Annotated in this window: 45 protein-coding genes and 4 tRNA genes (2 of these 49 cut by a window edge); 30 read left to right on the plus strand and 19 right to left on the minus strand. The window is 56.3% G+C overall.

Features of this window, described 5'->3' with window-relative positions; translation table 11 throughout:
- From JF535_RS10310 to JF535_RS10325, 4 genes are all read right to left on the minus strand, one after another.
- A protein-coding gene (locus JF535_RS10310; protein WP_066965071.1) for a YciK family oxidoreductase crosses the window boundary here: on the minus strand, positions 1 to 485 show its 5' portion. 271 nt of this gene lie to the left of the window's left edge; 485 of the gene's 756 nt are visible here — the first part of the coding sequence; the start codon lies at positions 483 to 485; the stop codon falls past the left edge of the window.
- 70 nt (positions 486 to 555) lie between these two features.
- Positions 556 to 1,224: an HAD family hydrolase gene (locus JF535_RS10315; RefSeq protein WP_066965068.1), complete on the minus strand. Its 669-nt coding sequence runs from the start codon at positions 1,222 to 1,224 to the stop codon at positions 556 to 558.
- A gap of 18 nt (positions 1,225 to 1,242) precedes the next feature.
- Complete coding sequence (ubiG, locus tag JF535_RS10320; protein ID WP_066968001.1) at positions 1,243 to 1,947, minus strand: bifunctional 2-polyprenyl-6-hydroxyphenol methylase/3-demethylubiquinol 3-O-methyltransferase UbiG; 705 nt, start codon at positions 1,945 to 1,947, stop codon at positions 1,243 to 1,245.
- A 193-nt stretch (positions 1,948 to 2,140) separates the two neighbouring features.
- On the minus strand, positions 2,141 to 3,508 hold the full coding sequence (locus tag JF535_RS10325; protein WP_207001833.1) for a TRZ/ATZ family hydrolase: 1,368 nt from the start codon (positions 3,506 to 3,508) through the stop codon (positions 2,141 to 2,143).
- A 245-nt stretch (positions 3,509 to 3,753) separates the two neighbouring features.
- On the opposite strand from JF535_RS10325, the gene gyrA reads away from it, so the two are divergent.
- The 14 genes from gyrA to JF535_RS10395 all read left to right on the plus strand — a co-directional run bounded on the left by gyrA (position 3,754) and on the right by JF535_RS10395 (position 20,946).
- Positions 3,754 to 6,336, plus strand: coding sequence for a DNA gyrase subunit A (gyrA, locus tag JF535_RS10330; protein ID WP_066965063.1), 2,583 nt, complete (start codon positions 3,754 to 3,756; stop codon positions 6,334 to 6,336).
- Between the two features lie 218 nt (positions 6,337 to 6,554).
- A complete protein-coding gene (gene serC, locus JF535_RS10335) occupies positions 6,555 to 7,634 on the plus strand; it encodes a 3-phosphoserine/phosphohydroxythreonine transaminase (RefSeq protein ID WP_207001835.1) in 1,080 nt (359 codons plus the stop codon).
- Positions 7,635 to 7,678: 44 nt separating this feature from the next.
- Positions 7,679 to 8,782 carry a prephenate dehydratase gene (pheA, locus tag JF535_RS10340; RefSeq protein WP_207001837.1) on the plus strand — a complete coding sequence of 368 codons (1,104 nt, stop codon included), beginning with the start codon at positions 7,679 to 7,681 and terminating at the stop codon, positions 8,780 to 8,782.
- A complete protein-coding gene (locus JF535_RS10345; RefSeq protein WP_207001838.1) occupies positions 8,783 to 11,056 on the plus strand; it encodes a bifunctional prephenate dehydrogenase/3-phosphoshikimate 1-carboxyvinyltransferase in 2,274 nt (757 codons plus the stop codon).
- Positions 11,057 to 11,129: 73 nt separating this feature from the next.
- Positions 11,130 to 11,804, plus strand: a complete 675-nt coding sequence (gene cmk, locus JF535_RS10350) for a (d)CMP kinase (protein ID WP_207001840.1) — start codon at positions 11,130 to 11,132, stop codon at positions 11,802 to 11,804.
- Between the two features lie 181 nt (positions 11,805 to 11,985).
- Positions 11,986 to 13,665, plus strand: coding sequence for a 30S ribosomal protein S1 (gene rpsA, locus JF535_RS10355; protein WP_066965049.1), 1,680 nt, complete (start codon positions 11,986 to 11,988; stop codon positions 13,663 to 13,665).
- 140 nt (positions 13,666 to 13,805) lie between these two features.
- Complete coding sequence (gene ihfB, locus JF535_RS10360) at positions 13,806 to 14,114, plus strand: integration host factor subunit beta (protein WP_207001841.1); 309 nt, start codon at positions 13,806 to 13,808, stop codon at positions 14,112 to 14,114.
- A gap of 102 nt (positions 14,115 to 14,216) precedes the next feature.
- On the plus strand, positions 14,217 to 14,525 hold the full coding sequence (locus tag JF535_RS10365; RefSeq protein WP_227718230.1) for a lipopolysaccharide assembly protein LapA domain-containing protein: 309 nt from the start codon (positions 14,217 to 14,219) through the stop codon (positions 14,523 to 14,525).
- A 1-nt stretch (position 14,526) separates the two neighbouring features.
- Entirely contained in the window at positions 14,527 to 15,717 is a 1,191-nt protein-coding gene (gene lapB, locus JF535_RS10370) for a lipopolysaccharide assembly protein LapB (protein ID WP_207001842.1), read from the plus strand.
- 53 nt (positions 15,718 to 15,770) lie between these two features.
- Positions 15,771 to 16,487: an orotidine-5'-phosphate decarboxylase gene (pyrF, locus tag JF535_RS10375; protein ID WP_207001843.1), complete on the plus strand. Its 717-nt coding sequence runs from the start codon at positions 15,771 to 15,773 to the stop codon at positions 16,485 to 16,487.
- A gap of 161 nt (positions 16,488 to 16,648) precedes the next feature.
- Positions 16,649 to 16,945, plus strand: coding sequence for a ComEA family DNA-binding protein (locus JF535_RS10380; protein ID WP_207001844.1), 297 nt, complete (start codon positions 16,649 to 16,651; stop codon positions 16,943 to 16,945).
- 90 nt (positions 16,946 to 17,035) lie between these two features.
- Positions 17,036 to 17,977, plus strand: coding sequence for an NAD-dependent epimerase/dehydratase family protein (locus JF535_RS10385; protein ID WP_207001845.1), 942 nt, complete (start codon positions 17,036 to 17,038; stop codon positions 17,975 to 17,977).
- On the plus strand, positions 17,978 to 18,871 hold the full coding sequence (locus tag JF535_RS10390; RefSeq protein WP_207001846.1) for an MraY family glycosyltransferase: 894 nt from the start codon (positions 17,978 to 17,980) through the stop codon (positions 18,869 to 18,871).
- A gap of 80 nt (positions 18,872 to 18,951) precedes the next feature.
- Positions 18,952 to 20,946, plus strand: coding sequence for a polysaccharide biosynthesis protein (locus tag JF535_RS10395; RefSeq protein WP_207001848.1), 1,995 nt, complete (start codon positions 18,952 to 18,954; stop codon positions 20,944 to 20,946).
- A gap of 136 nt (positions 20,947 to 21,082) precedes the next feature.
- Here JF535_RS10395 and JF535_RS10400 read toward each other — a convergent pair.
- Both JF535_RS10400 and JF535_RS10405 read right to left on the minus strand, forming a co-directional pair.
- A tRNA-Asn gene (locus JF535_RS10400) sits at positions 21,083 to 21,158 on the minus strand.
- Positions 21,159 to 21,257: 99 nt separating this feature from the next.
- A tRNA-Asn gene (locus JF535_RS10405) sits at positions 21,258 to 21,333 on the minus strand.
- A 234-nt stretch (positions 21,334 to 21,567) separates the two neighbouring features.
- Here JF535_RS10405 and uvrB point away from each other — a divergent pair.
- Both uvrB and trhP read left to right on the plus strand, forming a co-directional pair.
- The gene (uvrB, locus tag JF535_RS10410; RefSeq protein ID WP_066965028.1) at positions 21,568 to 23,574 is read left to right on the plus strand and encodes an excinuclease ABC subunit UvrB; all 2,007 of its coding nucleotides are present in this window, start codon (positions 21,568 to 21,570) and stop codon (positions 23,572 to 23,574) included.
- 56 nt (positions 23,575 to 23,630) lie between these two features.
- Positions 23,631 to 24,917, plus strand: coding sequence for a prephenate-dependent tRNA uridine(34) hydroxylase TrhP (gene trhP / locus JF535_RS10415; RefSeq protein WP_207001850.1), 1,287 nt, complete (start codon positions 23,631 to 23,633; stop codon positions 24,915 to 24,917).
- Between the two features lie 35 nt (positions 24,918 to 24,952).
- Here trhP and JF535_RS10420 read toward each other — a convergent pair whose 3' ends face one another.
- From JF535_RS10420 to JF535_RS10435, 4 genes are all read right to left on the minus strand, one after another.
- Positions 24,953 to 25,663, minus strand: coding sequence for a proteasome-type protease (locus JF535_RS10420; RefSeq protein ID WP_066965020.1), 711 nt, complete (start codon positions 25,661 to 25,663; stop codon positions 24,953 to 24,955).
- A 67-nt stretch (positions 25,664 to 25,730) separates the two neighbouring features.
- On the minus strand, positions 25,731 to 26,582 hold the full coding sequence (locus JF535_RS10425) for a transglutaminase family protein (protein ID WP_207001852.1): 852 nt from the start codon (positions 26,580 to 26,582) through the stop codon (positions 25,731 to 25,733).
- Complete coding sequence (locus JF535_RS10430; protein WP_066965014.1) at positions 26,579 to 27,514, minus strand: alpha-E domain-containing protein; 936 nt, start codon at positions 27,512 to 27,514, stop codon at positions 26,579 to 26,581. The genes JF535_RS10425 and JF535_RS10430 overlap by 4 nt, the downstream gene beginning before the upstream one ends.
- The gene (locus JF535_RS10435) at positions 27,508 to 28,941 is read right to left on the minus strand and encodes a circularly permuted type 2 ATP-grasp protein (protein ID WP_242523789.1); all 1,434 of its coding nucleotides are present in this window, start codon (positions 28,939 to 28,941) and stop codon (positions 27,508 to 27,510) included. The genes JF535_RS10430 and JF535_RS10435 overlap by 7 nt, the downstream gene beginning before the upstream one ends.
- Before the next feature lie 307 nt (positions 28,942 to 29,248).
- Here JF535_RS10435 and JF535_RS10440 point away from each other — a divergent pair.
- From JF535_RS10440 to JF535_RS10485, 10 genes are all read left to right on the plus strand, one after another.
- A tRNA-Val gene (locus JF535_RS10440) sits at positions 29,249 to 29,325 on the plus strand.
- 122 nt (positions 29,326 to 29,447) lie between these two features.
- Complete coding sequence (gene thrS / locus JF535_RS10445) at positions 29,448 to 31,382, plus strand: threonine--tRNA ligase (protein WP_207001854.1); 1,935 nt, start codon at positions 29,448 to 29,450, stop codon at positions 31,380 to 31,382.
- A 55-nt stretch (positions 31,383 to 31,437) separates the two neighbouring features.
- The gene (gene infC, locus JF535_RS10450; protein WP_207001857.1) at positions 31,438 to 31,965 is read left to right on the plus strand and encodes a translation initiation factor IF-3; all 528 of its coding nucleotides are present in this window, start codon (positions 31,438 to 31,440) and stop codon (positions 31,963 to 31,965) included.
- Between the two features lie 144 nt (positions 31,966 to 32,109).
- On the plus strand, positions 32,110 to 32,304 hold the full coding sequence (gene rpmI, locus JF535_RS10455; protein ID WP_010131383.1) for a 50S ribosomal protein L35: 195 nt from the start codon (positions 32,110 to 32,112) through the stop codon (positions 32,302 to 32,304).
- A 36-nt stretch (positions 32,305 to 32,340) separates the two neighbouring features.
- Entirely contained in the window at positions 32,341 to 32,700 is a 360-nt protein-coding gene (gene rplT / locus JF535_RS10460) for a 50S ribosomal protein L20 (RefSeq protein WP_010131381.1), read from the plus strand.
- Positions 32,701 to 32,915: 215 nt separating this feature from the next.
- Positions 32,916 to 33,929, plus strand: a complete 1,014-nt coding sequence (pheS, locus tag JF535_RS10465) for a phenylalanine--tRNA ligase subunit alpha (RefSeq protein ID WP_207001859.1) — start codon at positions 32,916 to 32,918, stop codon at positions 33,927 to 33,929.
- Positions 33,930 to 34,009: 80 nt separating this feature from the next.
- Positions 34,010 to 36,400: a phenylalanine--tRNA ligase subunit beta gene (pheT, locus tag JF535_RS10470; RefSeq protein WP_207001861.1), complete on the plus strand. Its 2,391-nt coding sequence runs from the start codon at positions 34,010 to 34,012 to the stop codon at positions 36,398 to 36,400.
- Between the two features lie 126 nt (positions 36,401 to 36,526).
- Positions 36,527 to 36,832 carry an integration host factor subunit alpha gene (ihfA, locus tag JF535_RS10475; protein WP_043315900.1) on the plus strand — a complete coding sequence of 102 codons (306 nt, stop codon included), beginning with the start codon at positions 36,527 to 36,529 and terminating at the stop codon, positions 36,830 to 36,832.
- Positions 36,813 to 37,178 (plus strand): MerR family transcriptional regulator, encoded by a 366-nt coding sequence (locus tag JF535_RS10480; RefSeq protein ID WP_066964991.1) that lies wholly within the window; start codon positions 36,813 to 36,815, stop codon positions 37,176 to 37,178. Before ihfA ends, JF535_RS10480 begins: the two co-directional genes overlap by 20 nt.
- A 137-nt stretch (positions 37,179 to 37,315) precedes the next feature.
- A tRNA-Pro gene (locus JF535_RS10485) sits at positions 37,316 to 37,392 on the plus strand.
- A 226-nt stretch (positions 37,393 to 37,618) separates the two neighbouring features.
- Here JF535_RS10485 and JF535_RS10490 read toward each other — a convergent pair.
- From JF535_RS10490 to JF535_RS10500, 3 genes are all read right to left on the minus strand, one after another.
- Positions 37,619 to 41,539: an NACHT domain-containing protein gene (locus tag JF535_RS10490; protein WP_207001863.1), complete on the minus strand. Its 3,921-nt coding sequence runs from the start codon at positions 41,537 to 41,539 to the stop codon at positions 37,619 to 37,621.
- 222 nt (positions 41,540 to 41,761) lie between these two features.
- Positions 41,762 to 42,952: a replication endonuclease gene (locus tag JF535_RS10495; protein ID WP_340674196.1), complete on the minus strand. Its 1,191-nt coding sequence runs from the start codon at positions 42,950 to 42,952 to the stop codon at positions 41,762 to 41,764.
- A gap of 318 nt (positions 42,953 to 43,270) precedes the next feature.
- The gene (locus tag JF535_RS10500) at positions 43,271 to 44,749 is read right to left on the minus strand and encodes a PKD domain-containing protein (protein ID WP_207001867.1); all 1,479 of its coding nucleotides are present in this window, start codon (positions 44,747 to 44,749) and stop codon (positions 43,271 to 43,273) included.
- A gap of 483 nt (positions 44,750 to 45,232) precedes the next feature.
- Here JF535_RS10500 and JF535_RS10505 point away from each other — a divergent pair, with 483 nt between their 5' ends.
- Positions 45,233 to 45,409: a hypothetical protein gene (locus JF535_RS10505; protein WP_207001869.1), complete on the plus strand. Its 177-nt coding sequence runs from the start codon at positions 45,233 to 45,235 to the stop codon at positions 45,407 to 45,409.
- A gap of 416 nt (positions 45,410 to 45,825) precedes the next feature.
- Entirely contained in the window at positions 45,826 to 46,077 is a 252-nt protein-coding gene (locus JF535_RS16985; protein ID WP_207001871.1) for a YHYH domain-containing protein, read from the plus strand.
- Between the two features lie 433 nt (positions 46,078 to 46,510).
- Here JF535_RS16985 and JF535_RS10515 read toward each other — a convergent pair whose 3' ends face one another.
- Positions 46,511 to 47,002 carry a hotdog fold domain-containing protein gene (locus JF535_RS10515; RefSeq protein ID WP_207001873.1) on the minus strand — a complete coding sequence of 164 codons (492 nt, stop codon included), beginning with the start codon at positions 47,000 to 47,002 and terminating at the stop codon, positions 46,511 to 46,513.
- A gap of 256 nt (positions 47,003 to 47,258) precedes the next feature.
- On the opposite strand from JF535_RS10515, the gene JF535_RS10520 reads away from it, so the two are divergent.
- Positions 47,259 to 48,161, plus strand: coding sequence for an alpha/beta hydrolase (locus JF535_RS10520; RefSeq protein WP_207001875.1), 903 nt, complete (start codon positions 47,259 to 47,261; stop codon positions 48,159 to 48,161).
- 15 nt (positions 48,162 to 48,176) lie between these two features.
- Positions 48,177 to 49,475, plus strand: coding sequence for a kynureninase (kynU, locus tag JF535_RS10525; protein WP_207001877.1), 1,299 nt, complete (start codon positions 48,177 to 48,179; stop codon positions 49,473 to 49,475).
- 319 nt (positions 49,476 to 49,794) lie between these two features.
- Here the strand turns inward: kynU and JF535_RS10530 are convergent, their stop codons facing one another.
- The 5 genes from JF535_RS10530 to JF535_RS10550 form a co-directional block, all read right to left on the minus strand.
- A complete protein-coding gene (locus JF535_RS10530; RefSeq protein WP_207001879.1) occupies positions 49,795 to 51,615 on the minus strand; it encodes a CocE/NonD family hydrolase in 1,821 nt (606 codons plus the stop codon).
- Positions 51,616 to 51,691: 76 nt separating this feature from the next.
- The gene (locus JF535_RS10535) at positions 51,692 to 54,862 is read right to left on the minus strand and encodes a glycoside hydrolase family 2 TIM barrel-domain containing protein (RefSeq protein WP_207001881.1); all 3,171 of its coding nucleotides are present in this window, start codon (positions 54,860 to 54,862) and stop codon (positions 51,692 to 51,694) included.
- 69 nt (positions 54,863 to 54,931) lie between these two features.
- Positions 54,932 to 56,488, minus strand: a complete 1,557-nt coding sequence (locus JF535_RS10540) for a sodium/sugar symporter (RefSeq protein WP_207001883.1) — start codon at positions 56,486 to 56,488, stop codon at positions 54,932 to 54,934.
- 15 nt (positions 56,489 to 56,503) lie between these two features.
- Positions 56,504 to 57,136: a 2-dehydro-3-deoxy-6-phosphogalactonate aldolase gene (locus JF535_RS10545; RefSeq protein ID WP_207001885.1), complete on the minus strand. Its 633-nt coding sequence runs from the start codon at positions 57,134 to 57,136 to the stop codon at positions 56,504 to 56,506.
- Positions 57,133 to 57,671, minus strand: the 3' portion of a protein-coding gene (locus JF535_RS10550; RefSeq protein WP_207001886.1) for a 2-dehydro-3-deoxygalactonokinase. 454 nt of this gene lie beyond the right edge of the window; only the last 539 of its 993 coding nucleotides appear in the window; its start codon lies beyond the right edge, outside the window — the gene reads right to left on this strand; the stop codon is at positions 57,133 to 57,135. Before JF535_RS10550 ends, JF535_RS10545 begins: the two co-directional genes overlap by 4 nt.

Here is a 57,671-nt window from a genome sequence, read left to right on the forward strand (position 1 = left end):
TTGAGGCCCACGCCGGAGCCGGTAAAAATCACCGATGCTGCCTTGGATTGCTCCAGCAGTGGCATCATCGCCTTGGTCAGGCCGAAGGCGGCGTTGACGTTGATCTGCATTACCTGCTGCCAGGTGGCGTAATGGTAATTTGCAATGGGAGTGCGCTGGCCCAGCACACCTGCATTGTGCAGCAGGCCGTCGAGGCGACCGAATTCCTGATCGACCCCTTGCGCCAGGTATTCCAGCTCTTCCCATTTCACGCTGGTCAGGTCTACCGGCAGGATTGCTGGCTTGGCACCGCCGGCGGATTCAATTTCGTCGTAGACCGCTTCCAGTTTGGGTACGGTGCGCCCCAGCAAGATGACCGTGGCACCGTGGGCTGCGTAGGTTTTGGCGGCGACCCGGCCAATACCGTCGCCGGCGCCGGTGACGAGAATGATTTTATCGTTGAGTAGGTCCGCCGGTGCGGCGTAGTCGGTGATGGTTTCAGACATCAGTAGTCGAGCTCGTTTCAGTGGTCGTGGTTGCGGGTGTGGTTGCGGGTGTGGATCAGCCGGGAGCTGCCTACGTATTTTTCAGGTATTGCTGCTGCAGCAGCGGCCAGATTTCGCTGGCGTCATGAATGAGGTGGTCGGCATTCCAGTTGGCCGGGTCGTCATCACTGTCGATGTAGCCATAGCTACAGGCGATGGTGGGCATGCCGGCCGCGCGCCCGGCCATGATATCGCGCTCATGATCACCCACGTATACGGCTTCGCCGGGGGCGCAACCGATGCGGCTGCAGGCGAGCAAAATGGGCTCGGGGTCGGGTTTGCGATGGGTGACATCATCGGGGCAGATGACGGCGCCGGGTGTCGGCAGGTGCGCAAACGCCTGCAACAGTGGAATGGTGTAGGCCGATGGCTTGTTGGTGACCACACCCCAGGCAATGCTGTGCTCCGCCAGTTGATTCAAAAGCGTCTCGATCCCGGGGAAGGGCACGGTGTGTTTGGCCAGGTGCATCAGGTACAGATCGAGCAGGCGCTGACGCAATTCGTCGAACCCGGCCTCGCCTTCGTCGACGCCAAAGCCGAGGCGGACCATGGCGCGAGCGCCATTGGAGACCACCTCGCGAATGGTGGCATCGGCCAGGGGGGTCAGTTTTTCTTGCTGGCGCAGCTGATTGAGCACCACCACGAAGTCCGGGGCGGTGTCGAACAGAGTGCCGTCGAGGTCGAAGAGTACAGCTTTCATCAATAGGAACTTCTGGCGTTATTCTGCAGGTCGAGTGGTGTGCATCAGGTAATTGACGTCGACGTCCCTCGGGTTGAGTTTGTACTGCTTGGTGAGGGGATTGTAGGTCATACCGGTGATGTCGCGGGTGCGCAGGTCGGCCTGGCGCACCCAGCCGCCAAGCTCCGACGGGCGAATGAATTTTCCGTATTCGTGGGTGCCCTTGGGCAGCAGGCGCAGCACGTATTCGGCCCCAACCACGGCAAACAGCCAGCCTTTGGGCGTGCGGTTGATGGTGGAGAAGAACACGTGGCCACCGGGTTTGACCAGTTTGGCGCAGGCGCGGATGACAGAGGCCGGGTCGGGTACGTGTTCGAGCATCTCCAGGCAGGTGATGATGTCGAAGCTGGCGGGTTGTTTTTCCGCCAGCTCCTCGACCGGAACGCGCAGGTAGTCGATCTGCACGCCGCTTTCCAGCGCATGCAGCTTGGCGACATTCAACGGCGCTTCACCCAGGTCGATGCCGGTCACGTGGGCACCGCGTTGCGCCATGGCTTCCGCCAGAATACCGCCGCCGCAGCCCACGTCCAGCAGGGTTTTGCCGGCTACGGGGGCGCGCTGGTCAATATAGTTGGCGCGTAGGGGGTTGATCTCGTGCAGGGGTTTGAATTCACCCTGCTGGTCCCACCAGCGGCTGGCCAGTTGTTCAAATTTGGCGATTTCCGCCGGATCTACGTTGGTCATTTGGGCCTTGTCATGGTTGTGGGGTCCGTTTTGCCCACCTGCACTGGCGCCGTCGCTCCCGGTAACCGTTTCCGGGACACGCCGTGAACCCATCCATGGGGGCTCGGCTGCGGCCGTCCTGGCCGCAGACGGTCCCGGAAACGGTTACCGGGAGCGCCAGCTTCAATTCTTGGTGTCTAACTTCGTTATCAGCCTAGCTCGTGCGACCGGCGATTCTATCACGCCAGCTCGCAGCTCGTTGCTTCAGTTCTTCTTCGTTAAGGGTCGCGAGTTTCCGGTCCTTCAAAAGCTGCTTGCCAGCGACCCACACATTGCGCACGTGGTGGCCATTGGTGGTGTAAATCAGCTGCGACAGCGGGTCGTGCAGTGGTTGCTGCTCGAGCGCGCTGAGGTCGATGGCGCAGAGGTCTGCTGCCTTGCCCACTTCGAGGCTGCCGGTAACGTCATCCAGCCCGAGAGCGCGGGCGCCGTTTATCGTGGCCATGGCCAGGGCCTGGTGAGCGGGCAGGGCGTCCGCCTGGCCAGCGACGGCCTTGGCCAGCAGGGCGGCGGTATTGGTCTCTGCCAGCATGTCCTGGCCATTGTTGCTGGCGGCACCATCGGTGCCGATGGACACGTTGACGCCCGCGTCCAGCAGTTTTGCCACCGGGCTGAAACCGGAAGCAAGCTTGAGGTTGGAGCGTGGACAGTGACTGACATGTGCGCCGGTGGTTTGCAGCAGGGCGATATCGCTGTCGTCCAGAGCGGTCATGTGGACACAGAGGAATTGTGGCGATAGCAGTCCGAGGTTGTGCAGCCGCTGTATGGGGCGCACGCCGGTTTCGGCGATTGCTTTGTCGACTTCGCCGGCCGTCTCGTGCAGGTGCATTTGCACCGACATCCCCAGTTCGTCGGCGTAGATGGCGATTTTCCGGAGGGTCTCGTCGCCCACGGTGTAGGGGGCGTGGGGCGCAAAAGCGAGGCCGATGCGGCTGTGGGAGCGGTAGTCGTCGCGTATTGCCAGGCCTTTTTCCAGGGCGTCGTCGCCGTTTCTGGACCAGTTGTTCGGGAAATCGATCACCGGGAAGGCGATCTGGGCACGCATACCGGTGTCGCGGGCGACTGCGGCGGTGGCCTCGGGGAAGAAGTACTGGTCAGAAAACGTGGTGGTGCCGCTGCGCAGCATTTCCGCCATCGCCAGGCGGGTACCATCGGCGACAAACTCGGGGCTGACCCATTGCTGCTCCATCGGCCAGATGTGCTTCTCCAGCCAGGTCATCAGGGGTTTGTCATCGGCATAACCGCGCAACAGGGTCATGGCGGCGTGGTTGTGGGTGTTAATCAGGCCGGGGATCAGCAGTTGATCACCCAGTTGGTGCTCTTCTCTCGCCGCGAAGCGCAGGCGGGCCTCGGTGCTGGGGAGGATGGCGGTGATGGTGCCATCGTTAATGGCCAGTGAGCAGTGTTCATACACGCGCTTTTCCGGCACCACCGGGATTATCCAGCGTGCGTGAATCAGGGTGTCTACGGATTGTTTTTTGTTCGATTTTTGAGCGGTGTCGCTGGAATTGGGGGTGTCCATTGTGTGTTTTTTGTTCCGAAGCAAAGCCGCAGACTTTAGCGGCGCATGGCGCCGTGAACAAGTCCGCACAAGTCGTCCTACGCGGCGCCAGTTGTGGTAGAATCGCCCGCTTGTTTGGGGCTGTGACCAGTGAGCCCTACCTGTTTCCCGGCCTTTGGCTACAGCGCTCGTTAGTGGGCGTGTCACCAGGGGTGAAGAGGGGCCAGCCCTTGCTGGCGGCGTTAACGATAAGGAATGCCTGAAATATGGGCGAAATAGCCAAAGAAATTTCTCCGATCAATATCGAAGAAGAGCTGAAGCAGTCCTATCTCGACTATGCGATGAGCGTGATTGTGGGCCGTGCGTTGCCGGATGTGCGCGACGGACTCAAGCCGGTACACCGTCGTGTGCTTTTCGCCATGAACGAACTCAAGAACGACTGGAACAAGCCCTACAAAAAGTCTGCCCGTGTGGTGGGTGATGTGATCGGTAAGTACCACCCGCACGGTGACAGTGCGGTATACGACACCATCGTGCGTATGGCCCAGCCGTTCTCCCTGCGCTATATGCTGGTGGACGGTCAGGGTAACTTCGGTTCCATCGACGGCGATAGCGCCGCCGCCATGCGTTACACCGAAATCCGTATGGACAAGCTCGCGCACGAGCTGCTGTCGGATTTGGATAAAGAAACGGTCAACTTCGTCGACAACTACGATGGCTCCGAGCAGATGCCGGAAGTGCTGCCATCGCGGGTACCGAACCTGCTGGTCAACGGCTCCTCTGGTATTGCCGTGGGCATGGCCACCAATATCCCGCCGCACAATATGACGGAAGTGGTGCGCGGCTGCCTGGCGCTGATCGATAACAGCGAGCTGTCGATTGACGAGCTGATGGAATACATCCCCGGCCCGGATTTCCCCACCGGGGCGATCATCAATGGTCGCGCTGGTATTCTCATGGCCTACCGTACCGGTCGCGGGCGGATCTATATCCGGGCCAAGGCAGAAGTGCTGCGCGATGACAAAACCAATCGCGAAACCATCGTTATCCATGAAATTCCTTACCAGCTGAACAAGGCGCGACTGATCGAGCGCATTGCCGAGCTGGTAAAAGAGAAGAAAATCGAAGGTATTTCCGAGCTGCGCGACGAGTCCGATAAAGACGGCTTGCGCGTGGTAATCGAGTTGAAGCGCGGTGAGCTGGGTGATGTGGTTCTGAACAACCTCTACGCCCAGACTCAGCTGGAGAGCGTGTTCGGCATCAACATGGTGGCGCTGGTGGATGGCCAGCCCAAGCTGTTGAACCTGAAGCAGCTGCTGGAATACTTCATTCGTCACCGTCAGGAAGTGGTGACCCGCCGCACCGTGTTCCTGCTGCGCAAAGCGCGCGAGCGTGGGCATATTCTGGAAGGCCTGGCGATTGCCATCTCCAACATCGACCCGGTGATCGAGCTGATCAAGGCGTCTGCGACCCCCGCCGAGGCCCGTGAAGCGCTGCTGGCCAAGGGCTGGCCCGTGGGTGAGGTGGAGCAGTTCCTGGAGCGTGCGGGTGCCGATGCTTGTCGTCCGGACGACCTGCCGAAAGAATTCGGGCTGCGCGACGGCGCCTACTACCTGTCTCCGGCCCAGGCCCAGGCGATCCTCGAGCTGCGCCTGCACCGTCTTACCGGCATGGAGCACGATAAGCTGCTGGCGGAATACAGTGAGCGCCTGGAGCAGATCGCTGAGTACCTGGAAATTCTCGGCAGCCCGGAACGCCTGATGCAGGTGATCCGCGAAGAGCTGGAAGTACTGGAAAAAGAGTACGGCGATGAGCGTCGCACCGATATCGTGGCTTCCCGTCAGGACCTTTCCGTCGAAGACCTGATCACCCCGGAAGACAAGGTAGTTACCATCTCCCACGGTGGTTACGCCAAGAGCCAGCCGCTGGCCGACTACCAGGCCCAGCGCCGTGGCGGCATGGGCAAATCGGCCACCCAGGTAAAAGACGAAGACTTCGTCGAGCACCTACTGATTGCCAACTCGCACGACACCATTCTTTGCTTCTCCAACAAGGGCAAGGTGTACTGGCTGAAGGTGTATGAAGTGCCGACTGCCGGTCGCGCTTCCCGTGGTCGCCCAATGGTGAATATGTTGCCGTTGGAAGAGGATGAGCGCATCAGCAGCCTGATGCCGGTGTCCGAGTACGATGAAGACCACTTTATTTTCTTCGCTACCGCCAACGGTACGGTGAAGAAAACCCCGCTCACAGCGTTCTCCCGTCCGCGCAGCGTTGGCTTGCGTGCGATCGAGCTGGAAGAAGGGGATCGCCTGGTGGCAACCGCGATTACCGACGGCAGCCGCGATGTGCTGCTGTTGACCAGCGCCGGCAAGGCGGCCCGCTTTGCGGAAGAGAATGTGCGCTCCATGGGGCGTGTGTCGCGCGGTGTGCGCGGTATTCGCATGGCCGATGATGTGTACGTGATCGCCATGGTTATCCCGGAAGAGGGTGGCTCGGTGATGATGGTCACCGAAAAGGGGTACGGCAAACGTACCGACACCGCAGATTTCCCCACCAAGGGCCGTGGTACCCAGGGCGTGATTGCCATTGCCGAAAGCGAGCGCAATGGTTCGCTGGTCGGGGCCTGTCAGGTGCATCCCGGGGAGGAAATCATGCTGATTTCTGATCAGGGAACCCTGGTGCGGACGCGGGTTGATGAGGTCTCTGTGCTCGGGCGCAACACCCAGGGGGTTCGCGTGATCCGCTTGAAGGAGAACGAGAAGCTGGTAGGGCTGGCGCGCATTCAGGAAACCGAGGATCCCGAGGGTGAAGACGGTGAAGCGACCGCAGATGGCGCTGTCGAGGAGTAACGTCTGAACGCTCTTTAGCTCAAAAAAGGCTGCGAATTATCGCGGCCTTTTTTGACTTTGCGGCGGTCTGGTGAGCGGTTGGCGAAAGATCTGTAATCGAGAGGAGGAGAAACGAGGTTCGTGTATCTCGCCTTTCTGGATTGTGCCAAAGATTTCATCCGGCTACCTAAAAACCGTGGTATTGAATCGAAAGTTGTTTTCTCTGTGGAAGTGAATCAATGAGAAAGTTTAATTTCTGTGCGGGACCGGCGGCGCTACCCGAACCGGTACTGCGCCAGGCGCAGGAAGAGTTGCTGGACTGGCAGGGTGTGGGTTGCTCGGTGATGGAGGTAAGCCACCGCTCGCCCGAGTTCACCACGGTGGCGGAAGAGGCGGAGCAGGACCTCAGGGACCTGCTGCGCATTCCCGACAATTACAGGGTGCTGTTCCTGCAGGGTGGTGCCACCGGTCAGTTCAGTGCCATTCCCTGGAACCTTTTGGGTGGCGAGCGCAAAAGCGCGGACTATATCCACACCGGTCAGTGGGCAGAAAAAGCCATCAAGGAAGCGCGCCGTTACGGCACGGTGAATATTGTTGCTTCCTCCGAAGACCGGAACTTCTCCTATGCCCCGGCGGCGGATGCCTGGCAAGAGAGCCCGGATGCGGCATATTTTCACTACACGCCGAATGAAACCATCGGCGGAGTGGAGTTTCCCTACATTCCGGAAGTGCGTAGCCCGCTGGTTGCGGATATGTCTTCGACCATCCTGTCGCAACCCATCCCGGTCGATAAATTTGGCTTTATTTATGCGGGGGCCCAGAAAAACATTGGTCCGTCCGGTATTGCGGTGGGCATCGTGCGTGACGACCTGCTGGATCAGGCGCTGCCGAATATTCCGCGCAGCCTGAGCTGGAAGGTGGCTGCCGACGGCCAGTCGATGGATAACACACCGCCCACTTTCGCCTGGTACCTGTCTGGCCTGGTGTTCAAATGGCTGAAGGCCCAGGGTGGGGTCGAAGCGATGGCGGCACTGAGCCTGCAAAAGTCCCGGCTGCTGTACGATTTTCTCGATCGCAGTGATTTCTATTCGAGCCCCGTGGCGGTGGACAGCCGCTCGCGCATGAATGTTCCGTTTGTGTTGGCGGATGACAGCTTGGACAAGCGGTTCCTGAAAGAATCGGAAGAAGCGGGGCTGCTGGCACTCAAAGGGCACCGTTCCGTGGGTGGGATGCGCGCTTCTCTCTACAACGCGGTTCCGCTCGAGGCCGTGGAAGCGCTGGTCGCCTTTATGGCGGATTTTGAGCGTCGCAATGGATAACCCCTCAGCGATTGGGGGCTGAGTTACGAATTTAGGCGAGAGTTATGTCTGAAGAAAAACCGAAGCAGGATGAACGCCTGCTGGCGCTGCGCGATCGTATCGATAATCTCGATAGCGATATTGCACGGCTGATTTCCGAGCGTGCTAACTGTGCACTGGAAGTGGCGGAAGTCAAAAAAAGTAACGGGGAGCAGGCACAGTATTACCGCCCCGAGCGTGAGGCACAGGTGCTCCGTCGCGCAATGGAGCGCAATCCGGGGCCGCTGACCAATGAAGAAATGGCGCGGCTGTTTCGCGAGATCATGTCCGCCTGCCTCGCACTGGAAGAGCCGGTGAAAGTGGCTTATCTGGGGCCTGAAGGTACCTTTACACAGCAGGCTGCCCTCAAGCACTTCGGTCACTCAGCGGTTTCCAAGCCGCTGGCGGCGATCGATGAGGTGTTCCGTGAAGTGGAGGCTGGTGCGGTCAATTATGGCGTGGTGCCGGTGGAGAACTCCACCGAGGGCGTGGTCAATCACACCCTGGATAATTTCATGACCTCCAACCTGCAGATCTGCGGGGAGGTGGAATTGCGGATTCACCAGCACCTGATGATTTCCGACATCACTCGCGAAGATTCTATTACGCGTATTTATTCCCACGCCCAGAGCCTGGCGCAATGCCGCAAGTGGCTGGATTCCTATTACCCGAATGTGGAGCGTGTGGCGGTCGCCAGCAATGCGGAAGCGGCCAAGCGCGTGAAGGGAGAGTGGAACGCGGCGGCCATCGCCGGCGATATGGCCGCGGAGTTGTACGGTCTGAAAGTCCTCAATGAAAAAATTGAAGACCGGCCGGATAATTCCACGCGCTTCCTGATTATCGGCTCGCAAGCGGTTCCCGCCAGTGGTGACGACAAGACCTCCCTGATGGTTTCCATGCGTAATGAGCCCGGTGCGTTGCACGACTTGTTGGTGCCGTTCCAGACTCACAAAATCGACCTGACCCGGGTTGAGACACGCCCTGCCCAGACTGGCAACTGGACGTACGTTTTCTTCATCGATTTTGTCGGCCATCGCGACAGCGAAAATGTTGCCGCCGCGCTGCAGGACGTCGGCGCCTGTGCATCGGATATGAAAGTGCTGGGATCCTACCCGCGCGGAGTTTTGTAAATGGTGCAGGCAGGGACAGGCAGCGGGCAGGAGGCCTCGGAACCCCTGATAGGGCGTTTGGTGATTGTCGGTATTGGCTTGATCGGCGGGAGTCTCGCGCTTGGTCTCAAGGCCGCCAGTGGCTGCCGTGAGGTGATCGGTGTGGCACGCCGCGCGCAAACCTGTAATCAGGCGGTCGCGCTGGGCGTTGTCGATCGGGCGGTAACGGATATTGGTGAAATTGTCGGGGAGCTGGAGGTGGGGGATGTCGTCTTCGTCGCTGTCCCGACCCTCGCCGTAGAGTCGATATTTTCGCAGCTCAAGGATCGTCTGCCAGCGGGTGTCACCTTGACCGATGGCGCCAGCGTCAAAGGTAGCGTGATCGCTGCGGCAAGAAATGTCTGGGGGCAAGTTCCCGAGTTTCTGGTGCCCGGCCACCCGATTGCCGGGTCCGAGCAGAGTGGTGTGACTGCGGCCAGGGATGACCTGTATATCGCACACCGTATTATCCTGACACCGGATGAAAACACTGGCCTCGCACATACCCGACGCATCCAGGGAATGTGGGAGGCCGTGGGTGCGGAAGTGCTGAGCATGCCCGTGGCCGAGCACGACGAAGTGCTCGCGGCGACCAGCCATCTGCCTCACGTGATTGCCTACGGCCTCGTGGATACCCTGGCGCACGATGCGGAAAACGAGAATATCTTTCGCTATGCCGCTGGCGGCTTCCGCGACTTTACCCGAATCGCCTCCAGTGACCCCGTCATGTGGCGAGACATCATGCTCGCCAATCGCGATGCGATCCTGAAGTCCATCGACCTCTACACTTCCAACCTGGATTCACTGCGCAATGCCATTGCCAGCGGCGACAGTGAGCACCTGATGGGAGTCTTTACCCGTGCCAAGGCAGCGCGGGATCACTTCACTACAATGCTGGCCAAAAAAGCGTATACGGAAACTATGCAAGCAAAGGAAGTAACTTTTGTCGCCCAGCCGGGTGGCTCGGTAAACGGCGACCTGCGGGTGCCCGGTGATAAATCCATGTCGCACCGCTCAATCATGCTGGGCTCACTGGCAGAGGGTGTCACCGAAGTGGAAGGGTTTCTGGAAGGTGAGGACGCGCTGGCGACCCTGCAATCCTTTCGCGATATGGGGGTGGTGATTGAAGGGCCGGTGAATGGTCGGGTCACGATCCACGGTGTCGGCCTGCACGGCCTGCAGGCACCACCTGGCCCGCTCTACGTTGGCAATTCCGGTACCTCCATGCGTCTGTTGGCGGGCCTGCTCGCCGGTCAGCAATTCGATACGGTACTCACCGGGGATGAATCCCTGTCCAAACGTCCGATGAATCGCGTTGCCAACCCGTTGCGGGAGATGGGTGCAGTGGTGGAAACCGGTGAAGAAGGCCGTCCACCGCTCAAGATCAAAGGCGGCAATTCACTGAAGGCCATTGATTACGCGCTGCCAATGGCCAGTGCCCAGGTGAAATCCTGCGTATTGCTGGCCGGCCTTTATGCCGATGGTGAAACCAGCACGACAGAGCCTGCCCCCACGCGCGATCACACCGAGCGTATGCTGTCCGGCTTTGGCTACGAGGTATTGCGGGACGGGCCGCGCGCGAGCCTGAAAGGTGGCGGCAAGCTGACGGCCTGCCAGATTGACGTGCCAGCCGATATTTCCTCGGCCACGTTCTTTATGGTGGCGGCTTCCATTGCTCCGGGTTCCGATGTCCTGTTGCAGCACGTGGGAATCAACCCGACGCGCGATGGCGCCATCAATATCCTGCGCGCGATGGGGGCAGACATTACCCTGGAGAACCGGCGCGAGGTGGGTGGTGAGCCAGTGGCGGACATTCGCGTGCGTTACGCACCGCTGAAGGGGATCAATATCCCGGAAGATCAGGTGCCCCTGGCCATTGATGAGTTCCCGGCAATCTTCGTTGCCGCCTCCTGTGCGGAAGGTAAAACGGTCCTGACCGGCGCTGAAGAGCTACGGGTAAAGGAAAGCGATCGCATCCAGGCCATGGCCGACGGCCTGCAGATTCTGGGGGTCGATGCAGAGCCGACTGCGGACGGTATCGTCATTCAAGGCAAGGGCGGTAACAGTGACGGCGCCGTCTTTGGTGGCGGCGTTGTGGACAGTCTTGGTGATCATCGTATCGCCATGTCCTTTGCGGTGGCAGCCCTGCGCGCCAGCGCTGACATTCAGATCCTTCACTGTGCCAATGTAGCGACGTCGTTCCCGAACTTTGCCGAACTGGCGACCGGTGCGGGAATGAAACTGGTGGTGCGCTGAGCGCGCTACCATCCTATACAGGCTACCCAAACACAACGAACGCAAGCAGTACCAATTAGTAATGATTCAAGCAATGAACAAGCCCCCGGTAGTTACCATCGATGGGCCAAGTGGTTCCGGCAAGGGCACCATCGCCAAGTTGCTGGCGGACCGGCTGGGCTATGCCCTGCTCGATTCCGGGGCGCTTTACCGGCTGACAGCGCTGGCGGCGCTCAATGCGGCGGTGAGCCTGGAAGATGAAGCCAGACTGGCAGAGATTGCCAGCAATCTGGATATCCGCTTTGCGATTGCTGGTGGTGAAGTGGCTGCGATGCTGGAAGGGCAGGACGTCAGCCGGGATATCCGCATGGAGCGGGTGAGTATGGCGGCCTCAAAGGTGGCGGCTGTGCCTGCAGTGCGTGAGGCACTTTTGCAGCGTCAGCGGGACTTCCGCGCCGCCCCCGGGCTGGTGGCCGACGGGCGCGACATGGGCACAACGGTGTTCCCTGACGCGCCGGTCAAGATCTTCCTCACGGCCAGCGCGGAAGAGCGCGCCCGCCGCCGCTTCGATCAGTTGCAGGGGAGGGGGGTTTCTGTTAGCCTCCGCGACCTGCTGGAGGACATCCGCGCCCGGGACGACCGGGATATGAACCGCGCAGCCTCCCCGCTGGCCCCGGCCGAAGACGCCGTGGTGCTGGACAGTACGAACATCGATATCGATGGTGTTCTGCAAAAAGTGCTCGAACTGGTACAAAAACGCATCAGTTGAGCCAGACTGGAAGCAATTTTTCCAGTAATCAGATTTTTAACAACAACGGCCGGGATCAGCCAGAATCGCCCGGCCGTTGTTGTAATCCGACCCGCGTACTGGCAGCGCGGTGGGATCTCTACTGGCGGCTAACTAGACTCTAAAGTTGCTATCGGTAGGATCCATTTATATAGGTAATGTAATGAGCGAGAGCTTTGCTGAACTATTTGAAGAGAGCCTGAAAAGCGTCGAAATGGCACCGGGCGCCATCGTCACCGGTGTTGTCATCGACGTTGATAAAGACTGGGTAACCGTACACGCGGGCCTGAAGTCTGAAGGCGTTATCCCTGCGGACCAGTTCAAGAACGACAAGGGTGAAGTGGAACTGCAGGTGGGCGACGAAGTACAGGTTGCCCTGGAAGCGGTAGAAGACGGTTTCGGTGAAACCCGTCTGTCCCGTGAAAAAGCCAAGCGCGCTGAAGCCTGGAAAATCCTCGACGCTGCACACGCTGCAGACGAAGTGGTTAAAGGTGTTATCAGCGGCAAGGTTAAAGGTGGCTTTACTGTTGACGTTGCCAACATCCGCGCATTCCTGCCGGGTTCTCTGGTAGACGTTCGTCCGGTTCGCGACACTGCGCACCTGGAAGGCAAAGAGCTCGACTTCAAAGTGATCAAGCTGGACGCCAAGCGCAACAACGTTGTTGTTTCCCGCCGCGCGGTGATGGAAGCAGCCAACAGCGAAGAGCGTGAAGCCCTGCTGGCCAGCCTGCAAGAAGGCATGGCGATCAAAGGTATCGTGAAGAACCTGACCGACTACGGCGCGTTCGTAGACCTGGGCGGTATCGACGGCCTGCTGCACATCACCGACATGGCTTGGAAGCGCATCAAGCACCCGAGCGAGATCGTGAACGTTGGCGACGAAATCGAAGTAAAAGTACTGAAGTTCGACCGCGAGCGCAGCCGTGTATCCCTGGGCCTGAAGCAGCTGGGCGAAGATCCTTGGGTCTCCATCAAGCAGCGTTACCCGGAAAACAGCCGCGTGAAGGCTGTGATCACCAACCTGACCGACTACGGCTGCTTCGCCGAGCTGGAAGAAGGTGTGGAAGGTCTGGTACACGTTTCCGAAATGGATTGGACCAACAAGAACATTCATCCGTCCAAAGTTGTCAATGTTGGCGACGAGGTCGAAGTAATGATTCTGGATATCGACGAAGAGCGTCGTCGTATCTCCCTGGGTATCAAGCAGTGCCAGGAAAACCCTTGGGATGCCTTCGCGCGTAAATTCGCTAAAGGCGACAAGATCTCCGGTAAGATCAAGTCCATCACTGACTTCGGTATCTTCATCGGTCTGGACGGCAGCATCGACGGTCTGGTTCACCTGTCCGACATCTCCTGGAACGAAGCTGGCGAAGACGCCGTGCGCAAGTTCAAGAAAGGTGACGAGCTGGAAACCGTTATCCTGGGTATCGACTCCGACCGTGAGCGTATCTCCCTGGGTATCAAGCAGCTGGAATCCGATCCCTTCTCTGACTACGTGGCCAACAACGATCGCGGCAGCATCGTAATGGGCACCATCAAAGAAGTTGATGCCAAGCAAGCCATCATCACCCTGGCGGACGAAGTGGAAGGCGTACTGCGCGCTTCCGAAATCAGCCGCGACAAGGTTGAAGATGCTCGCAATGCCCTGAAAGAAGGCGAAGAGATTGAGACCAAGATCACCAGCGTGGATCGCAAGAACCGCGTGATCAGCCTCTCCATCAAAGCCAAGGATCAGGACGACGAGAAGCAGGCCATCAAGGATCACAGCAAGAAGCAGGCTGAACAGGTTCAGCCGGCGACTATCGGTGACCTGATCAAGGCGCAAATGAATAACAAGGACTGATAAGTTCTTGTTATTAATGGCCTCAATTCAATGAGTTGAGGCTATGCGAAAGCCGGACTGGGGTTGCCCAGTCCGGCTTTCTATTAGATGATTGCCGCTATTCGAGAATAATCAATGACTTAGAAAGGATTGCGGACCGCATGACCAAGTCTGAACTGATCGAGAAGATTGCTCTGAGGTTGGATCAGCTGCCGGTAAAGGATGTGGAGCTGGCGGTAAAAGTCATGCTGGACACCATGTCAGGTGTGCTGGCGGAAGGAGAGCGGATCGAAATCCGGGGTTTTGGCAGTTTTTCCCTGCACTACCGCGCGCCGAGAACCGGCCGCAACCCTAAAACCGGTGATTCCGTTGAGCTGGCGGGCAAATATGTGCCTCACTTCAAACCGGGGAAAGAACTCAGGGACAGAGTAAATCAGCAAATGTACCGCGACGCGTATGAAGACGCATAAGTGTCGGCTGAATATCGGGTTGTTTGTGCTGAGCTGATGGCAGTGGGCTAACACTGTAACGGACTTAACGATTTTTCACTCCTTCCGGAGCCGGAGGTTTACTTGTCATTTCTGCGCTGGATATCGCGATTGTTGTTTGGGGTGCTGGCATTGGTTTGCATCGCCCTGGGTGTGTACTTTGCGGTCGATAACCCCGAAAGTATTACGCCGCGCTTCGCCGGGTATGATTTGTTTCCGGGTAGTGTCGGCTTCTGGCTGATCGGCTTCCTGCTCATCGGTGCCTTGCTGGGGTTTCTGGCCAGTCTGCTGCCTTACTGGACCGAGCGGCGACGGGTAAAGGGGCTGGAACGTCAGCTGTTGCGGACCGAACGCGAACTCCACACGGTGCGCCGCCAGGTTGCCGGAGAATGAGTTGAGCGACCTGACGTTTTTCATTTTCATTTTTGCCGCCATCGGCATCGGCTGGTACCTCGGTCGTAAGAGTGGCAAAAAAAAAGGTGCTAAAAATAACCAGCACCAGGCGCTCGCGCAATCCTATGCGCAGGGCCTCAATTACCTTCTCAGTGAGCGCCACAACGACGCCATCGAAAAATTTATCGATGCGTTGGAGGTCAGCAGCGCTACCTTCGAGACCCACCTGGCCCTTGGCAACCTGCTGCGCAAGCGCGGCGAGCACGATCAGGCCATCCGGGTGCATCAAAACCTGCTTGCGCGTCCGAGCCTGAATCGTATCAGTCAGCAAAAGGCACAGCTGGAACTGGCCCGGGACTATATTGCGGCCGGCTGGCTGGATCGTGCCGAGCGTTTACTGCAGGAGCTGGTCGAAACGTCCTCCGAATTACGCAGTACCAGTCTCGAATACCTGGTAGAGGTCTATCGGGATGAGCGGGAGTGGGCCAAGGCGATTCACGCGGTCAATCTGTTGCATGGGCGCCGCTTTAAACGTCTCCCAGAAGAGTGGGCGCCGGTACAGGCGCATTTTTGCTGCGAACTGGCAGAAGAAGCCATCAATGGCAAAGATTACCTCAGCGCGCGCAAGCATATTGATGCGGCGTTGGGTTACGAGCGCTATTCGGTGCGTGCCAACCTGCTGCTCGGCCGTCTGGAGTACTTGCTTGGCCACTGCAAGGAGGCGATCAAGGTTCTGGAGCGTATTCCGCGTCAGAGCCCGGATTATATTCCGGAAATTCTTGAATTATTGATTACCTGTTACGAGGCGCTGGGTGACGAGAATGGTCTGGTGGCCTACCTTGAGCGCCTGCTCAGGGAACACCCTTCAAACAGTGTTCTCATTGCGCTGACCGAGCGCATTCACCAGCAGCAAAGCGAAGCCGATGCTGCGGCCTTTATCGGCAAACAACTGGCGATTCGGCCATCCTTGCGCGGGCTCGGGCATTTTCTGGACCTGCATGTTGATAGTACCCAGGGGCGTGCCCGGGAAAATCTGTTTCTCCTTAAGAATCTGATTGATCAGTTGATCGCCAGTCGTCCCCACTACCGTTGTAATAGCTGCGGATTTTCCGGTAATCAGATGCACTGGCTTTGTCCCAGCTGCAAGCGGTGGGACAGCGTGCGTTCCGTTAAGGGGATCGAAGGCGAGTAATTGCCGCTTGTGTACGCTACCGTTTCTTATCTTGTTCAATTTTGAGGTGTTCATTGACTGACTCTGTATCTTCCCCGGTAATCGTGGCGCTGGATTACGATACGGCTGAGGCAGCCCTGGCAATGGCTGCGCAGCTGGATCCAGCGGTGTGTCGTGTCAAAGTGGGCAAGGAACTGTTTACCATTGCAGGGCCGGATCTGGTGCGCAGCTTGGTGCAATCCGGTTTTCAGGTGTTCCTGGATCTGAAATTCCACGACATCCCCAATACGGTCGCCGCTGCGGTGCGTGCGGCAGCCAACCTCGGTGTGTGGATGGTCAATGTGCATGCCAGTGGCGGGGAGCGGATGATGCGCGCTGCCGCAGATGCGCTGGCCCCTCTCGGCGTAAACCGTCCACTACTGATTGGGGTGACCGTACTGACCAGCACCGCGGAGGATGAGTTGGCCCCCGTGGGTGTGAACAGGCCACTGAAGGAGCAGGTGGTGGCGCTGGCCGAACTGGCGAAAGTCAGTGGGCTGGACGGCGTAGTATGTTCGGCGCAGGAAGCGGAAGCGCTAAAAGCAGCATGTGGTTCTGAGTTCAAGCTGGTAACACCGGGCATCCGACCGGCCGGCGCGGACGCTGGCGACCAGCGCAGAATTGTCACTCCGGTAGATGCATTGCGTAATGGGTCCGATTACCTGGTGATTGGCCGCCCCATTACTGCAGCGGAAGATCCGGCCTCTGCACTGAAGGCTATTGTGCGCGATATTGAAAAGCCGTCTGCATAATACGTGCGTGCCAGTTTGTGACTGGCTGTATGTGTGTGTAATGGCGTGTAACGGCAGATCGCTTAAATTCAGGGAAATAACTGGTAAAGTCGCACGCGCATGGGGAGGTTTGTGGTCCCACGGAGTGAAGACTACCTGTTAACCAATAAAAGGATTTTGCCATGAATTTTTTTCGATTCCCGCTCACTGCACTGTTTGCCGTTTTTCTGTTACTGGCTAATGCTCAGTTGGCCAGCGCAGACGACGTGGTCACGCAGGAGCAGGTTCAGGTAAACCTGAATACGGCGAGCGCGGAGGAGTTGTCTGCCTCGCTGGAGGGTGTCGGTCCCGCAAAGGCGGAGCTGATCGTGAAGTACCGAGAGTCTATCGGTGAGTTTTCCAGCGTAGACCAGCTACTTGAGGTCAAGGGTATCGGAGTGGCCACGCTGGAAAAGAACAAGGATCGTATTCAGCTGTAGGTATTTGAAAAGGCAGCGCTTCGGCGTTGTCTTTTTTTGATGGGGCGCGCGCAATACGTGCCTGAGAATTGAGAGGTCAAGAATCGCAAGATGCGCTGGGTGATAATTGGAAGTTCGGGCTATATAGGCTCGGCGTTGTGCCGATATCTGGTAAAGGCCGGAGCATCTGTGCTGTCCGTTTCCCGTCGCGCGTCTGGCCCGTCCCACTGTGATCACCACCAAAACACCGCCTTTGATGCAGCTTCGTTCACCGGTCTGTTTGAGTCCGGCGACATTGTGGTGTATGCGGCGGGTTTGGCGTCGCCGCGCGATTGCTATCGCAGGCCCGAACTCGCGCACCGCCTGAATTGCGCCTTGCCGGAAGCGTTACTGAAACTGGCGGAGGCTGCAGGAGTGGAGCAGTTTTTGTACCTGTCCAGCATCAAGGCAGTAAAGGCCCCCGAGGGAGAGGTAATTACGGAAGAGGGCGGTGTGCCGGCAACGGATCCATATGGGGCCAGCAAGTGGCATGCAGAACGGTTGCTGCTCGCCCATGCCGGCAAAACCCGTGTCAACGTGTTGCGCCCCGCGGCCGTTTATGGAGATTGCAGTGGCGCTTCCGCTGATTCACCCACTACTGGTACTTTGCCGCCCAAGCGTGCGATCTCGATGAGGTCCCGGGTTCGCGCCTGGTGCTCGCTGTTGCCAATTGTTCCGGCGACTGGCTACCGCAGTGTCGTGGCGTTGGAAGATCTGCTCGCAGCGATCTGGGCGGTGGGCCGATCGGAGTGTCGCGGTGAAATCTTTGTCATCGCCGAGCCAGGGTATTACAACCTGGCGCTGATTGGTGCAGCCGCCAGCGGGCGGCGGGTAATAAGTAGCCAGCTGTTTGCGGATCTGCTTCTGTTCCCATTTAAGGCTCTGTCAATTTGCGGTTTTAGGACGGGTGTTCTTGATCTGCAGCGGAGCGAGATTTATAGTGCGCAGCGCCTGAAAAGGCGGCTCAACTGGCAGCCGCTACAGCGATACGATCAATTCCTGGGGGAGGGTTAGATGAGCGGACTCCTCGGGAGCTGGTTGGTACCAATAATTGTGGGATTTGCCGTCACCACATCCGTTTTGTGGTTGTTGCTGACGCGCCTCGGCCAGTTGGCGCTGGATACGCCTAACCATCGCTCCCTGCATGAAGCCCCGGTGCCGCGCACTGGTGGTTGGGCCGTGATTGCCGGTGTGGCCGTCGGGTTGTTGGTTGGGCCGCTATCCATTTCGCCGCCGATCGGTTTGGCGTTTATTGCGCTGTTTTCGATCTCTCTGTTCGACGATCTCCGCCCCCTGAATGCCCGAAGCCGGTTTGCTGTCCATAGTCTATCCGTCATGCTGGTGTTGTATGGCCTGTCCCCTGAGTTGGCGCATTTTTTGCTGTGGATTCCTCTGATAATCGGGGGCATCTGGACGATCAACCTGTACAACTTTATGGACGGGATGGACGGCTTCGCAGGAAGCATGACGGCGATTGGTTTTGCCGCACTGGGGTTGATCAGTTTCTGGAATGGCGCCTTTGAGCTGGCGGGTGTCTGTTGGCTGCTGGCTTCCTGTAGTGCTGCTTTTTTGTACTACAATTGGCCGCAGGCGCGAATTTTCCTTGGGGATGCAGGATCGACCATTCTTGGGCTATCGGCTTTTGCCATTGGTCTCAGCGGCTGGCAGCAGGGGGCGTTCCACTGGGTGGCACCACTGTTGATTTTTTGTCCATTCTGGCTGGATGCAACGGCCACGCTGATACTGCGGGTGGTGAGAGGGGAGCGCTGGTGGGAGGCGCATCGCCAGCACGTTTATCAGAAAATGGCTTTGAAATACGGTGTAAAGACGTCGCTGTTTATCGAGTTGGTCGTGATGCTGGGCACGTCATTGCTGACGGTATTTCTGGTAATATCCGGGTTGCTGTGAAGGCCTCACTGGATGGGCAGAATTTACTGGGGTAGTAAATAAATCAAAAGGATTCGGAAGCGGATCGTATCGGGGGAAGGGTGAAGCGCTTTTACAAGGCCGCACAAAAAAACTACAAGCCAGTGCTGATGGTGTGTTACGACCTGCTAATGCTGACCACGGCATTCCTGCTGGCGATGACCATTCGCTTTGATGGTGCGGCATTAATCGCCGAGCCCGAAATGGCACTCTGCCTCGGGCTCACGCTGGTCTCCAGCAGCTTTATTTTTCTGCGCCTGGGGCTCTACCGCACCGTTATCCGTTATATGGGGCAGCAGGCCCTGGTGGCTGTTCTGCAGGGGGTGACGGCATCAGCGGTGGTGCTGGCTGTTGCCTCCTACCTAACCTACGCTGGCGTACCGCGCTCGGTCCCTGTCATTTACTGGTGTTTCGCATTGATCACTGTGGGAGGTTCCCGCTGGTTGGTGCGTGTCTATTACCAGATGGCCCTAGAAATCCATAAAACCCGGGTGGCCATTTACGGTGCCGGCACTGCGGGGTTGCAGCTCTATAAGGGCCTGATACACGGTGAAACATACAAAACCGTGGCTTTCTTCGATGACAATGCTTCCAAGCAAAACACCTTGATCGACGGTGTTCTGGTGTACAGCCCGGTGAAAATCCTTGAGGTCATTGCCGAGCGGGATATTGCTGAAGTGCTGCTGGCCATGCCCGGTGTTCCCAAGCGTCGTCGGCGGGAGATCACTCGCAGCCTGCGTGAGCGCGGTGTGGTGGTAAAAGTGGTTCCGGGCATGGAGGAGCTGGTTGATGGTGCCGGCCGCGTGTCGGATGTCTCCCAGATTTATGAAAACATCCTCGGACGGGCTCCCGTGGAGCCACAGAAAACGCTGGTTTCCGCCTCGATCACAGACAAGGTCGTGTTGGTTACCGGGGCGGGTGGCTCCATTGGTTCTGAGCTGTGCCGGCAAATTGTTCAGTGGGGGCCCGCAAAGCTGGTCATGCTGGAGGCGTCCGAATTTGCCCTGTATCAGATTGAGCGGGAGTTGTGTCAGCAGCAACAGGACGAAAATCTTGGTGTCGAGGTGACGGCATTGCTGGGGGATGTGCGCAACCGCACCCGGGTCGCCGAAATCATTAGCGCTTTCAAGGTGCAAACCATATACCACGCGGCGGCCTACAAGCATGTTCCGCTGGTGGAGCAGAATGTTGTGGAGGGGGCTGAGAACAACGTGCTTGGCACGTTGTCAGTGCTCGAGGCGGCGGAGGCCTGCGGTGTCGAGCAGTTCGTACTGGTTTCGACCGACAAGGCCGTGCGCCCCACCAACGTCATGGGGGCCACTAAACGGCTGGCGGAGTTGATCTGTCAGGATTTCGGTCGCCGGTTCGGGCGGACGCGGGTGTGCATGGTGCGCTTTGGCAATGTGCTGGGCTCCTCAGGCTCGGTGATTCCACTGTTTACCGATCAGATCAACGCGGGTGGTCCGGTGACCGTCACGCATCCCAAGGTGACCCGCTTTTTCATGACTATTCCCGAAGCGGCCCAGCTGGTCCTGCAGGCGGGGAGTATGGGACGCAAGGGTGAAGTGTTTGTTCTGGATATGGGTGAGCCCGTGCGTATCCTGGATATCGCGCGTCGCCTGGTTCAGATCATGGGGCACACGGTACGCGACGAAGCAAACCCGGATGGCGATATTGAAATCCAGATTACCGGGCTTCGCCCCGGTGAAAAATTGTACGAAGAGCTGTTGTTGGGGGATAAGGTCGCTGGCACCGATCATCCCTCCATTATGCGCGCCGAGGAGGAGCGCTTGCCCGGCGAGCAGCTGCAGCGGTTGATTGGAGAGTTGCGCAAGGCTTGTACCCTGCAGGATGCGCAAAGTGTGCATCGGCTGCTGATCGAGGCGGTGAAAGATTACGCGCCCAAGCAGTCGCTGGTGGATACCGTGTGGGCCCAGTCAATGGAAGGACGTGATGCGGGTATGTTGTCGGCTGGTGGTGCTGAAGTGAAGGCGTTGCCGCTGCCTGACAGGAGTGGGATGGAGCAGCGATTGAAAGGAAAATTGCCCGAGGTGTGAGGTTCCCGGCCTGAGTTCACAGAGTTCAGTGATTAGGTTTGCAGCGATCAGGCCCGGCGGATTCCGCGGGGCCTTTTCTTTGTCTGTCAGGCAAAAGAAAACCCCGCGACCTTTTCAGGTGCGGGGTTTCATTATTTGGCTCCGCCTGCTGGGCTCGAACCAGCGACCCAATGATTAACAGTCATTTGCTCTACCAACTGAGCTAAGGCGGAATTTTGGGGTAGGGCAGCCACTTGGTGAAGGCGACCCAGAGAGAGCATAGCTCTAAATAAAATCCCCGTAGCCCTTCAAGGCTGCGGGGATTTTGAATTTGGCTCCGCCTGCTGGGCTCGAACCAGCGACCCAATGATTAACAGTCATTTGCTCTACCAACTGAGCTAAGGCGGAACTGTCTGATCGGTCTTGCAAAAGCCGTCCCGGTCAGGTGGCGCGTATCTTATAGAGCGGCCCAAAGCAGGTCAACCCTTTTACTCAAAAATAAGCCTTTGATTTTGCAGTGTTTATTTTCTCGCCGGTGACTGAGTGTGGAAGGGTATATTTGTCGCACAGGTGCTCGTCCGCCTACAATTTCGGGCTAACAGACACGGGTATCCCGTGCGGATCGTTGTTGAGATAGTGCTTATGGAAACGCGACCCTTCGAGGTGGTGAGCAAATACGAGCCGGCCGGTGACCAGCCGGCCGCAATCGAGTCTCTGGTGGAGGGCATTGGTGACGGCTTGGCGCACCAGACCCTGCTCGGTGTGACCGGGTCGGGCAAGACCTTCACCATGGCGAATGTGATCGCCCAGGTGCAGCGTCCCGCCATTGTGATGGCGCACAACAAGACCCTCGCGGCCCAGCTGTACGGTGAGCTGAAGGAATTCTTCCCGCGCAACGCTGTGGAATACTTCGTTTCATATTACGACTACTACCAGCCCGAAGCCTACGTGCCATCTTCCGATACGTTTATCGAGAAGGATGCCTCGGTGAATGAGCATATCGAGCAGATGCGCCTGTCGGCCACCAAGGCTCTGATCGAGCGCAAGGACGTCATTGTGGTGGCCACGGTTTCGGCCATCTACGGTCTGGGCGACCCGGACAAGTACCTGAAAATGGTGTTGCACCTGGATCGCGGGGATATCGTGGATCAGCGCACCATCTTGCGGCGTCTCGCGGAGTTGCAGTACACCCGCAACGATGCCGATTTCCGTCGCGCCACCTATCGGGTGCGCGGGGACATCATCGACATCTACCCAGCAGATTCGGATCTGGAGGCGGTGCGCCTCTCCCTGTTCGATGAAGAAATTGAAGAGATCACCCTGTTTGATCCCCTCACCGGGGAAGTGCTGCACAAGGTGCCGCGCATCACCATTTTCCCCAAATCTCACTACGTGACGCCCCGTGAAACCATCGTCAAGGCCATTGACCAGATCAAAGAGGAGCTGGAGGAGCGCCTGAAGCAGTTGCGTGAAAACAACAAACTGCTGGAGGCACAGCGGCTGGAGCAGCGCACCCGCTATGACCTGGAGATGATGCAGGAACTCGGGTACTGCAACGGAGTGGAGAACTATTCACGCTACCTGTCCGGTCGCGATTCCGGGCAGCCGCCGCCCACGTTGTTTGATTACCTGCCCCACGATGCGCTGCTGTTTATTGACGAAAGCCACGTCACGGTGCCACAAATTGGTGGCATGTACCGTGGGGACCGCTCGCGCAAAGAGACGTTGGTGGAATACGGCTTTCGCCTGCCATCGGCCCTGGATAACCGCCCGATGAAATTTGAAGAGTGGGAGGCGCTTTCGCCGCAGACCATCTTCGTCTCTGCGACGCCGGGCAAGTACGAGGCGGAGCACGCAGGGGCCGTGATTGAGCAGGTGGTTCGCCCGACGGGGCTGGTAGACCCGGAAGTGGAAGTGCGCCCGGCGGCCACACAGGTGGACGATACCCTGTCGGAGATCCACCGCTGCGTGGCCAAGGATCAGCGGGTGTTGATTACCGTGCTCACCAAGCGCATGGCTGAAGACCTGACCGACTACCTGCGCGACAACGGCGTGCGTGTGCGCTACCTGCACTCCGATATCGACACGGTGGAGCGAGTGGAGATCATTCGTGACCTGCGTATTGGTGAGTTCGATGTGCTGGTGGGCATCAACCTGCTGCGGGAGGGCCTGGACATGCCGGAGGTGTCTCTGGTGGCCATCTTCGATGCGGACAAAGAGGGTTTCCTGCGCTCAGACCGTTCCTTGATCCAGACGATCGGCCGTGCGGCCCGTAACCTCGAGGGCAGGGCGATTCTCTACGCCGACAAGGTGACCGATTCCATGCGTCGCGCGCTCGACGAGACCCAGCGTCGCCGGGAAAAACAGCTGGCGCACAACGTCGAACATGGGATTACTCCGAAAGGTATCCACAAGAGTGTGGCGGATATCCTGGAGGGCGCGGTGGCGCCGGGCGTGCCCAAGTCCCGTCGCAAAGTGGCGGAGAAGGGCGGTGCCTACAAGGCAGACCAGAAGCCCCTTACCGATCAGCAGCGCTGGGCGCGTATCGAACAGTTGGAAGAGCAGATGTACAATCACGCCAAGAATCTGGAGTTTGAGGCCGCCGCCAAGTTGCGTGATGAAATCACGCGGATCAAGGAGCAGGCCTGATTGTTTCTTTTGTTACCCGCTCGCGGCGCGAGCGGGGTCTATGAGGTACCCCCACCATGGTCGAGTTGCTCTCTCCCGCCGGCACCCTGAAAAGTATGCGTTATGCATTTGCCTACGGCGCCGATGCGGTTTATGTCGGTCAGCCGCGCTACAGCCTGCGTGTGCGCAACAACGAGTTCAACAAGGTGGAGAACCTGGCGTCGGCCATCGAGGAGGCCCACGGGCAGGGTAAGAAGGTCTACGTGGCCAGCAATGTGGCGCCGCACAATGACAAGTTACGCAGCTACCTGCGGGATATGGAGCCGGTCATCGCTATGCAGCCGGATGCGCTGATCATGTCGGATCCGGGGCTGATCATGCTGGTGCGCGAGCAGTGGCCCGACATGCCGGTGCACCTGTCAGTGCAGTCGAACGCGGTCAACTGGGCCACGGTGAAATTCTGGCAGCATCAGGGGCTGGAGCGGGTGATCCTCTCCCGTGAGTTGTCCCTGGATGAAATCGAGGAGATTCGCCAGCGCTGCCCGGAAATGGAGCTTGAGGTGTTTGTGCACGGCGCATTGTGTATGGCGTACTCCGGGCGCTGTCTGCTCTCGGGCTACATCAATCACCGCGATTCCAATCAGGGTGCCTGCACCAATGCCTGCCGCTGGGAGTACAGTGCGCACGAGGCGCGGGAGACAGAAACCGGCGATCTCGTCGTACAGCAGGCGGAACCCCAGGCCATGTTGCTGCAAGAAAAAAGCCGTCCCGACGAATTGATTCCGGTGTACGAGGACGAGCACGGCACTTACATCATGAACTCCAAAGACCTGCGCGCGGTGCAGCACGTGAAGCGGCTGGTCGACATGGGCATTCACTCGCTCAAGATCGAGGGTCGCACCAAGTCACACTACTACGTAGCGCGCACTGCGCAGGTATACCGGCAGGCTATCGAAGACGCGAAAGCCGGGCGCGAATTTGACTTTGGCCTGATGAAAAGCCTCGAGCACCTGGCCAACCGGGGGTACACCGAGGGCTTTTATCGCCGCCATGTGCCCAGCGAATTCCAGAACTACGAGAAGGGTGCCTCCAGCAATCCGAACCAGCAGTTCGTTGCTGAAGTAACGTCCGTGGATGGGGGCTGGGTTCAGGTCGATGTGAAAAACCGGTTTGAGCGCGGCGATACGCTGGAGCTGATTACTCCGCAGGGCAATCACCGGTTCCAGCTGCAGAGGATTGAGAACACCAGCGGCGACGCTGTGGATGTCGCACCCGGCTCCGGGCACACCGTGCGTATTCCATTACCTGTAACCCTGCCGCACGGGGTTGCGGAATACGCCATGCTGATGCGAGACCTCGGCTAACTCGCAGGTTGAGGGTGGTGCTGTACCGCCCTCACTCACGGCATATCGTCAAACAGCAGCTTGATGCCTGCACTCCAGGACCGCCGCAAGCGGTTGAAATACGCATCATCCTCTTCAATCCGTTCCATGCTCAGCTCCAGCGCGTCGTTGCGGTATACCGCAACGTCCAGCGGCATGCCCACCGACAAATTCGAGTGCATGGTGGAGTCGAAGGAAATCAGCGCACATTTCACCGCCTGGTTCAGCCCGGTATCGTGGTGAATGATGCGGTCCAGGATCGGCTTGCCATATTTGCTCTCACCGATTTGCAGGTAGGGGGTATCGTTGGTGGCTTCGATGAAGTTTCCCTCGGGGTAGATATGGAAGAGGCGGGGTTCCTCGCCGCGTATCTGGCCACCGAATAACACATGACTACCGAAATCCACGCCGGCATTCTGCTGTCCGTGGGCATTGTGGGAAATGATCGACTTGACCTGCTCGCCGATCAGTTCTGCGGCGCGAAACAGGCTGTCGACGGAAAACAGGTTGGGCGTTTCCTCCTCGGTAATCTGGATTTGCAGGCGGCTGATCAGATTCTGTGAGGTGGCGAGGTTGCCGGATGTGAGCAAGGTAAAGCACCGCTCCCCGGGTTGCTGAAACTGGTGCATTTTGCGGAAGCTGGCAACCTGGTCGACACCGGCGTTGGTACGGGTGTCGGAGGCAAAAACCAGCCCCTCGTTCAATCGCATGGCAATACAGTACGTCATGGAAATCCTGTGCGCGTGATGTGCGCTGGAAAGGTAGCACCAGTGGCGAAGCTTGTCATGAGTCGGATCACTGCTGTGCCTGTTGTTGTTCGTGTCGCTGCATTTTACTTTGCGCGGTGCGGCGATCGACCTGGTCCACCAGGGCATAGGCGTGCATATTTTCTGCGCCGCCGCCCCAGCGAATGCCGCGTACCGGCGAGGCGTCGAGGTAATCAATCCCGTGGGCCAGTTTCAGGTGGTGGCTGGCGGTAGCGAGCCCGTTGCTCACATCAAAACTGTACCAGGCGTCGTCCACCCAAGCCTCCGCCCAGGCGTGACTGGCGATATGTTGGTCATCTCCGGCGTCCACATAGCCGCTGACATAGCGCGCCGGGATACCCAGCCAGCGGCAACAGGCAATAAAAATGTGGCTGTGATCCTGACACACACCAAAACCCTGGGCAAAGGCGTCGGTTGCGCTACTGTGCGCATGGGTCATGCCGCTGCGGTAGGGGATGCGTTCCAGCAGTGCGGCCATCATTTCAATCAATGCGTGACGGTCGGTGTGCAGTCGCTCGCCCGCAGGACGGAACCCGCGCGCAAATTCGCGTATCGCTTCGCTGGGCTCCGTCAGCGGGGAGGTGCGTAGAAATACCTGCGGCGGTATCCGGTTTTCCCGCTCTGGCTGGTCTTCCTCGCTGATCTCCGCCGTACCCTGGGCGCGAATGGTAATACCCTGATGCGGTTGGTCCACGGTGCATACGTGCAGTATGTTGCCGTAGGTGTCGAGGGTGCGATGCACGCTACCCGGTGCATCCAGATGCCAGTTCAGAATTTGCTGGCCCGCAGACGACTGGGGTGTCAGTCGCAGATACTGGATGCTGTGGGTCACCTCGGTGTCATAGGTGAAGTCGGTGATATGGTCGATGCTGAGCTTCATGCGCCCTCCCAGTAACTGCGGTGAATCTCGTCGCCGATGGTGTGAATACGCCGCAGTAGATCGTTCAGGTACTCGTGCAAACCGAAGCGAAGGATGAAGTCGACCTCACCGTACTCCAGACGCGCGTGCAGTTCCGCGCACAGGCGCTTGGCGGCCTGGCCCTGCTCGCCCTCAATGGCGATCAGCTGGCTCATCAAGGCGCCGATACAGTAGCGCAGCGAGCGCGGCAGTTCCGCCGAAAGAATCAGCAGCTCGGTCACGTTGCGGGTGGAGAGCCCGCCGGTGTATTTATCGTGGTACGCCTCATAGGCGCCGAGGCTCTGCAGCAGGGCGTTCCACTGATAGAAATCAATCGCGTGATTGCTGTTGTGCTGGGATTCCATAACCTCCAGTTTTACCCGCAGGATGCGCGTGGTGTTGTCCGCCCGCTCGATAAAGGTCCCCAGGCGCATAAAGTGGAAGACGTTGTTATGCAGCATGGTGCCGTAGGCGGCGCCGCGAAATTCGTGGGAGCGTTGCTTGATCCAGTCGATCAGGCTTTTTACTCCCTCGTGACTGATGCCACGCTGGCGGCGATGGCGCAGTTCCAGCCAGGTGGCATTGATGCTTTCCCAGGCTTCCGAGGAGAGTTTGTCGCGCACGCTGTGGGCGTTGTCGCGGGCAGATCGAATGCTGCTGAATATGGAACCGTCATTACTTTCGTCGAACAGGAAGAAAGCCAGCAATGCCTCGGCATTGAGCTCCGGGTAGCTTTCGCGGAACTGATCCAAACGACCGGTGATGGTCAGCGGCGCCAGCAGTTCCTGCTGGCCGCCTTTCGAATTCGGCATCAGCGACATGTTGTGGCAGACATCCAGCAGGCGGGTGAGGTTCTCCGCCCGCTCCAGGCTGCGCGCCATCCAGTAAATACTGTTTGCGGTGCGGCTCAGCATACGGCGTCCTCCAGTACCCAGGTGTCTTTGGTGCCGCCGCCCTGGGAAGAGTTGACCACCAGAGAGCCCTCGCGCAGTGCCACCCGGGTAAGTCCGCCGGGCACCAGTTTTATTTCATTGCCACTCAGCACGAATGGCCGCAGGTCGATATGCCGTGGCGCAATGCCCTCATTCACCATGGTGGGGCAGGTGGACAGGCACAGGGTGGGCTGGGCGATGTAGTTGGCCGGGTTGTTGCGCAATAGCCGGCGGAAGGTGTCCAGCTCTTCGCGGCTTGCCATGGGGCCGATCAGCATCCCGTAGCCGCCTGCGCCGTGCACTTCCTTTACTACCAGCTCTTCCAGATGGTCCAGCACATAGGCCAGGTCTTCCTCCCGCCGGCACACCCAGGTAGGCACGTTGTTGAGGATCGGCTCCTCGTCCAGATAAAAGCGGATCATCTCCGGCACATAGGGATAAATGGACTTGTCGTCGGCGACGCCGGTGCCCAGCGCATTGGCGAGGATGACGTTACCGTCGCGGTAGGCGGAAAGCAGCCCGGGTACACCGAGCATGGAGTCGGGGGCGAAGGCAAGCGGGTCGAGGAAGGCATCGTCGATGCGGCGATAAATCACATGCACCTGGCGTGGGCCGGTGGTGGTGCGCATGAAAACACAGCCATTGCGGACGAACAGGTCCGCACCTTCTACCAAAGGGACGCCCATCTGTTGCGCGAGAAAGGCGTGCTCGAAAAAGGCGCTGTTGTAACGCCCGGGGGTCAACACCACCACGCAGGGATTGTCGGCACCGCTGGAGCCCTGCAGGGTTTCCAGGAGCAGGTTGGGGTAGTGCTCCACTGGGGCCACGCTCTGCGCAAGAAACAGTTCTGGAAACAGGCGCATCATCATCTTGCGGTTTTCCAGCATATAGGAGACCCCAGACGGCGTGCGCAGGTTGTCTTCCAGTACAAAGTACTCGCCGTTGTTGTCGCGAATCAGGTCGACCCCGGTAATGGGTATGTAGTTGTTCCCGGGCAGGTCGACCCCAAGCATCGCCACCTGGAATTGCTGGTTGGTCAGCACCTGTTCGGTGGGAATAATCCCCGCGTGCAGGATTTTCTGCTCGTGATAGATATCGTGTAGAAAGTGATTCAGCGCGGTAACCCGCTGGCGCAGGCCAAGTTCCAGGTGGGCCCACTCGGAAGCGGGGATGATGCGGGGGATCAGGTCGAAGGGGATCAGGCGCTCGGTGCCTTCTTCTTCGCCATACACATTGAAGGTGATCCCGAATCGTCGGAACAGGGTGTCGGCCTCGCGGCGCTTTTGTTCCAGGGTGGCGTCCGGCGTATTCTCAAGCCATTGCAGGTAGGCCCGGTAGTGCGCGTGGACGCCGTCGCTATGCAGCATCTCATCATAGAGGTGGGGTGCTGGTTGTTCGATGGCTGTCATCCATGGGTCCCCGTTTTATTGTGTGCCATTAATGGTGCAAGCACCGTGCCAGTGCCTGTGTTCCAGAGCGGGGCGTGCCTGTGCCCAAAACTGGGCCGAAGCGCCGGGTAGGGTGGTCAGCGGCCGGGCCGCACGGAGAGAGTGGCGAGGGGCAAAGCTGCCCGCGGTTATGGAAATCCCCCCAAGTGCTTGATTGGCGGAAATATTTTCTGATCTGGACAGTTGAAATGGCCAAAAGCCGGTGCTAAAGTTCGCGTCCTCTGCAGCGGGGCCTGTCTTATGTAGGTGTCCCGGTCTGCCACTCTTTAGACCCATAGCTCAGTTGGTTAGAGCGCTGCCTTGACATGGCAGAGGTCAGCAGTTCGAGTCTGCTTGGGTCTACCAGTTTTCCACGAGTTTTTTCATCTATCCTGATCTGACTCGTTCCGGGCCCTGGCCCAAACATCACTCACATGTGAATCATGCGGTCTTTCGTAGGGATCGCCACTGATAGATAAGGAAGTGCAATGCCTGTTGTCACCCTCCCTGACGGTTCCCGTCGCGAATTCTCCAATCCTGTTTCCGTATTCGACGTTGCCAACGATATTGGCCCCGGCCTGGCAAAAGCTGCCCTGGCAGGCGTAGTCGACGGTAAGGAAGTGGATACCAGTTTTGTCATCGATCACGACGCCGCGCTGGCGATTGTGACCGACCGCCAGCCAGAAGGCCTGGAAATCATCCGTCACTCCACCGCCCACCTGCTGGCCCAGGCGGTCAAGCAGCTGTACCCGGGCGCCCAGGTCACCATCGGCCCGGTGATCGAAGACGGCTTCTATTACGATTTCGCCTACGAGCGCCAATTTACCCCGGAAGACCTCGAGAAGATCGAGAAGCGCATGGAAGAGCTGGCCAAGGAAGATATTCCGGTCAGCCGCCGTCTGCTGCCCCGCGATGACGCGGTGAAGCACTTTCGCGAAATTGGTGAGGAATACAAGGCAGAGATCATCGCCAGCATTCCCACCAATGAAGATATCTCCCTGTATCGCCAGGGCGACTTTGAAGACCTGTGCCGCGGCCCGCACGTGCCGTCTACCGGCAAGCTGAAGGCCTTCAAGTTGACCAAAGTGGCCGGCGCCTACTGGCGCGGCGACTCCAACAATGAAATGCTGACCCGCGTATACGGCACTGCCTGGAGCAACAAGAAAGAGCTTAAGGCCTACCTGCACCGCATCGCCGAGGCGGAAAAGCGCGATCACCGCAAGCTGGCCAAGAAGTTCGACCTGTTCCATATCCAGGAAGAAGCGCCGGGCATGGTGTTCTGGCACCCGAACGGCTGGACCGTCTACAGCACCGTTGAGCAGTACATGCGCGAGCGTCAGCGCGAGCGCGGCTATAAAGAGATCAAGACCCCGCAGCTGGTGGACTTCTCCCTGTGGCAGAAGTCCGGTCACGCCGACAAGTTCGGCGACGACATGTTTACCCTCACCAGCGACGAGCGTCAGTTCGCCATCAAGCCCATGAACTGCCCCTGCCACGTGCAGGTGTTCAATCAGGGCCTGCGCAGCTACCGTGATCTGCCCCTGCGCCTGGCGGAGTTCGGCTCCTGCCACCGCAGCGAGCCCTCCGGCTCCCTGCATGGCCTGATGCGGGTGCGCGGCTTCGTGCAGGACGATGGCCATATCTTCTGTACCGAAGACCAGATCCAGTCCGAGGTGTCCGAATTCATGGACCTGCTGCACGCGGTTTATAAAGACTTCGGCTTCGAGGAAGTGATCTATCGTTTATCTACCCGTCCCGAACAGCGCGTCGGCTCCGACGAAAGCTGGGACAAGGCAGAGAAGGCCCTGGCGGACGCATTGAATGCCGCCGACCTGCCGTGGGAAGAGCTGCCGGGCGAGGGCGCCTTCTACGGGCCGAAAATCGAATTCTCCCTGAAAGATTGCCTCGGCCGCGTCTGGCAGTGCGGTACTATTCAGGTGGACTTCTCCATGCCGGGCCGCCTGGATGCCCAGTATGTAGCGGAAGATGGCTCCCGCCAGACCCCGGTGATGTTGCACCGTGCGACTCTCGGGTCATTCGAGCGTTTTATCGGTATCCTGATCGAGAACTACGAAGGTGCCTTCCCCACGTGGCTGGCGCCGCAACAGGTGGCGGTGCTGAATATTACGGATCGCCAGGCGGAATATTGCCAAAACCTTGAGTCCAAGCTGGGTGCAGAAGGTTTCCGCGCCGCTGCCGACTTGAGAAACGAGAAGATCGGCTTTAAAATCCGCGAGCACACGCTTCAGCGTGTTCCTTATCTGCTGGTAATTGGCGATAAGGAAGTGGAAAACAATACGGTCGCCGTGCGCACACGCAGTGGTGAGGATCTGGGAGCCATGACTTACGAGTCATTCCTTGATCTTATTCGCCAGGATGTGGCTCGCCGCGGCCGTTCGTCTATGGAAGGCGCTAACGCTTAAAGCGCCTTTCTAGACACATTATTAATTATCGGAGACGAGTGTTATTAAACGAGATATGAAAGGAAAGTCCAAGAAGGCCCGTATCAATGATCAGATCGAGGCGTCGCAACTGCGACTGATTGGTGCGGATGGTGAACAGGTAGGTATTGTCTCTCTGGAAGAGGCGCTGGAACAAGCACAGAAAGCCAGCCTGGATCTCGTTGAAATTGCCTCGGACTCCGATCCCATAGTCTGTAAGATCATGGACTATGGTAAGCACATTTTTGAGGCCAAAAAGGCCAAAAATGCGGCTAAAAAGAAACAAAAGCAGCAGCAGATCAAGGAAATGAAGTTCCGTCCCGGTACCGATATCGGCGACTACCAGATCAAGCTGCGCAACCTGACCCGCTTCCTGGAAGCGGGCGACAAGGCAAAAGTCTCCCTGCGCTTCCGCGGCCGTGAAATGGCCCACCAGGAGCTGGGGATGGAAATGATGCAGCGCATCGAGAAAGATCTCGAGGAGCTGGGTACTGTGGAGCAGCGGCCGAAGATGGAAGGCCGCCAGATGATCATGGTCATCGCGCCCAGTAAAAAGAAAAAGTAAGGCTTGAGTAGCAATACTTGAGTCTTCTTTTCGGGAAGTGATCGGGCGACGGCTGCCTTCTCACTCCCGCATAGCCACAGGCCTCGGCCTGCGGCCCATTAAACAAAGCCCATTCGTGGGTCATTATTTACTTTGGAGTACAAAATGCCGAAAGCAAAAGTACACAGTGGCGCTGCCAAGCGCTTCAAAAAGACGGCTTCGGGCTACAAGCACAAGCACGCGAACAAGAGCCACATCCTCACCAAGATGACCACCAAGCGTAAGCGTCAGCTGCGCGGCACCAACACTTTGAACAAGTCTGATGCCACCCTGGTCGATCGTATGCTGCGCGCCAAGTAATTGGCTGCACACGTAAAGTTTTAAGAGGATATTGATATGGCCCGTGTAAAACGTGGTGTAGTGGCGCGTCGTAGTCACAAGAAAATTCTGAAGCAGGCTAAAGGTTATTACGGTGCGCGTTCGCGCGTATTCCGCGTAGCCAAGCAGGCAGTCATCAAAGCTGGTCAGTACGCTTACCGCGACCGTCGCGTTAAGAAGCGTAACTTCCGCGCTCTGTGGATCACGCGTATCAACGCCCAGTCCCGCGCTGAAGGCCTGAGCTACAGCCGACTGATTGCCGGCCTGAAGAAGGCGGATATCGCACTGGATCGCCGTGTTCTGGCTGATCTGGCGGTATACGATAAAGCCGCTTTTGCTGCCGTAGTTGAAAAAGCCAAGGCAGCCCTGGCAGCTTAATTAGCGCCTGCAGAATGAATCGGCCCGCAAGGGCGGATTTATGCTTTAAAAATAGGGAAGGGCTGTTTGGCTCTTCCCTATTTTTTTATCTGTATTGCCGATACAGAACGAATTCCTGACGCGGCGGGCTGCTATGATCCGCCTCGTCCCAAAAAGTGTTTCGACACAATAATTGTCACTCATCGATCAGAACGAGTCAGAGCGAGAAAGTTTCAATGCAAGAATTGCAGTCCCTCACCGAGCAGGCGCTGGCGCTGGTAGAACAGGCCGGCGACCTCGCGGCACTGGATCAGGTGCGGGTGGATTACCTGGGTAAAAAAGGTCAGATCACCGCACTGCTGAAAGGTCTGGGCAAGCTGTCTGCGGAAGAGCGTCCGGCGGCGGGAGCCAAAATCAATGAGGCCAAGCAGCAGGTGCAGGAAGCGATCAATGCGCGCCGCACCGCGATGGAGCGCGCCGCCATTGAAGAAAAACTGGCGAAGGAAACCATCGACGTAACCCTGCCGGGCCGTGGTGAAGAGCAGGGTAGTATGCACCCCATCACCCGCACCCTGCGCCGCATCGAAGAAATCTTTCAGCGTCTGGGCTTCTCCGTTGAACAGGGCCCGGAAGTCGAGGGCGACTACTACAACTTTGAAGCCCTGAACATTCCCGCGCACCACCCGGCGCGCGCGATGCACGACACTTTCTATATCGATCCCACCACGGTACTGCGCACGCACACCTCCTCGGTGCAGATCCGCACCATGGAAAAGACCAATCCGCCCCTGCGCATCATCTGCCCGGGCCGCGTGTACCGCTGTGATTCCGACGTCACCCACTCGCCCATGTTCCACCAGGTCGAAGGCCTGGTGATCGACGAAGGCGTGAGCTTCGCGCACCTGAAAGGCTGTATCGACCAGTTCCTGAAAGCCTTCTTTGAGGCCGATGTGCCGGTACGCTTCCGTCCGTCCTACTTCCCGTTCACCGAGCCCTCCGCCGAGGCGGATATCCAGTGCACCAACTGTGGCGGTGAAGGCTGCCGTGTGTGCTCCGGCACCGGCTGGCTGGAAATTCTCGGTTGCGGCATGGTGCACCCGAACGTCTTCGCCTCCTGCGATATCGACAGCGAAAAATACTCCGGCTTTGCCTTCGGCCTCGGTGTCGAGCGCATGGCCATGCTGCGCTACGGCGTAAACGACCTGCGCCTGTTCTTCGATAACGACCTGCGATTCCTCAAGCAGTTCTAACCGAATCCATTTTGCAGGGGCGAAAATCTGCCCGGTGAACCGCGCGAAGCGCGCTAGTAATACAGAATTAGAGACAGATTATGAAATTCAGCAACGCCTGGTTACGGGAGTGGGTAAACCCGGACCTGACAGCACAACAGCTGGCCGACCAGATCACCATGGCGGGCCTGGAAGTAGACGCCGTAGAACCCGTAGCCGGCGCATTTTCCGGTGTAGTGGTGGGTGAAATCGTGGGCTGCGAGCAGCACCCGGACGCCGACAAACTGCGCGTGTGCAAAGTGAAGGGCCACCCGGACGGGGAGATGCAGGTAGTCTGCGGCGCACCCAATGCGCGCACCGGCATCAAAATTCCGTTCGCCCTCGTCGGCGCCAAACTGCCCGGCGATTTCAAAATCAAGAAAGCCAAGCTGCGCGGAGTCGAGAGCTTCGGCATGCTGTGTGCCCAGACCGAACTGGAACTGGGTGACGACAGCGACGGCATCTGGGAACTGCCCGAAGACGCCGTCACCGGCACCGACCTGCGTGAATACCTGAAGCTGGACGACAGCACCATCGAGGTGGATCTCACCCCGAACCGTTCCGACTGCCTCGGCGTTGCCGGCATTGCCCGCGAAGTGGGCGTACTGAACCGCTGCGAAGTCTGCGAGCCGGCCATCGAGCCAGTTGCCCCGGTGATCGACGACAGCCTGCCGGTTTCCCTGCTGGCCGAAAATGCCTGCCCGCGCTACGTAGGCCGCATCATCCGCAACATCAATATCGATGCACAAACACCCCTGTGGATGCAGGAGCGCCTGCGCCGCAGCGGCCTGCGCAGCATCGATCCGGTGGTAGACGTCACCAACTACGTACTGCTGGAGCTGGGCCAGCCCATGCACGCCTTCGACCTCGCCAAACTGAATGGTGGCATCACGGTGCGTATGGCAGAGCAGGGCGAGAAGCTCACCCTGCTGGACGAGCAGGAAGTGGAGCTGAATGCCGAGACCCTGCTGATTACCGACGAGAAAGGCCCGCTGGCCATCGCCGGAATCATGGGTGGCCTGGATTCTTCCGTTACCAAAGCCACCAAAGACATCTTCCTGGAAAGTGCCTTCTTCAGCCCGTTGGCCATTGCCGGCAAGGCGCGTTCCTACGGCCTGCACACCGACTCTTCGCACCGCTTTGAGCGCGGCGTCGACTTCCGTCTGCAGGAAAAGGCCATCGAGCGCGCGACCCAGCTGCTGCTGGAGATCGTCGGCGGCGAGCCGGGTCCGGCCCACCTGCGCGAAGTCACTGAGGCGATGCCCGCCGAGCGCAAAATCACCCTGCGCCGCCAGCGCGTGAGCCGCGGCCTGGGCATCGACATGAGCGATGCCGAGATCGTCGAGATCATCACCCGCCTGGGGCTGGAAAAGATTGGTGAAGACGCTGACGGCTGGACCTTCCTGGTGCCCAGCTTCCGCTTCGATATCGCCATCGAATCCGACCTGCTGGAAGAGCTGGCACGGGTCTACGGCTACAACCGTATCCCCAGCATAGCCATGAAGGCCGCGCTGGACATCGTGCCCCGCGCCGAAGCGGAGGTGGCGCAATCTCGCCTGGAGCAGACCCTGCTGGCGCGCGGCTATCAAGAGGCCATCACCTTCAGCTTTATCGATCGCGACGCCTCCGCCAAATTCGACCCGGAAGTAGAGCCGGTAGCCCTGCAGAATCCCATCAGCGCCGAGCTCTCGGTCATGCGCCCAACCCTGATGGCGGGCCTGGTCAAAACCCTGCAGTACAACCTCAACCGCCAGCAGGATCGCCTGCGCCTGTTCGAGACCGGGCTGCGTTTTGTTCCCGGCCATGACCAGTCCCGTGAAGCCCTCAAGCAGGAGCGCATGATCGCCGGCCTGATCTACGGTACCCGTCAGCCAGAAGGCTGGGCCGGCTCCAAAGATCTGGTGGATTTCTACGATATCAAGGCCGACGTGGAAGCCCTGCTGACCCATTACGAAGCCGAGGACGAGTTCACCTTCGCGCCGGCCAAGCACCCCGCGCTGCACCCGGGCCAGTGCGCCGAGCTGCTGCGCAACGGCGAGCCTGTGGGCGTACTGGGTGCCCTGCACCCGGAACTGCAGAAGGCCTACGACCTGCCCAAGGGCGCCTTCCTGTTTGAGTTGAGCCTGGATGAATTGGGGCAGGCGGTCATTCCTGCCTTTGCTCCGCTATCCAAGTTCCCGGAGGTGCGTCGCGACCTCGCCGTGCTGGTGGACGCAGAAATTCCCGTAGGCCAGCTGGCGCAAACCGCCATCGAAGCTTCCGGCGAATTTTTGACAGACTTCAACGTTTTTGACGTCTATCAGGGCAAAGGCATTGATTTTAATAGAAAAAGTGTCGCGATGGGCTTGACCTTTCAGCATCCCTCGCGCACCCTTAACGACGAAGAAATCAATGCCGCCATTGATGCGGTAGTCGGTCAATTAGAACAAAAATACAACGCCAGCCAGCGTTAAACCGGTCCGCTCCGGGATACGTGGCTGATGCGCGTATCCCGAGAGCGTCTGCTACCGGGTTCCAAGCCGATGCGGTACCAGGCTTAAACCGGAGTCGACGCCTCTGAATCTGTTGGGCAGGAACCAATGACAGAGGCACTGACCAAGGCCGGGCTCGCCGAGAAGTTGTACGAAGAGCTGGGTTTCAACAAGCGCGAAGCTAAAGAAATCGTCGAATATTTCTTCGAGGAAATCCGCAACGCCCTTGAAAATAACGAGCAGGTCAAACTGTCGGGGTTTGGCAATTTCGACTTGCGTGACAAAAGCCAGCGTCCGGGACGGAACCCGAAAACTGGTGAAGAAATCCCCATTTCCGCAAGAAGGGTAGTTACCTTCAAGCCGGGGCAAAAACTCAAGGCACGAGTAGAAGAAGATGCTGGAAGCGAGTCATAACAGCGAACTCCCGGTAATCCCGGGCAAGCGCTATTTCACCATTGGTGAAGTGAGTGAGCTTTGTGCAGTCAAACCGCATGTGCTGCGCTACTGGGAACAGGAATTCCCGCAGCTCAGTCCGGTGAAGCGTCGCGGCAACCGCCGCTACTACCAGCACCAGGACGTCATCCTCATCCGCCAGATCCGCGCACTCCTGTACGAAGAAGGCTACACCATCGGCGGCGCCCGCCTGCAGATGGAAACCGGCAGCTCAGAAAAAGTGCAGACCGTACAGCTGCAACAGGTGATCCCGCAAATGATCGCCGAGCTGGAAGGTGTACTGGAATTGCTGGAAGTGGAAGCCTGATCTAACCTGAGTCAAAAAGGCGCAAAACGGGCTTGCATTCCCTCCGTACTTCGGTATGATTTGCGCCTCATCGCCAAGCGATGCCCCTTATAAATCAAGCACTTACGTAGTTTTTACCCCGCTTGATTTGCTCTTATCGGAGTGTAGCGCAGCCTGGTAGCGCACCACACTGGGGGTGTGGTGGTCGTCGGTTCAAATCCGGCCACTCCGACCATAAAACCGTTGTAAATCAACGACTTAGAAGCCCGCCAAGTTAGCGGGCTTTTTTGTGTTCGAAATTTAAGTCCATATTAAGTCCGGCTTGATTGTTGTTGTGCCGGAATCATGTATAGCGGTTGCTCTTGCCGCTAACGGATGTTTGCCGTCCGGAGTGCCTCTACCTCAACTTGTCGGTAGAGGGCGGCGGTGTCTTCGTGAAGGCTAAAGCGGATATTCCACCGTCACGATTTGAATTTCCTCTTAATTGAAATCCACGCTTCATTTAAGTTCAAACCTAAGCCAAAAAAGTTGGGCTTCAACTCAATAAACCGTGACCAATCAGCGGGAGGGTTGTGGAAAAGGTCCTTGATGCTATTAAACTCTTTTCTTGTCATCGCTTTTAAGTCGGCATCTTTTTCCGCACGTGCTCTCGCGCTCTGCATTATCCATGCACTAATAGATTCTTTCGGGCGTGTCTTGGAGAGTTGAACTAGAGCTAGATATGTATCTTTTCCGGGAATTTCTTTTAGTGCAGAGAGAAGGCTGTTTCTGGCTTCTTGAGCATTATCACGAAGTTGAGGTGTATATACCCCTTTTCCCATCCTATCAATGTCGTCTTCGACTCTTATGTATTTATGCATTAGTGCATAAAGGTCTTTCAAATACTTAGGCGAATTGTAGTTTTTGCGTGAGTTTGAATCTCTGCCTGATCCGCCAATCAAGTTAACTATGACGTGCATCGCGAACTCTGTTGCTTCTGAGTCGTCACTCGCTTCTTCTAGGCGTTTGGAAAGTCTCTGAATGGCCGTATCGGGTTCAACGCCTATCCACACAGCAAGCCATAAAGCGGCATGATGTTTATCTTTGCTGGTTTCGCATTTATCTTTGGCAACTTGGATGATTTCTTGATCGGAGACAGTTGCGCTACATTGAACTATTTTTAATAGCTGATTCAAGTGTTTTAACGATTTTGGTTCGGTCTCAAGTTTCTTTAACAGTTCAGGTACAAGATCATCCCATAGCGTTTGAGCGTTCCAGCTTGTTTTATCGATAATGTAATGGGCTTCCTGCCCATCTTGCGCTGTATCTAGCTCCCATTGAATTTCCTCAAGGACGCGATCAGCAACAATCTTAGGAAACTTTTTGTGTAGTATAGGGAACCAATTGGGGTAACCATTTAACTCTTGAAAGGCATAGCGACAAGCTAAACTAACCTCTTCACTGCTCAATTTGTCAGCCCAGCCGGAAACTTCTCCTGATTCTATTTCAAGGCCGGAAAGGCCTATAATGGTCGATATTGGAGTGCCGCCATTTTTTTCGTTTTCAGAAGGTAGGCTAGGTCTGTAGAGTCGCCATGAATAGATTAGGCCATCCCGAAACGATTCCGCTATTTTATCACCAAATTCTGGAATTAAGTCGCGCCAGTTCCCTTGGGTCCAATGTGTCGAGTCCCTTCTCAACTTTCGCATGCGTGCCAATAGATAATTTTGCGCGTTTAAAACTTCATCTTTGGCAGCTATTTTCCTGAGGAGTTCTTTGTCTTTTAGTTTTTCAAAATTGGAATTTAGCCATTCCAGCCATTTTTCCTGATTTCTTCGGCGGTTTGCATTTCTTACCTTTTCTTTCCTTTTCCACTTGGCTTCCTCTGATTTCCACTTTTTTTGCTCTGCAGATTGTGCTGGAGGGCGTAGTAGATCTGTTAATCTAGCACTTAATTCGTTATTGTCCTTCGTTAGTTTTTTGAGCTGTTCCCTCCATTTTCTAGGGCGGTCATTTTCCTTATAGATTTGAAAGGAAAGTGACAAAGCAACTAGTTTGTCATCGAGCAAGTGTTTTTCAATGATTTCACTTTTCGCATGTTCAAAGTCGTCTTTTTCGAAATTCCAGAAGTTTCTAAGACTGTAGGCTTGCCAGAAATAAGTTAGCTTTTCACCCTTCTCTTGGTATTGATTTTTTCGTGTTAACTCAACATCCTTCCAGAATATGGCAAAATTCAATTCCCTCCAGTTGGTAGATAAGGTTGAAATGCCGACAGTAAGTGATCTATCGTCGAAGTAATCTCGGTCCTTGAAAGGGGGTATTTTGGCAATTATTGAGAGGCACTCGGGATCTAAAGCATTTGGATGTCTTAATGTCAAAAGCCGCTCTGCAGCTCTGGCTGAGGGATTTAGGAGCCATCCGAATTTTTTAGATATTTCACAAAATTTCCTTTCAATTATTGGTGGACGGTCCAATAGCTCGTTTGATTTTTTTATGAATATGAGTGCTAGGTCAGGTTCAAGCCGTTCAGTAAATTGAGTTAAAGAGAATGTGAGCGCGTCAACATTATATTTTTTTCTGGCTTCAGTTTTCTCTATAGCATGGAATAGCCAATCTATGCTTTCTTTGGAGCTTTTTAGGCAGTCCACGACTTCAGTGAGTATTTGTCTGTCAATGCCTGAATTATCAGATAGGACGCTATCCATTACGTCCTGGAAGTCATGAGTTGAGCCAATTTCGTCTATGGCCTTTATTGCCGCTATCCTTGTGTATTTGTCGCAAGTGCTGTCAAGTGCGAAAGCTTTTGCTTCGGGTAGAGCCTTTTGTATATGGCCTTGCCAAATCATACGTACGAGGAAAGATGTGACGTTTGAGCTGTTTTTAAATTTTGTGATTAATGATTTTATTTCGTCCACCATATCTGGATTGGCAAATCGCTGTACGGCTGAGAATTCCGTTACCGATTGTCTGGACCTGCCTGAGCTCAGCTTTTTGCAGACATCTCGCAGTATTTTCTTTCTTGTTTCGATAGGCAGTTTGCTAGGGTCGCCTCCCTCAAAAGTAAATTCTGGTTCGATATCAAAAGCTTTATTTCTGATTCTTTCGTCAAAGATAACTAGCCAAGATAAGACTGGCCGCATTGATGGTATTAGTACTTTGATGCCATATTGTTTTTTTATGAAAAGATCTTCAACTGCTTTTCGGGGTGTGCCTTTTTGAAGGGCGTCAATAATCCACTCTGCCGTAAGGTATTCCCTAACGGACCGATGATGAAAGCGTACGGTTCCATAAATGGCGTCATCAAATATTGGACGACTTAGTAGTGTCTTGCAGTCCTCGTTGCTCCAGTCCGGCAAAATTGAGCGAACGTCAATTCCGATCGCTCTCTCAGTTCCATCAGGAACTATAATGGTGGCTATTTTCTGTAATGTGCAAGCCGCTGCAATGAGTTTGATTCCTTCGCGCGCTTTATCTATTGATATCGGGTTGACGGAAGCTGTGTTTTCTTTGCGCTCTTCAAGGCGTCTTTCAATACTACCTTCGACCAGTTCTAAGCGTGAGCCTATTCGCTTATTTTTGATCCAAAAGTCTATAACTTCTAATAAATCCTGTGGGCGCGTTGTATATGCCCAAGCATCCTGCCTGTCTATTTCTCGTAGAAAGTCGGAGGGGTCAGATATTCCTTTTTTTTGTATAAAATTTTCTACTTGTTCAGAGGATAGGTTTTTAATGGAATAAATTTTAAATCCGCTTTTTGAATTTTTTGTTTCCTCTGATATCTTCGTTTCTTTTTCATGTGATCCCTCAGGGAATAAAAATTCTTCATCTTCGAATCCGTCGTCTTTCTCCTCATCGAGTTCTTGATATTCAAGCTGCTTATTGCATAGATCTAGATCGGTTTTTGGTCTCCATGCATCAACTCTACCTGTTATTACGATGTGCACCCTTTGGAGGGCCGGAGAAAGTTCATTGGCTATCTTTCTAATGGACTGTTCAAAATCCAGCGTATGCTTGAGTCTTGCTTCGTCTATTGAATCAAGAAGTAGCCAGCCTTCCTCATTGGATTGTAACCAACCCTTAAACTCTTCATAGCTGCCCTCTTCGAATGCCCCTTCCAGGCCATCAGGTATGTGTTCGAGTCGTAAAAAAAACGCAGCTTTTCCTTCTGATCTCAATTTGATAGCTGTTTGGCGTATCTCTTCAGTTTTCCCCGCTCCAGCCTCAGCTAGTAAAACAATACGATGCTGCCTTAGTAAGGCATCCCAGGCATAGTCCTTACCCAATCTAAGGCCTAAAGCTTCGGCTATTTCTAGATCATCGCTGTCCGCTTCAAGAGTGTAACCTCTGGGTAACTCAAAAAATGTACGGTTGAGTTCGATGAATTCGTCAGTTCTTGCTTTCATATATTTTTTGGCTTTTACGTGAGCGAATTAAAATCCAAACTTATTAATTTATATCTAGGAAGGACTACGCTTGGGAATGTTGAATTATACAGCGATCTTAGATTGGGAATGAAATGGCTAAGAACCTCCATAAATCTTTTTGTGTTCAAAAAATGTACTGCGCCTCCCAGCATGTATTTCTGAAATCCTTCCGGGTGGGGAGTCCTTCCACTAGGCGTACAGTTATTGACAGTACTCCAAGGGAGGGGCATTCGCCCCTCCTATTGCTCTCGCTTCCGCTCTACAACTTTCGAATTCAGTAACCGGTCGAACCGTCCACTCGTGAAAGCGAGTGATGACCCGGGATTTGGCCTGGAATAGCAGCCCGATCAATTTTTGAGCTTCTTGGCCGTATTTGTTCAGCCCCGCTTTGACGACATGTAACGCCCGCAGCGGCAGGTCGGCCCGATCTGGAGTTGGGCCTCCGGATAGCTCGGTGAAGGTTTCCCAGTCTCCTTTGTCCGCAGCCTCGATGAGACCTTTCAGTAACTCGCTATCTATAGAATCCAGAGCGGCTTCTGCATGTTCACTGTGGGCAAGCCTGCGGGACTCCCGCCAGGCGGTAACACTGGGGCCGCCGATCTGCTGGAATTGACGGATCTTCCAGGTAGACGCCCAAGCACGGATGCGGATCGCACTCTCAATCGCGTCATGTCCATATAGGTCTTCGCCGACGTGCTCTCCGTCGATATTCTTGGCTATGTATTTAGCGATATAGCCTGCAGCAGTACCTTTGTTCGGGTCTATGTATTTGACGGTGAACCGCCTTTTCTGGGCTCCCGGTTCGTTGCCGTCTATCTCCAGCGCATAGTGGCGGAAGATGCTTAGTGCCTCCTTGACCTGCTCGGGTGCAATGAACAAGAGCATGTGCCAGTGCGGGCAACCGTCGTGATGCGGTTCCACCACGCGGAAACCATAGGGCTGAATCTGGCTTCGCTTCAGTTTCGCCCGGATCTTGGCCCACTGTTGGTTGAAGTACGCCTGGACTTCGGCAGGAGTAGAGCCGTTGTACCGTGGATTGGGCTTACAGTTGGCCGACAGATGACTGTGGTACTTGGAAGGGGCGGTAAGAGTTAGGAATACCCCTTGCTCGCCACGCTTACGGGAGATCGCTTCAAACCCAGCCATTCGGGTCATGAGTTTGCTTCGCCGGTTGGCCAAGTTCGCTACACTTCGCTTCGCCACATCGAGCAAGTTGAAGACTTCGCCTAGCTCGTTGACCGCTTCCAAAGCGGCAAGCACCGCTTCATTTCGCTTCCATTGAGCGAGTTTTCGGTTCACCCCGTGGTTGCTGGCATAGATACCTGATCGCTTATTGACCAAGCCAAGATTGATATGGACCTCTTCCAGATACAAATCTTGAAGGGTGCGAATACCACGCCGCCATCAATCTGGACAGAAGACGCGGGCGAGCGCCGGCATTATCTCTTCTTGGCTTGCCTGAAGTGGATCGGGGTGGGGAAAAGTCAGCTGGCAGTTTTCGACCGCTTTAATGGTCTTCTTCAAGCCGTTGTGATACCGACCAGCTTTGTACTCAAGGAAGAAGGCTGCTTTCAGTGTGCCACTACACTAGGCAGTATCCACTGTTGAGACTAGAGCCAGGCTAATCCTCTATTAGGTGCGCGATTAGAGAGGCCGAGACTGTATCTCGGCCTCATAAGTTGGCTCTACCTACGTTATTGATTGATCAGTTTAGAGCGCTGGCTCGAGGCAGTTTCTGGATCCTTCCAAGCAGGTACCATCCGAGTCATAGTTCGATACGAATACGCTGCAAGTCATGGAATCATTATTGCCGTATGCATCTGTCACTGTCAGGCGAAAGGTGTGGTTCATTGACGTATTGTCTGGAGTGAAGACGGTAGTCGTGAAGGGGCCTTTGCCCGTACGGGTCGTCCCATTGGAAAGATACCAGGAATAAGTAAGGTTGGTGCCGTTTCTGCTCGCAGATCCATCGTCAGAGAAAGTAACACTCGCATACTGGCCCTCTGCCGTCGAGGGCGTCACCTTACATTCGGCGATAGGCTCCATTGTTCGCTCCCGCAATGGAGTAAATTCTTCATGTTTATTAACTAGTTCATTATACCTTTGCACATCATTAGTATTTGCCATCCCGTTATGACTATAGGTTAGCCAGCTCTGTTTGTACCAAGATCCCTTGGTATCACTTAAATTCTGTGAGTTTACTTCTGCAAAGGCTCGAACCTTATGGCTCAAGAACTCAAAAAAGCTACCGATAAAGGGGTCGCCAGATAGGAGGTTATGAATATATAACAGTTCACGTTTTTCCGGCGTTTCAAAGGATGTATTTTCTAGGTCTGATAACCATGCCCAATAAGAAACATCTGTAAACCTTGGATTGTATACTTTGCTCGGGTAAGTGTTGAGCTGTGTGCCCAATTCATTATGTTGGTTATCTGGATTGGCAACTGGATCATACAGATGCACCATCACAGGAATTTCAGGAGATTCCTCCTTGAATTTCGCTGCAAGATGAGTAACGAGTGCCCCCCCCCTACTGTGGCCTGCTAGATAAATAAACTTCAAGTTTTCCGTGTAGAACTTTTTCTTCAGCCACTGATAGTGAGCTTGAATTATTTCTCGTTGATTTGGGAGGGTGAAGTCATAATTAAATCTGGCGTCGACAGCGATTGCTATAAAGGTGCTCTCCATATCGAAGTCGCCATTAGTTGCAACCAGTTTTGGAACTGATCCAGGCATTATTGGCATATGGCCGTTGGCCAGTGTGGTGTCGTTATGATCAAACCACCAATTCCAGTCATCACACATGCCAATATTGGATGCTTGGATGTCATTACTACTGAAGTACTGTCCCATAGAAAAATACATCAATGTATCAACGTTGCTGCGGGGAGGCTCATTGTAAGTGGCGATAATTGTGCGACGCTGTTTGTCCTTGGCGACATTATTATTTTCCCACTCATAAAAGTCGCTTTGAATCTTGTTGTTACACGGAAAGAGAAGATCATTTCTGCAGTAGCTGACGCGCTGGGCGTAGGCGGTAGTGGGAAAGCCTGAGGTTAAACTAGTGATCCCGCAGCGATCGTAAGGTGAGACAGGAGGGGGAGGGTCAATTCCGGGGGGTAAGCCCTCATATGCAGACACTGTTACAGATATGAAGGATAGGCAAAGAAAGGTAATTATTCTGTTCATGAATCTATTTCTCTAAAGGATGCGGTTATTTAAGCTTGTACCTCACACTTAGCTTTAATACTTCTATGTTGACTGTCGGCAAGCCGACAATTTCAGTGCTCGACGACGCAACAGGGTGGAATTATATTTTAATATTTTCTAATTTACTGTGAGAAATTTCTACATAATTGTCATTGGTAAGGGCTTTTTCTCAGTTTTAAGCTTTTGCTTGGCGCTTGGTGACAACGGGAGCGTGACTGATGCGAGCAGCCTTGATCTTTCTCTCACTTTTGCCTGGAGGTGGTAAGGCACATGCTTTTGAGTGGAGCGCTGGGGAGTACGTAGAGAAGTTGTAGTGGCACGCTTAATTATTACATCGGTGACCTGAAAGGGGCCTTTAACGGTCTTCTTTATACACAGGCTATAGAGAATGGGGGGCGAGCCTCCTCAGTGTCTCCTCTCTAGTGAGGATAATAATCTGGTGAGGATAATAATTTCACGACCATGCTCAAGGATGTTATTGCACAAATGCGCATCAATAATCGGCATATCAAGGCTAAAGATGTGTCGAATACCGCAGCAATAGCGCTAATCACCGCGATGGCCGATCTCTACCCCTACCTTCTTGTCCAACGTCTGGATAGCCATTTGGGCGGTGAGAATAGTTCAAGGGCTGAATAAGAGTCCCTGGCTATAGGTGGGTATGGGGACTCGATGTTCTTTCAGGCTTGAATGGTACAAATAAGTAAGCGATCAGTTTTCCACACCTTCGACGCGAGCATTGCTTTCTGGTAACCCTAAAGCCCGGACGTTCCACGGTAGTAATGCCTGCATGGCGGTGAGAATTGTCGAATTGCCGTCTGAATAGTCTTTTCATATCGCGGTCCAGTGTGATTTTCAGGTTCCGGATACTTGCTTTGAGAGTCATCTCGGCTGTGGAATCGGACATGTTAAGGCGATAGGGGTGCACAATATGTGTACAGTTTAAATTGGGGGCCCATATCCTTAGTAATTCGCTATTGACCTGAAAGTGGTACATGCGTAACACTTTGTTTGTGAGGTAGCTCAATAAATATAAAAGTCATACGGACTCTCTTATGAAAGCAAAATTTTTTATTCTCCTTTCAATCCTGGTTCTTAGCGGCCCAGCTTTTTCGCACAGTGGTAATACCGACTCCAACGGCGGCCATAACTGCAGCGAAAAATCAAAAAAGAAAGGCTTGTGCTCTGGCTATCACTATCATAGAAATTCAGTTACCAGCGCTGAGTTTGAAACCCCAAAGCCTCATCATTCAAAGACTGATACGAAGCTAAAGCAGTCAGCCAGTTCACCTATTACAGCGTCATAAGTACGCTAGGTGCATTTCGTAGTTGGGACGTTGCACTGCGGCTCCAAGAGGGTCGCGGGTTCTTAAGCAAGTAATGGAAAATGTGGTGGGCGGGGTAATATGCATCATATTACAGCGTCACCACAGATTTCATGTTGCGATGTTCATTTCGCATTCTAGAAACCCCCGATTATTGATTAAATTATTGTGACTAGGCTAGCAAGGGCTTCAAGTCAAATAGGATGCTCTGTCCAACAGTGGGCTCGCGGATTCGCTCTTCAATAGCTCCCGTAGGTTCGCCTTCGTATTTTTATTTTTGGTCCCTAAGAGGAATAATTGGGGGCAGAGTAAACAATCGTTTTCAGAAGCTTGCCATGGATCGAGTCCAGAGCGTCTTCTGCATACTCACTATGGACGAGCCAGTGAGACCCCCGCCACGCCCATTTGAGGAAGCTTATTTTTTCTTGGGCGAAATCCGCATAGTGATATCCGCATGGAAGACCTCCTCTCCATCGGTATCAAACACTCTCACGGGCATCACCACATCCTGAGCAGAATCCCAATGAAAGTCGTCCACCTTGCACACGGCGCGCAAATCGGTCTTGGCCATCTTCAGGTATTGCACAGTCATACCGACTGGAATCCAGCGGAAGTTGCCGTTCAGGGATATGTCCAGGCACACGCCTCCCGCAAGCTCTGCTGCGTTACACATGGCGATGGCGTGTACGGTTTTAATGTGGTTTTGCACTGCGCGGCGCTTTTTCAGTTTTACCTCAACCAGGCCCGGCTTTATCTGGGTGAAGCGGGGTTTGATCGAGCTGAAGTAGGGGGCGTTGAAGCAGACGATCTTGCTCACCAGCCAGCGGCCAAAGCTATTGCCCCCCAAGCTTTTCCAGAGTTTCAGGATGGGGCTTTTGGAGGGTAGGTAAGAGGGTGCGTAAGTCATCTGCCTTCTCTGTTTGGCCGTATCAGTGGTATACACATTTTTGCACCTTTGCCATCGGTTGAATAAGTATCAAACTGCCCGAGAAGCTTGTCCATACCGCTTATTGGCGCTCAGCCAGTGCCATTACGGAAGCCCGTTTTGATGGTATGTGGAGATATCCGGAGCAGCGGCTGGCCCGGGTGGCCGCAGGTCTTGACCTGTGAGCGGGTAACTGGGCATGGTGGTAGCCAAGGATCTTTGGTAGGGAGGAGCCAGGATGAATACGCTGGTTAAGTTGCTGTTGTTTGGGTGGATGATGTCCGGGTTGCTGATGGTTGCGGCCACGGCCTCGGGGGAGTCTCAGGAATCTGGGTACAAGCCGGTTGCGCCAAACCCCAGTTACAACGATGTAACGGCGCTCACATTCCGGGAGTATGACCGCAAGGTTCCCTATGGCGAGCACCCGGACCAGTACGCTTTACTCTGGCTACCTGACGATCCCGAGCCCGCGGGCAAGCCCACCGTTGTATTAGTACACGGGGGTTGCTGGCTGAGTGCCTATGACATTAACCATACCCGCGCGCTGGCAACCGCTCTAGCTCTGGAAGGTTATCCCGTATGGAGCCTGGAATATCGTCGGTCCGATGAAAACGCCAGTAGCTGGCCGCAAAGCCTGCACGACTTGCAGCGCGGCGTTCAGGCAATCCGCAAACTTCCGCTCGACGGCTTGAATCACGATGAGGTGGTGCTCTTGGGTCACTCCGCGGGTGGGCATCTGGCCCTGTTGTTGGCGGCTTCCTGGGGCGAGGTGTTTACCGGGCAGGCGCCCAGGGTATCTGCGCTGGGGCTGGCGGCCATTACCGATATTGCGGATTATGCGGGTGGCACCAATGGCTGCCAAAAGGCGGCTGCACTGTTTATGGGGGCAGCGCCCAGTGAAGCACCTGCGGCCTATGCGGCCGCCAACCCTGCAACGCTTGGTATCAATGTCCCGGTGATCCTTTTACAGGGCGACGGTGACCAGATTGTCCCCCGCGCGCAGCTCGAAAGCCTGCGAGCGGATAATGTCACCACCAGAATTGAGCCCGGGGCCGGCCACTTTGACTGGGTGCACCCCGGTACGCCGGCGTTCCAGACCCTGCTGGAAACCCTGAGCCAGCTGCAAAATTACGATGCATGACCAAGTGGTAGATGAATGAGTTTGTTGGACGTTCTCACACAGTATCGAAAAGATCCCTCGTTGGCCGCAGGGCCTGCTTCGCTTTTGCCGGACGCCGAGACGCTGGACCAGAGTGACCCCCTGAGGCACAAGCGGGACGAGTTTCTATTGCCTGCACAGAGCGTCTATCTCGATGGCAATTCCCTCGGCCCGATGCCAGTCGCTGCCCGGCAGCGCGCGCAGGCGGTGCTGGACCAGCAGTGGGGGGAAGACCTGATCTGCAGCTGGAATAAGCACAGCTGGATCGACCTGCCGCAAACAGTGGGTGACAAGATCGCCCCATTGCTGGGTGCTGCGCCGGGCCAGGTGATCTGCTGTGATTCCGTGTCGATCAATCTGTTCAAGGTGCTTTCCGCAGCCCTTGGGCTCAATCCCGGCCGGCGAAAAATAGTCTCGCAGCGGGATAATTTCCCAACGGATCTGTATGTGGTGCAGGGCTTGCAGCAGCTATTGGGCGACGCGCAACGCGAGCTGGAGGTATTGCCCGAGGAGGAGATTGAGGGCGCACTCGACGATCAGGTGGCGGTGCTTCTGCTAACACAGGTGAACTTTCGCAGTGGCTATGCCCACGATATTGCGCGGCTCACCCGGGCGGCGCAGGCGCATGGCGCGCTGGTAATCTGGGATTTGGCCCACAGTACCGGCGTGATGCCACTGGAGCTGGATCAGTGGAATGTGGACTTTGCCGTTGGCTGTGGCTACAAGTACCTTAACGGCGGCCCGGGTGCGCCCGCGTTTGTGTATGCCGCGCTCCGCCATCACGCCGCCCTGCGGCAGCCAGTGGCGGGTTGGATGGGCCACCAATCCCCGTTTGAATTCTCACCAGAGTACACCCCGGCAGGAGATATCCGGCAGTTCCTGGCGGGTACCCCACCGATCCTCTCGATGAGCGTGCTGGATGCTGCACTGGATGTGTACCGCGATGTTGATATCAGGCAGGTGAAGCAAAAAGCACTGGATCTCGCGGACTATTTCGCTGCGCGGATGATGGAGTTCCCATCGTTGCAGTCACTTGAGCTGGCTACGCCGTTGGCGCATATCGAGCGGGGGGCGCAGCTGGCTTATGTGCATCCGCAGGCGTTCGCCATTTGTCAGTGCCTCATTGCCGAGGGGGTGATTGCGGACTTCCGTGCGCCCAATATCCTCCGCTTCGGTTTTTCTCCGCTCTACCTGAGCTTTCGCGACCTGGATAAGGCTCTTGAACGCTTTGCGGTCATCATGAAGGAGGAGTTGTACGCGCTCCCTGAGTTCAATGTCCGCAAAAAGGTCACCTGACAGGTTGCGGATTTTTCCGGGGCGACAGCACCCATGGTTTTGTTACAGAAAACAATGTTGTGCCTGTGTCCCGGTTTCTCTTCTGTCTGACACCCAATAGATGGGTGGCAGAGTCGAGTTTACGCACGTAAAAATCTATTTTTTGAAGTCGTCCAGGCCCTTTGGCCACTACGACCTTCCCGAAAGAGGGTTGCAAGCCCTGTCAACTGTCACGCTGTTACTGGGCTACCGCCGACTACACACACTGCGATGGCGCGCACGATTCTAATGTGGTTCTGAACCGCGCGGCGTTTCTTCAGCTTAACCTCTACCGGCCCGATCAGTGTGGGATTACGGGCAGCTCTAGGTAGGAGGCGCGTTCGCCACCGAACCAGACTGTGTTGTGCGCGGTGATATAGGTCGAGCTGGCCGCATTCGCGGCACCGGTGTTGAGGTTGCGCTCGATGCGCGGAAAGTTCGAGCTGCTGACCTCAATGCGAATACGGTGGCCCGCGGCAAAGTAGTTGCTGGTCGCATTCAGGTCCACGTCGATCGCATAGACCTTGCCGGGTACCATCAATTCTGGTTCGCGCAGCGAGTTTCGGTAGCGCATACGTTGTACACCTTCCTGTACGTTGTAGGCACTCCCATCGGGATACACGTCCACCAGTTTCACCGTGAAATCCGTGTCTTGCGCCGATGAGCTGACAAACAAGCGCGCACGGATCAGGCCGGTCACCTCGATACCTTTTTTCAGTGGCGGGCTGGTGTAGACGAGCACATCGTTGCGCATCTCGATCGCGCGCTGGTCGTAGCCGCCGGCCTCCGTTTTGGATCCCGTGCAACAGGTGTGACCACCCAGGGAAGGCACCGGGTCGGCGGGATCGTAGGTAAACTGGTCTTTGCCGCGCAAGGCCGGTTCTTGGGTCGCCAGCTGCCCACCACCGTTAAGGCTATTCGCTGGCTGAGTGGACGAGAGATACCAGCGGGTTTTGCGGGTGCCGGGTATCGGCCAGGCATCCGCCGTGCGCCACTCATCGGCACCGAGCACGTAATAGGTCAGGAAAGGCCGCTGTACAGAAAGGCTGCGCGCGCCTTTGAGCCAGTAATCGTACCAGTCCAGTTGCATGTTCAGGTATGGGCGGCTGGTGTTTTTTAGCGTGCGCTCGCCGGCGCTGAGCTGCTCCTCCTGCTCGGGAAAATTGCAATGGGTGCCCGGTCCGATGACGACGTATTGATGTGTCTGCGCCTCGGTGGTGGTGGCGTTCGCTTTGAACTGGTTTGCCATCATCAGGGTTTCCCGGGCGCCATAGTCGTACCAGGTATCGAAAAACAAATTGGGCACAGAGGTGCTGTCTTCGGCCTGCACCAGGTCCATCGAGCGGAAATAGTCGCCGTCCGGGCGACTGTTGCGCCAGTTCTCAAAGTCGGTGGGCGCGATACCGCTGCGCGATAGCAGCGATAGTACCGGGAGGGATTTGAGGTTGCCCAGGTAGCGGTCGAAATCCTGTTCTGGGGTTGCACGGTAGTGGTGACCGTGGTCAGCCTGGAACCATTCCGAGCGCTCGGCGCCGGTAAGCGGTGGTCCGTAGAAAATCTTGGAGCCATTGCTGGCGAACCAGCCTGCGGTCTGCCCCAGTTCGAAGGCGCCTCCGCTGAAGGATTGCCAGGCCCGCCCGGGCCGATAGTAGCCGGATGCGGCGGACTGGGGTTGTCCGACCACGAGAGCAGGGTGGCCGGTTGTCTGCAGTACGACCTGGGTTTCACCCAGGTAGGAACAGCCGCTCAGACCCACGCGTCCATTGGACCAGGGCTGGTCCACAATCCAGTCCAGGGTGTCGACTCCGTCTTCGCGGCGCCCGCGCGCAACCGTATACACACCTTCGGATTCATGGCGCCCGCGAATATCTTGGATCACTACCGCGTAACCGCGTTCGACCAATGCCTTCCAGGCGGGATTCCAGCCGAAAGTACCGTTTTTGTCGTAGACCGTGCGCACAAGGATAGTGGGGCGAGGGGTGTCCTCAGGTCCGTCGAAATAGACATCGGTAGACAGGTGAACCCCATCGAGCATGGACACCATCTGGCTTTTTAAAACCTGCATAGCGTCGACCGTACAGGAAAGAAGCGCGAGCAGCGCCACACAAGACCATCGTTTCATGGGAGTGTCCGTTGGAATTTTGTGCCGGCACCCCTGTTGAAGGGAGAGGTGCCGGCGGTTGGGAGTGCTGTGTTCGCTAGCGCCTGGAGACGTGCAGGGTGGATTTTGCCGGTGCGATCTCGAAACGATAGCGATAGTCCAGGTAGGGCAGTGTGTATTCGAACAGTGGCGGAGCGCCCCAGGAATCGGTGCCACCAACGCCTCGCTGCGCCAGGTCAATGTTGACGAAAATCCTGTCCCGGGCCACCAGCTGATAGGGGTGCAGGTTGCGCTTTTTGACGTGCTCACGGGAAGCATCGAACTGGTCGGTGTCGTAGTAGCTGGCACCAAAACCTAACAGGGGATCGCCGCTAAAGCGCACCCCAAGGCCGTCCGCATTGGTGAAGCTCACCTCGCGCACATCGGTGCGGTAGCCGTTTTCCTGCGGCCGAACATAGGGTACAAACAGCTCGTCGACCCGGGCGGAGTAGCGTCCTACAAGAGCCGAGTGATTACGGTCCGCATAATTCTCGTGGGGGCCGCGTCCATACCAGGATACCGAGGAGAATTCCGGTTTCAGAGTGAACAGGCTGCCGAGGCGCGGCAGCTGAGGCTGTTGCTGATGCGGTGCCGCAAGAAAATAGACTTCCACCGCAATGCGCCCATCACCGTGGATCTGGTACTGCATCTGGTAACGGCTTTGTACCTGCGCCAGCCAGTGTTCTGTGGCAATAGTGACGTGACCCTCGCCACGCTCGACGATGCGTATGTCTGTCAGCTGTGCATTGCGTCCCACGAACTGCCAGGTGGCAAGACTCCCACCGTAGCCTCGCGCTTCCAGATCATTGTCGATCGGTGCGCGCCAGAACTCGGGGTGTGTGGGCCCGGCCAGTACCTCGCGATTGCCGTAGGCAAGCTGGCCGAGAAAGCCGGTTTGCTTATCGAATACCGCCTTGAAGGCACTGCCGCTCACCGTGATCTCAAGGTCATTTTCGCGGGTGCGCAGGCGCTTGGATGATGTTGCCTTGGACTCCGCCGCGGGAAGTGGGGCGTAGGCAAGCTGGTAACTGGCCACTTCGTGGCCCGGCTCGAGCAGCGGTTCGGTACCGTCGGTGTGCACCGACAGGTTGAGGAAATATTCACTACCGGGCTGCCGCGCATAGGCGACCGGCAGTTGCACGCGCTGGCTGCCCTGGGCCGGCGCTTGCAGCGGAATTCCGCCACCTTCTGCCACCGGCACGCCGTCTTCCAGCAGTTTCCAGTCCAGCGTCCATCCGGAGAGACTGCGGAAAAAGTGTTTGTTGGTGATCTCCAGTGCACCGGATTCCAGATCCAGCGCGCGGAAGCCGACGTTCTGGTGCGCGAACTTTACCTCCCATAGGTAGGGGTAGGGTGTGCGGTCTGCCTGTACCAGGCCGTTGGCACAGAAGCTGTCAGAATGCGCAACCGCGGGCGGCTCCAGGTCTCCACCGTAGGCAAAGAAAGACTGTCCGCCGGGCGCCGTGCGCAGGAAGGTCTGGTCGACCCAGTCCCAGATAAAGCCGCCCTGCAGCGCGTCGTAGGTTTCGAACGCGTCCCAGTATTCCTGGAAGTTACCGAGGGAATTGCCCATGGCGTGCTCGTACTCGATCAGAATAGCGGGGCGCTCATCAAAGCCGGTGCGGGCATAGCGGATAATCTGGTCAAGGCTCGCATACATCTGGCCATAGGCATCTGTATGCCGGCGCAATTGTGCCTGTTCTGACATGACCGGCGCCGGGTCCCGTTGCTTAAGCCAGTCGTAGGCGGCTTCGAGGTTGGGGCCGTCGCCGGACTCGTTGCCGAGGGAGCGAATCACCACCGCAGCACTGTTTTTCGAGCGCTCGTACATATTGCGGATACGGTCTATGTAGGCCGCGCGCCATTGCGGTTTGTTGACCGGATGAATGGAGGGGTCATACGGCGATCCCTGGTTGGCCGCTCCGACACCATGGGACTCGATGTTGGCCTCGTCCATCAGGTAAAAGCCGAACTCATCGGCTAGTTGGTACCAGTAAGGATCGTTGGGGTAGTGTGCGAGGCGTACCGAGTTGATGTTGAATGCCTTCATCAGGCGTGCGTCGTGTTCCATCGATTCACGAGAAACCACGTGCCCGGTAATGGGATCGTGCTCGTGCCGGTTCACGCCCTTGAACAGGATTGGCTTGCCATTGATGAGAATCTGGCCATCGCGGTATTCGGTCGAGCGGATCCCCAGCTTGTGGCCGATGTATTCGGCAGGTGTGCCGTCACCGCCGATTAAGGCCAGCTGCAGTCGGTAGAGGTAGGGGCGTTCGGCGCTCCATGGCTCTGCGCCGGGCACCTCGATACGGGTCGCGACCTCGTGCTCCTGTCCGGGCGCAACGCGCGGCACCGCAACCACCTGCTCGGCGACGGTGTTGTTGTCGGCATCGCTCAGAGTCAGCTGTACACGATAGCCCTCTGCGGCTTTACTCCGTGCGTTGGCGATCTGCGCGCGGAAGTCGATGACGCCGTCCCGGTAGCCGTTGGTCAGGTCGGTGCGTGCGTGGAAATCCCGCAGGTGCACTTTCGGGGTAGCGTACAGATAGACATCCCGTTCGATGCCACTCATACGCCACATATCCTGGCACTCGAGGTAGGAACCATCCGAGTAGCGGAATACCTGTACCGCAAGCAGGTTTTCGCCTGCCTTCAGGTAGGGAGTCAGGTCAAATTCTGCTGCGGTTTTCGAGTCTTGTGAGTAGCCCACCTTGCGTCCATTGACCCACAGGTAGAACGCCGACTTGACCGCGCCAAAGTGTATGAATATGCGCTTGCCATCCCAGTCTTCCGGCAGGCTGAAGGTTTGCCGGTAGGAGCCGACTGGGTTGTAACTGCGGGGCAGTTCCGGGGGTACCGCATCCGGCTGGAAGCACGCGTGTGAATGGTAATAGGGTATGCCGAAACCATTGATCTCCCAGTTGGCCGGCACCGCTATCGTGCCCCACGGGCTGTCATCGAACGCCGGTTGATGGAATGTCGCCGGGCGCTGGGTGGGATGTTCCACCCAGTGAAATTTCCAATTGCCGTTCAGCAGCAGGTGATTTTCGGTCGCAAGTGGTGACGGGCTAAATGCCTCTGCCGCAGACAGCGCCGGGTAGAAGAAGCTCCTTGCCGGCTGCTTGTTAATACGGAAAACTTCCGGGTTGCCCCAGTCGGGCAGCGGTGCGGCACTACTGGCGGACGAGCCGATTGCTGTCAGCAGAATGCCAATCAGAAAGTGTCTCAAGATTATTCTCCTTGGGAGTCTTGCTGCAGGTCCGGGCGGCGAAGTCCAGCCCGGACAGCGAAGCTGGAATTACCACCAGGCGACGTAAAGCGCGGCGAGAATTAGGCTGATGCTGATAGCTGAGGTATTGGCCCCACGGCTGGTGGAGAAATCAATACCCTTGAGGTCAATCGCTTTGGCATCGGCCGTTTTGCCGGCCACCAGGATGCCGAGGCCGAGGCAAGCGAGGAAGACCAGGCCAACTCGGTCCATAAACGGCAGCTCCGGCCAGAACAGGCGAGCCAGCAGCGACAGCACCACTGAACCGATGCCGGCGACAAGCGCTGAGTTCGCATTTGCCTTTTTATAAAAGAAACCGAGCAGGAAAATCGCCACCACACCCGGGGTGAAGAACCCGGTGAACTCCTGGATGTACTGGAAGGCTTGTTCCATTTTTCCAAGCAGCGGTTCGGCAATAATCATAGCGGTGACCAGTGAGGTTGCCGCGGCAATACGCCCCACCATAACCAGACGATGCTCAGAGGGGGATTCCTCAAACAGCTTACGGTAGATGTCCAGGGTGAAGATTGTGGAGACGCTGTTGGCCATCGAGGCGAGGGAGGAGGCGATGGCGGCAACCAGTGCTGCAAAGGTCAGCCCCAGCAGGCCAGGCGGTACCAGCTTCATCATTTCCGGATAGGCCTGATCCGGGCGTTCGAGGTCTGGTGCCAACGCCAGCGCTGCAATACCTGGCAGGACCACGATCAGTGGCATCAGCAGCTTAAGGAAAGCGGCAAACACAATACCTTTCTGCGCTTCACGTAGGTTTTTGGCCGCCAGGGTACGCTGGGTGATGTACTGGTTGAAACCGAAGTAGGAAATATTCATCACCCACATACCTCCGATCAGAACCGAGATGCCCGGTAGACTCACGTAGTCCTCGTGATCCGGGGAGAGGATCATGTCGAAGCTCTCTGGTGTGCGTTCCAGCAGAGTGCTGAATCCGGCGATTGCGCCGGCACCGTCGGCTAGGGTATCCAGTGCGAGGTAGCTCACCAGCAGGCCACCAAAAATCAGCAGGACAACCTGGATAATGTCCGTGAGTGCCACTGCCTTGAGGCCTCCGTAGAGCGAGTAGGCGACAGAGAACACTGCCAGGAAAATCATGCCGTGGAGCATTTCGATACCGGTGATGGTCTTGATCGCCAGTGCGCCCAGGTAGAGCACCGCAGTCAGGTTGACAAAGGTGTAAACCGCCAGCCAGAAAAACGCCATTACCATTTGCACACGCCCGTCAAAACGCTGCTCGAGGAACTGCGGCATGGTGTAAATTTTCTTTTCAAGAAAAATTGGCAGGAAAAATTTGCCAACAATAATCAGGGTAATTGCGGCCATCCATTCATAAGAGGCAATTGCGAGCCCAATGGCATAGCCAGAGCCGGACATGCCAATAATTTGCTCAGCCGATATATTGGCGGCAATAATGGAGGATCCGATTGCCCACCAGGGCAATGAATTCCCGGCAAGAAAATAATCGGAACTATTTTTTTCATGTCCGGCTTTTTCCCGGGACACCCACCACGCGATTGTAATCAGGAACATGCAGTAGCATACAAATACTGCTATATCTGGCATGGTCATCGCCATATCGAACCCCTTTCGTTATTGTTTTGATGTGGATAGTTGTTGAATGCTTTCTATGTATTGCAGTGCATGGTCGCCGACTTTTTCTGCACTGTCGCCGGGGCGGTAAAGGTCGCCACCGATACCAAACCCGCAAGCCCCGGCATGCCAGAATTCTTCCATGTTTTGCAAGTTAATACCCCCAACCGCGAATATTTGTACATCTAACGGTAATACTGCGCGCAGGTTCCTGATATAGCCGGGTCCCAGGTCTCCCGAGGGAAATAGTTTCAAGGTTTTTGCCCCGGCAGCAATAGCGGCGAAGGCCTCTGTCGGGGAAAAAAAACCTGGAAATACGCTCATACCCTCGGAAACTCCATACCGAATCACCTCCGGTTCGATATTTGGCGAGACAAGGAGGCGCGCGCCTGTCGCGCGCACGGCCCGTGCCTCGTCCAGTCGGGTCACTGTGCCAGCGCCACACAGGGCCTGTTGGCCAAATTCTGCCACCAGCTGGCTGATGCTCTCGAGGGCATTGGGTGAGTTCAGTGGGACTTCAATGTACTTGATGCCTGCATCAAGCAATGCGCCGGCGATGGGAATGATTTCCGCCGGTGTTACACCACGCAAAATGGCGATCAAAGGCGGCGGAACTGCTGCGGTTTGGGTCATGGGGAAATCCTCGCAAGTGCCGCGGTATCTGCCTGCAGAGTGCTGTTAGTGGTGTGAGTGGCGAGCGCAGCGAGACCGACGGCCGCGAGCCGGGCGCCATCGTGGGTTTGGCATGAAGTACCGAGGATACCCAGAGCGCGCTGGTAGAGCGCACACAGGCTTGAGCTGCCAATTACATGGATCGGATCCGTGGAGGTATGCTCCGCGCCTTTTTCGCGAAGCTCAGCGCCGATGAGTAATCCTGAAAGATAACTTTGCGCACTTGCCGGGGGAAGGTCACCCGCCAGTACCAGTGCGCGGGTGGCAAACAGTTGTGAAGACAGGCCCCGTCGGCTGTCGTTCACGCCACGGCAGAACGCCGTGTCATCCGTACGCTGTTTGCCTTTGATGAGTATGCTGTGTGCTCTGAGACAGCTGAACAATTCTCCCGTGAGTGCCGTGGAAAAATGTCTGATCTGGCCATCTTCTATGCAGACCCACTTTGAGTGGGTGCCGGGCAGGCACAAGGTTGCGCGACGGTGGTTGGCAGCTTCTG

The sequence above is a fragment of the Microbulbifer salipaludis genome, assembly GCF_017303155.1.
GTDB lineage: Bacteria > Pseudomonadota > Gammaproteobacteria > Pseudomonadales > Cellvibrionaceae > Microbulbifer > Microbulbifer salipaludis.

Bases quoted from the DNA above. Each gene is read 5' to 3' on its own strand.
- uvrB (WP_066965028.1), top strand. From the start codon at position 21,568: ATGGAAACGCGACCCTTCGAGGTGGTGAGCAAATACGAGCCGGCCGGT.
- JF535_RS10315 (WP_066965068.1), bottom strand. From the start codon at position 1,224: ATGAAAGCTGTACTCTTCGACCTCGACGGCACTCTGTTCGACACCGCC.
- JF535_RS10505 (WP_207001869.1), top strand. From the start codon at position 45,233: ATGCTCAAGGATGTTATTGCACAAATGCGCATCAATAATCGGCATATC.
- JF535_RS10425 (WP_207001852.1), bottom strand. From the start codon at position 26,582: ATGAAGCTCAGCATCGACCATATCACCGACTTCACCTATGACACCGAG.
- rplT (WP_010131381.1), top strand. From the start codon at position 32,341: ATGGCCCGTGTAAAACGTGGTGTAGTGGCGCGTCGTAGTCACAAGAAA.
- JF535_RS10545 (WP_207001885.1), bottom strand. From the start codon at position 57,136: ATGACCCAAACCGCAGCAGTTCCGCCGCCTTTGATCGCCATTTTGCGT.
- JF535_RS10490 (WP_207001863.1), bottom strand. From the start codon at position 41,539: ATGAAAGCAAGAACTGACGAATTCATCGAACTCAACCGTACATTTTTT.
- JF535_RS10540 (WP_207001883.1), bottom strand. From the start codon at position 56,488: ATGGCGATGACCATGCCAGATATAGCAGTATTTGTATGCTACTGCATG.
- gyrA (WP_066965063.1), top strand. From the start codon at position 3,754: ATGGGCGAAATAGCCAAAGAAATTTCTCCGATCAATATCGAAGAAGAG.
- pheA (WP_207001837.1), top strand. From the start codon at position 7,679: ATGTCTGAAGAAAAACCGAAGCAGGATGAACGCCTGCTGGCGCTGCGC.
- JF535_RS16985 (WP_207001871.1), top strand. From the start codon at position 45,826: ATGAAAGCAAAATTTTTTATTCTCCTTTCAATCCTGGTTCTTAGCGGC.
- trhP (WP_207001850.1), top strand. From the start codon at position 23,631: ATGGTCGAGTTGCTCTCTCCCGCCGGCACCCTGAAAAGTATGCGTTAT.
- ihfA (WP_043315900.1), top strand. From the start codon at position 36,527: ATGACAGAGGCACTGACCAAGGCCGGGCTCGCCGAGAAGTTGTACGAA.
- JF535_RS10430 (WP_066965014.1), bottom strand. From the start codon at position 27,514: ATGCTGAGCCGCACCGCAAACAGTATTTACTGGATGGCGCGCAGCCTG.
- JF535_RS10530 (WP_207001879.1), bottom strand. From the start codon at position 51,615: ATGAAACGATGGTCTTGTGTGGCGCTGCTCGCGCTTCTTTCCTGTACG.
- JF535_RS10390 (WP_207001846.1), top strand. From the start codon at position 17,978: ATGAGCGGACTCCTCGGGAGCTGGTTGGTACCAATAATTGTGGGATTT.
- cmk (WP_207001840.1), top strand. From the start codon at position 11,130: ATGAACAAGCCCCCGGTAGTTACCATCGATGGGCCAAGTGGTTCCGGC.
- JF535_RS10325 (WP_207001833.1), bottom strand. From the start codon at position 3,508: ATGGACACCCCCAATTCCAGCGACACCGCTCAAAAATCGAACAAAAAA.
- JF535_RS10515 (WP_207001873.1), bottom strand. From the start codon at position 47,002: ATGACTTACGCACCCTCTTACCTACCCTCCAAAAGCCCCATCCTGAAA.
- kynU (WP_207001877.1), top strand. From the start codon at position 48,177: ATGAGTTTGTTGGACGTTCTCACACAGTATCGAAAAGATCCCTCGTTG.
- JF535_RS10345 (WP_207001838.1), top strand. From the start codon at position 8,783: ATGGTGCAGGCAGGGACAGGCAGCGGGCAGGAGGCCTCGGAACCCCTG.
- JF535_RS10520 (WP_207001875.1), top strand. From the start codon at position 47,259: ATGAATACGCTGGTTAAGTTGCTGTTGTTTGGGTGGATGATGTCCGGG.
- JF535_RS10500 (WP_207001867.1), bottom strand. From the start codon at position 44,749: ATGAACAGAATAATTACCTTTCTTTGCCTATCCTTCATATCTGTAACA.
- serC (WP_207001835.1), top strand. From the start codon at position 6,555: ATGAGAAAGTTTAATTTCTGTGCGGGACCGGCGGCGCTACCCGAACCG.
- infC (WP_207001857.1), top strand. From the start codon at position 31,438: ATGAAAGGAAAGTCCAAGAAGGCCCGTATCAATGATCAGATCGAGGCG.
- JF535_RS10420 (WP_066965020.1), bottom strand. From the start codon at position 25,663: ATGACGTACTGTATTGCCATGCGATTGAACGAGGGGCTGGTTTTTGCC.
- pheS (WP_207001859.1), top strand. From the start codon at position 32,916: ATGCAAGAATTGCAGTCCCTCACCGAGCAGGCGCTGGCGCTGGTAGAA.
- JF535_RS10385 (WP_207001845.1), top strand. From the start codon at position 17,036: ATGCGCTGGGTGATAATTGGAAGTTCGGGCTATATAGGCTCGGCGTTG.
- JF535_RS10480 (WP_066964991.1), top strand. From the start codon at position 36,813: ATGCTGGAAGCGAGTCATAACAGCGAACTCCCGGTAATCCCGGGCAAG.
- rpmI (WP_010131383.1), top strand. From the start codon at position 32,110: ATGCCGAAAGCAAAAGTACACAGTGGCGCTGCCAAGCGCTTCAAAAAG.
- ihfB (WP_207001841.1), top strand. From the start codon at position 13,806: ATGACCAAGTCTGAACTGATCGAGAAGATTGCTCTGAGGTTGGATCAG.
- pheT (WP_207001861.1), top strand. From the start codon at position 34,010: ATGAAATTCAGCAACGCCTGGTTACGGGAGTGGGTAAACCCGGACCTG.
- thrS (WP_207001854.1), top strand. From the start codon at position 29,448: ATGCCTGTTGTCACCCTCCCTGACGGTTCCCGTCGCGAATTCTCCAAT.
- JF535_RS10435 (WP_242523789.1), bottom strand. From the start codon at position 28,941: ATGACAGCCATCGAACAACCAGCACCCCACCTCTATGATGAGATGCTG.
- rpsA (WP_066965049.1), top strand. From the start codon at position 11,986: ATGAGCGAGAGCTTTGCTGAACTATTTGAAGAGAGCCTGAAAAGCGTC.
- ubiG (WP_066968001.1), bottom strand. From the start codon at position 1,947: ATGACCAACGTAGATCCGGCGGAAATCGCCAAATTTGAACAACTGGCC.
- JF535_RS10380 (WP_207001844.1), top strand. From the start codon at position 16,649: ATGAATTTTTTTCGATTCCCGCTCACTGCACTGTTTGCCGTTTTTCTG.